We start from the raw sequence: 44086 nt of genomic DNA on the forward strand, positions 1-44086 counted from the left end.
AGATACCGGACAAAAAACAAATAGATTATAACACTAAAAATCAATACATTAACCCAAGAATTAAAGCAAAAAGAAGAGCATCAACCGGACAAAATATTCTCCTTATTCTCTACAATTTCCGTATAAAATCATCAAAAGTATCACCCCCAGGCAGCAAAAACTTGCTCTTCATACGTTGCTTCGACTTCGCAATAGCATCGACAGTCACATTAGTAACAGTAGCAATCATGGCATTAGTGAAGCCGGCACGGATAAGATAACAGATCCTCCGTTCCTGCATGCCAAGTTTATAATCATCCAGTTTTGCCGATATATCACCATAAAAGGTATCGATTATGGCAAATATCTCCACCCATTCCTCATCCGATTTCACCAACCCACACACCGGCTGGCAACGCAACTGACATAACCGACTCAGTGCAAGTGTACGCTCAACAGGCAATAACGAATGAATTTCCTGATATTCTTTCAGTTGTTTTGTATAGGATATATTCAGTTTCTGCAAACAAGAGTTCAGTTCATCCTTATCCTTTTGCCGGACGGCCAACCTTTCTATCTGTTGAGACAACTCTTTATTCTCCTGTAACAATTGCTCTCGTTCTTCTTCCGATTCCACCCTTCCTTCATCCAATTGTTTCTCATTCTCTTTCAGACGGGCAAGCAAACTTTCGATACGCCTCTGAACATCCCGTTTATATAAATGGAAAGACACAAAACCAATTACAACCAAAAACATTGCTCCGAAACCGATAGACAACAACCATACCTTACGGCTCAGCAACTCATTCCTAATCCTCTGGTTTTCATTCTTCAGAACTTCATTATTGTATTTCTCCTTTATATCACGATCCAATTCCTGCTGACCTTCATTCATCCGATACCAATCCATATAAAGTTCCTGATATTCTGAAGCGAACCGGCGATAATCTTTTATCTTAAACTCTTCACTTTGTAATGCACTCAGGCTCCGCTTCCTTCCATTCATAAAATCCTCCTTTATCAGGAACATCCCTATCATAGAAGACCGTCGCATCGGAAGTTCGTCTGTTGCCGATCTCCTACGATATTGAAGCATTTGCCGTTTAGCTTCTTCCCAATCTTCCACATTCCGGCAAATAATGGATAATTCGGTAGAAATATCCATAAATAAGATGGGATCGAAGTCAGCTACAGCCTCTTGCGCCTGCAAGTAACAATATAAAGCACTATCCGGACGGAAAGATAAAAGATAGGCACGCCCCATATTTCGCAAAGCATTGGCATAAGACCCTGTCAAAGACTTCTGTTTGAATAACCCGGCTGCTTGCGAGAAATAATGCAATGCATCCTCAGAGTGCCCCCTATTTAGGTCTTGACGACCATAATAGCAATAGATAAGACCCTTCAACGACGGGCTTTGTACTGTGTCGGCAGCTCTTAAAGTCGTAGTGCGACGAACAGAAACTTCCCTTTCAGAGTGCTGACAAGATGCCGCAAGTACAGTCATCCCGAAAAGAAATAACAAACAAAACAGCCGTTCCCGTAGCAATAGTAGTTTCAATATAATATGCATAGGTTATTATTCATGTATGATGCTACAAATATACTGATTTTCATAAACATCATCCATTTCAAACTTACATTTCTGCCAGTATGCCTTAGTATTTCTGTAGATGAATTTCCTCTAAGCTTTATGCAGTTTTGATTTGAGTATTTTCTTTCTCGGTAAACAGAACACCGGTAAAAAGAAGAAAATACCGATAATAGACATGATTAACCCACCAATAGTACCCGACGCCAATGGGAACCAGAAAGCCTCTTTCTCCGTCCCCACCATGAAAGGGATGAAACCCAGAATCGTGGAAACTACCGTGAGGAAAATAGGCACTATTTTAGCATTCCATGCCTTTGTATAAGCACGAAGCATGGAAAGGCGCGGAAAGCGGCGGCGAATACTGTTATACTCATTCAAAATATAAATACTGGCATTCACGGTAATGCCACAAAGCAATACAAAGGATGCAAAACCTCCCTGGTCGAAATTCAGGCGGAACCAGTAGAATGTGAGGAATACACCGATATAAGATACCGGAATGACGAAAATGATAGCCAAAGGTTGTTTTAACGAATTGAACAGCACACTCGTCGTAAAGAAAATAATAGCAATCACAACCAACAACAACAGATATTGCTTATTATCTTTCTTGTTCCATGCCCACGACTGGCTATCCGACTCGGCTGTATATCCCATTGGAAGCAGCTTATTAAACTCTTCCAAGTCCCGCTTCTGTATCTTATTACCTTGTTCGTACGAACCGATATATTCATATTGCAGACAAAGACGGTATTGCTGGTTCTCTTTGGCTATCTGCTGCGGCATCTGCCCCTTTTCCACCGTAGCCAATTCGGAAAGCTTATAGTGCTTTCCATCATCCGCACCATACGGAAAGAACTGCATAGCCCACACATCATAATCACGTGACTGACGTGAAGAAAGTTTCACACTCTCCGTGCCACTTTCCGTCATGACCGAACCCACCTGCATGTTCTTACCGAATATCGGCTGAATAGCTGCAAACAGGTGTTGTGCATCAATACCTTCCTGAGCCATGCGTTCCTTATTCAAGTTGAAATAGAATTCCTGATAATCATCTTTCCACCAAGAGAATTCCGACTTAATAAATACCTCTTTTATGCGGCGGTGCGAAAGCAATACTTCTTTCAGTTTCTCGGCCCATGCATAAAGTTCATCGTAATTATAACCGTACATCTTGATACGATAAGAACCTGCGCTTTCACGAACGTCATTACTGAATCCCTGATCTTGCAGGCCATATACATCCCAGCTACCGCCACCCAGTTCGGAAACTTTACCTATCAGATTTGCTTTCAGTGTATACGGGAAACCGCTATGCTGGTATTCTTTCTTAAAGTAAATCTGAATATTCCCTCTACGTGCATTATACACAGAAGTATGGAACTGCTTGATCTCCTTAAAACCAGTAAGATAAGTCTCTACGCGCTTCACCAATGTATTCATTTGCTCCAGCGTACTTCCATTTGGCAGATTGGCATTGGCATAAAGCACAACTTCCTCATTACGACTAAAATAGCTTCCTTCGTATACCTTCTGAACGAACAGCCGTAAGCTTCCGCCTAAAGCCTTATCCACTATAGGTTTCACTTTTTCCTTATAGGTAGAAGATCCCAATGTCTTATTATACCTTTCTTCCCATTTACCTTCTCCTTCCAACTTCTCAGGAAGAAGGAAGACCGGCAATCCGAACCCCAGCAACAGCACAATGCACACCGCCACCCGCCAACGGAGAAGAAAACGAATAAGCGCCTGATAGAAATGGGTAAAATAAACAGTCAACCTGCGAATACATATATGCCGGTGCATCCATTGCTTCGCATTCTGCAACCACTGATAAGGACGAAATACCATTCGCCTGTTTTTGTGCCGCAAGGTCTTCTTTGAAGATTTCTTCACCAAACTAATCTTTTCAATCATAGCCGGTACAAAGAAAAGAGCAACAAAAAGAGAAACTGCCAGGTTAATAATCACTACAGCAGCAAAATCCTGCAAATTCAGCCGGATCTTCTCGTCCAGAAAGAAAATGATGACTAAAGCCCCCATCGTGGTCAAAGTAGCCGCCAGCACAGACATAAATGCTTTCAAATTACGCCGGTGCAAGATATGGTCGGTCATAACGATAGTACTGTCTATCACAAGGTTCAAGGACACAGTAATCCCTGCCAATGAATACAATTGCATCTCCAGACCGAACATATAGTAGAAAATAACTGCAACGGCAATGTTTATTACCAAACTGGTAACTATGAGAAGCAGATATTTCAGATTCAATGTGATAATCCAGACAAACACCAGCAAAATAAGTACTGTCAATCCGGTACGGAAATAAATTTTATTAAGTTCTTCACGAATATATTCCGTAGCATCATAACTGGTATGCACCTCATAGCCGGGAGGCAATGTCAGGCGTATATCTTCCATTTCCGCCATTACTTCATTGCTCAATTGCAACTGATTGGCAGTTTCCACCGCTGTGATCGACATATAAATGGAATTCAAACCATTGATACGATAATAACTTTGAGGATCTTCTTCCACATGAGCCACCTTCACGAGTTCATCCAAGTGGATGATTTTTCCGTCGGAAGCCGTCACAGTGATATCCGAAGGATCGAACCGCCCACTGACTCCATCCGGCACCAACACCAAGCGTATCCATTGTTTGCCTTCGGGCGTATCCATGTTGTGCGTACCCAGAAACTCCTTATTATAGTGTAACTGGATGGCCTGACGGATATCTGAGATACTGACACCCAAGGTCCGTAGTTGTTCACTGTCATACTCCAACCGCCACTCCATCGGAGTAGCGCCACTTAAATCAATCTTATAAATGCCTTGAAGTTGAGCCAATCGGGGCTTGATATGCTCTTCTGCATATTGTTGTATCAGTATAGGCGTGGAGGGTGCATTCAGTGTAAACGAAAGAAACGGGCGGGATGCATTCTCATCGGGTACTTTCATATCGATATACGGATAGCTCACTCCGGAAGGTAATTGCGACCACGTCTGTCGAATGATTGTGGAAGCTTCAAAACGTACTGCATCCACATCCGCATGTTTATCCAAATCTACCGTTATCGAGCCATAACCGTTACCGGAAGTAGAATACATGGCCTTTACCCCTTTGATACGGGCCAACATGGATTCCAGTTTGCTCGTCGCCTCCATTTCCACCACCCGCGACGAAGTGCCCGGCATACTGAAGCGCACCGTGAAGCCCGGCAATGTACGCGACGGGTTCAGCTTGACCGGAAGCATCGGAACCAGAGCCAAACCTACCAGTGCCAGACAGACAAAGGTGACGATGAGGGTGAAAGGAGAGAGACGTTGCATAATTAAAAATTAACAATTAAAGATTAATAGCCACGACCAACGCAGGATTAATGGCTATAGTCGAACTTGTCGGAAAGGGAGAAGCCACTGGCAAAATCATGCAAGGTCAGTTTGCGGATTTTGTAGTAGTTCAGCCAATAGTTCTTCAGAGCCGATATATAGTTGCGCTGGGCCTCTTGCTGACGGTTCAATGACAGGGTAAGGCTGCTGATGTCGGCTTTGCCGATGATGAAGCGTTGACGGGTTTCATTATATGCCAGGATAGAGAGATCGAGGGCTTCCTCGGCACTTGTCACCAGATCTTGCTGGACATTGAAATCGCTCACGGTCATAATGACTTCTTCTTCAATGCTGATCTCGCTCTGGCGGGAAGAGGTCTTTATCACATTCAGGTTATTACGAGCCATATTGTATTTGCCTTTACGCACCCCCCAGTCCACTAAAGGGATAGAAACGCTGACAGAAACCATCTCCTGTTGCATGGGTCGATTGTAGGCTTCGCCAAACTTCTCTGCCACCTGATTGAAACCGACACTGGCATTGATACTGGCATTGAAGCGGGACTCTTTTCTAGTCTTGTCCACATTCTGTTCAGCCTCCAATACATCCTGACGCAAACCCAGGAAATTGGGATTGTTTGTACGCGCAGCATCCAAAGCAGCATCTACCGGAATAGTCAGTTCTCCGGGACGGCTGGGAAGGACAAGCCGTATTTCTGTATTCTTTTCCAAATTAAGGAAAGAAGCCAATGAGAACATGGCACGCTTCAATGAACTCTCTGCATTTTGCAAAGTATTGCGGGCGTTCACAACGTCCAGCTTCAGTGTCAGAAGGTCTGCACGACTGATAGAGGCTATCTTCAGGCGTTGCATACCGATGCGATAAAGCGTATCGGAAGAAGCAACATTTTCTTTTGCCAGATCATATTCAGCTTGCGCCATAGCCAGTTCAAAGAAGTAGGTAGTGGCTTGTTCGGACACCTGTTCGGCATTATAGATATACTCTTTCTTTACCTTTTCATATTTCAGCGGTTCTATTTTCCGTTCCCAGCGGAAAGGATTATAACCTACCAGACTTTGTGAATAGCCTACACGTATAGGAACACTGGTATACTGGGTGTAACTATTAGAACCAAAGCTGCGCATATACCCCAACTCCGTATCCAGATAGAACGTACCGCCGGTCAAGTCAAAATTTTGTTTGATGGCCAGATTACCGTATGCATAGAAAGATTGTTGACTACGGTAAATATCCAAGTCTTGCTCAGAGTCATAACGTTTTGTAATGTCACGGTTGTATTGTGCAGGGGTCATATTCAGAGTCAAGCTCGGCAAACGGTTTGCCTTATAAGTGCGGTACGCCCAATAGCCGGACAGATACATATTTTTGGTACGGAAAGCTTCCAGCGAACTGTCGTTTGCCATGGTAATGGTTCGTTGCAAATCCAGCGTTATCTGCTGCTGCGCAATGGCAGGAAGTATCAGAGAAAGTCCGAATAGAATTATCAAACTAAGTTTCTTCATTGTATCAAGCTTTTTTGTTCCGGTAAATAAACCAATATATCAAAGGAATAATGAACAGACTGACCAGTGTACCGATAAACATCGCCCCAATCATAGCAATAGAAAGCGGTTTCTGCAATTCCGATCCCATATCGAAAGAGAATAACAACGGCACCATAGCAAAGATGGTAGTCAGCGAAGTCATAATAATGGGGCGCAACCTGCGCCTTCCCGCCTCATGGATAGCTTCCAGAAGTGGTATCCCCGTCTTACGCAATTCATTGATCGCATCAAGTTTCAAGATAGAGTCATTGATAATGATACCGCACGTTACGATTAAGCCGATAGCAGACATCAGATTCAGCGTATGTCCGCATATCCACAGCAGTACCAGGGCAAATGCTACGTCTATCGGTATTTCAAGCAGTACGACAAGCGGTTGCACAAAACTCTCGAACTGTGCCGCCAGAATAAAATACATCAACAGAATAGAAATAAACAGAATGACTACCAGTTCATCCAACATCTTGCGATTGGAAAAGAAACTTCCTGAGAAAGCTGTATCCCAATCTCCGGTAGCATCCGCAACTTCTTTCACTTGCTGCATCAGTGGTTCTGCTTTTTGCACCTCGTAGAAGCGGAAAGGAACATACTCTCCGTTACGTCCTGCAGTTATGGCCTTCAAGTCTTCCGCCGTCACCACCGATACCAGTTCACGCAAAGGCAGATATTCAACACCGTCCTTGTCCGCCCGTGTCTGCACCAGTGTCTCTTGCAAAATAGTGTTCACTGTCTGCTCCTCTCCTACAATACTGATCGGCAGATATTGCTGATAAGAGTGAAGAGTCGCCACACTGTTCTCTTTGAAAGCAGTTTTCAGCACACGATACAGCTCATCATACGAAACATTATACAGTAATAGTTTTTCCTTATTAATGCGGATATTCAACTGATTTTCAAAAGCAATACCTGTAGGAGCATATCCCGTGCGAGTTATAAATTCATTCTCCAGACCACGCAATTCATCAGCAGTCGGCACTTTTTCCTTATTGCGGGAATAGAGTTCAGCCACAATATCTGCTTCTCCCGTCACAAACAGTTTCTCAAACACCGTTTCAGGAGGCGAAAAAGAGACAACAGCCAATGGATACTCTGACTTGAGCAATCGATAGACTTTTTCTTGTAAAAAAGCTATTTCCGAGGGGTCTTTTGTCTTAAAGTAAAGCTCGGCTTCCGAAGAGGAAAGAGCCTGTTCCCGATTTAAAAGATAATCTTGTTGTCCGATAGCGGCGGTTTGCTCCACTGTCCCTTCTCTCAATGTCTCAAATAAAACATTTACCCTGTGGCGGTTTTCGTCCACATGGATATTCTCATTCCATTCCACACGGGCAATCAGCTCATTCTGATCTATTTCCGGCATACGTTCCTTACCTATGAAATAGAACATAAATACGCACAAGGGAATAGAAATGATACAGAATAGCACACTTGCCGTTTTATGGGCAAATATAAAATCGACTCCTGCATCGTAAAAGCGGTCGAGCGTATGATCCTTTATAGGATTATTGATACGGATACGCGAGAACCATGACTTACGCAGCCCTGTGCGGTATACCAGCATATAGAGCACCGGCAACAGCATGATACCTGTAAAATAAGATACCATCAGCCCCACTGTTACAGAAAAAGCCTGATCATAGAAGATAGCACCGGCAATACCACTCATGAAAATCAACGGCACGAATACCGCTATCGTAGTCAATGAGGAACTAAGCATAGGTGTAACCACCTCACTGGTACCCGCAATACATGCACGCCTCAACGAATACCCCCGCTCCCGGTATTGCGAAATATTCTCAGTTACAATAATGGAACTATCAATCATCATACCCAACGCCAGAATCAGTCCGGAAAGGGATATGATATTCAGGGACATCTTGAACAGATAAAAGAAGAGGAAACAGATAACAATGGAAACCACCATACTCAATCCGATGATGAACGGTGATTTAACATCCCCCAGAAAAAGGACAGCTACAATGCAGATAAAGAGGAAGCCCAACGAAAGGTTCTGTTGCAAATTGGAGATGGTATAATCCAGCAATTCCGTCTGGTTGCGACTGACACTGAACTCGATATCCGGATATACACTCTGAAAATAGTCCATAGTGCCGCCGATAGCCTCCTTCATGTCATCCATATTCTCGTCCGCCTGCTTGATGATGGCCAGTGTCACTGCCCGCTTACCATTGCTCATGGAGATCCCTTTCTCCTTGACGGAAACAACGCCGATCTCACAAAATTCCTCCAGGCGGATAATACGGCCTTCTTTATTAATAAGGATATTTTTCACATCATCTTCCGTGCGCAGCAAAGTAGAGAATTTGATATTGTATTCGTAATATCCGTCGCGCACGATCATGCTGCCCGGTTCCACATTATTCTGCGCAAGCGCTGTTTCCACATCCTGAATGGAGAGTCCCAGAACTGCAAGTTTATTTTTATCCGGTACAATCTGTAGTTGCCGTTCCACCAAGCCGGTGACATCCACCATTGCCACTTCTGTCAGTTGCTCAATACGGCGTTTAATAACATTCTCAGCAAACTCACATAAATCAAGAAATGCCCGTTCGTCGGTTTGCCTGTAAGCACTGTCATTCTTTAAAGTGAGGTTAAGGTAAAATACCGGAATATCAGTAGCGCTTGCCTTCACTACTTTAGGGCGTTCAGTATCCTTAGGCAGGTAGTTCATGGCAGCATCGATCTTCTCGTTCACCTCTATAAAAGCCAGGTCGGTATTCGTGCCAAAATCAAAACTCAGGCGGATAAGCCCTGCCCCATCCCGCGCTTCGCTGTCCATGTCTTTCAGGCGTGCCACTTGAATCAACTGTTGCCGCAACGGTTTTACCACAGTATTCTCCAACTCACGGGCTGAAGTATTCTGTGCCGAGATTTGTACTGTAATCTCCGGAATGGCAATGTCCGGCAACAAAGATACCGGCAACGTGAAATACGTCACCAGACCGACAATAAAACACGCGGTAAACGCCATTAATACGGCAATGGGCCGATGTACCAGAAACTTAACCATCCCCCTTTAATTATTAATTTTTAATTATCACCGGTGCCTCATGAGCCAGGTTTACATTACCCGTCACAATCACCACGTCTCCTTCATGCACTTCATCCTCCACAATGGTATAATTCTCTGAATTCTCCAATACTGTCTGTACGTAATTCCATTTGGCTTTATTATCTTTCAACGTGAAGACCACTTGCTTACCGGAACGCAGCACCACGGAACTCTTAGGAATGACCAACTGTTCGCCAAGCGAGCGATGCACATTCACCCGAATATTCATGCCATTAAACAGTTTGCCCTGTCCGCTGACAATGGCTTTCACCTTTACCATACCCTTGTCGTCCACTAGGGGATTGATTTCTGAAATACGCCCCTCATATTTTGCAGCAGGATCGGCATAAGGAGTCACAACGACTTTATCTCCACTCTTAATAAGGGGAAGTTCACTCTCCAATACAGTAAAATCCGCTTCCATGCCCTGTGTCCCGATAATGGAACAGAAAGTATCGGAAGTGTTTGCTGCATTGTATGGCTTAGAAAAGAGATTGGCCACCACTCCATCGAAAGGAGCAACCAACGTAGCATGCTCTTCTTCATATTTAGCCAGTTCGTATTGGGAAAGGGTTTGATCATAACCGCTCTTCACTCTTGCCAACTGCATAATATCGTCGGGCACCTTGGCTGTATCATCTGCCGCATAACCCTGACCGATCAATACATCCTGCAATTCTAATTTCGCTTTCTCCAAAGCATCCTTGGTTTGGGCGGTCTTATTCTTCAAACGGAATTTATCCAGTTCCGCCAGTTTTTGTCCTTTATGTACCCGGTCACCGTTTTTCACATAAATCTGTGCCACGATCCCCGAACTTTCAAAACGCAAATCTGCCATTCCTCCAGCTACTACCTTACCGTTGCTTACCAGTTCATGGTTGAAGGTTTGCCGTTTTAAGGTCGTCACGGTCACTTCATTTTTCTCATCCGGCAATACGGTTGCCACTCCTTCGTCGGCAGCTTCTTCTTTTTTCGCACCGGAGCATGCTGCCAGTACAAATAGTGCCAGGCAGAGCAAAAGCCGATAGTTCTGTGTCTTTATCATTCGATATTAGTTTTTCCGTTTACACTTAATGTATGCAAAATTAGTCGTTTTTCGATTATAAGTCATTATAGATATGTGGACAAAAACAGATTGCTTTTAAAGCATTATTTTTCTAATTATCAAATAAATACATTTTTGTCCACCCCAAAAGGGGTGGACAAGGATACATGCCATTTTTTATTTGGGTACTGTAATAGCTACTATCGGATTAGAATCATCCGTCAATTCTTTCAATATTGAGAGCTTGTCATTTTCCGCTGCTTCGGGATTTTCTTCCAGCCATTCCAGTACAGTTCCGGAGTCTATAATCATTCCATATTCTCCCTTCATACTACATGCTTTAGGACGAAAAGCCATAAATCCGTTCAGGTCATCCGTTATGCCATCTGCTTCGGCATACATACGGGTAGTCTTTGCTTTCCGGTCATAAATGCCATTGAATGTCTTGGGATCTGAATATAGTCCCTGAATACACTGGAAGAAGACATTGTCTTTTGTTTCAAAGATACAGCCTACCAACAAGCGATTTTCGTTATCTTTAGAATCGGTACGCGCCTCTGCTCCCCAATGCCATTTACCGGTAGCGAATGCAATATAAGGAACCAGACCATTCCTCTCCACAGTATAGATCGTATCGTTAAAACTCTCTTTAAACCGTACTTTTCCATCACTCTTCCATAAGAAAGGAATACCTGTAATACTTGCCGAATTTTCCCCATCTTTAAAGTTACTCAAAACAATACCCGCATTGCCTTGCTTGATCACACTGATGCTGGCAATATCCTGCACGCCCTTTTCCGGCAATACCGGAAATAGACTGGGAACCGTATCTACCTGTTCGCCCGCTTCATTGAAAAACAATAATGAACGGGCATTGTATCCCATAGCCAGATTATTATAATGTCCGATCACCAATGAATCTGTAAAACAAAAATCTCCCGGTGAGGCCGGAGGGGTAGGAATAGTCAGTTTACCGCGATATTTTCCCTGCATATCATACTTTTGCAAAGTAGCAGGGCGACGCATAAAGTAAAGCAGTCCGTCCACATCATTATACGTAGGTGCCGGTCCTGAATATGCTTCCGGATCTTCTCCCACATGACCAACCTTAGTTAAGAACTTGCCTGTTTCCTTATCAAACAAGAAACAGTTTTTTCCTGAGACAACCGCAATCTGTTTATCCAGCAACAGAATATTCGGATTCCCACCTATCAGGCATGAATCAGTGGTTTCCAACAAAACATAACGCACATCGCTTCCCAATTCCGAAAGTTTCAACTCGGCAGGCTTTTCCATAGCACCTGCCACATCAATCGAGCATAATCCATCTGCAGAGGATTGCGGAGTACCGGTACAAGCAGCCATCAGACAAACCAGACCTGTGGCGTATAACCATCCTTTTCTCATAATTCTTAGTGTGTTTTCAGATTCAACATTTATAACATCTCTGCAAATAAACTAATATTTTTAGTTATATAACTAAGTTTTATCGTTAAAGAACTAAAAAGCCCAATTAAAATAGGGATTCACAAGGAATGGGCACTACTTCTTTATAAAAAACAGAGGCACACACCCCACTGCATAACAAACAATATCCCACCACGAAAATGACGTACCTAATACGACCTTTGCTAACGTACAATCTTGTAATCCCAACACAGTAATAATCTGAAAGTACTGGAACGCTTCAATGCAACAAGCAAACAGGAATATCCATAACGGTAGTCCGCGCAAAGGTTCAGTGATAAATATACGCGCAAAACAGTATATCAGTATCACTACCAATACATCACCCATATAGGGACGTATAAAGGCATCGCGGACAAAAAGAGCTATTAGCGTTTCAACAATAAACAGTCCGATAAAACAGATGGCATAAAACCAACGGCTTCCAATAAATGTAGTATTCTTAGTATTCATAAATTCTTTTGTCGTAATAATGCCTGTAAAAATATCATCTATTTTCTTACAACTTATATTTTCAGATGAGAAATGTGAATGAAATTCTATAGTATGAACAATATCCGAGACATACTTGCTCCATACATTTCCCACTCAGAGGTACCTCTACATGGAGAAAAAACGGTCTTAATATGGAGTTGGTATGTCTTAAGTATAGAGAGGGATAAATGATATACCGGAAAAATAAATCTTCCGGTAAATTCAGAATAACTAAGCAAAACGCTGCAATTAAATGCAAAAATAACCGGCATGATGACAAAAGTGCTTCTTTTCCATACTTTCACACCCTAAACAAAAACAATAATTTAAAGAGAAAACATTATGGGAAGTATCAAAAAAGACATCCTCGGAGGTGTCTCCGGGAAAGTAGGAACAATAGTAGGTGTTCACTGGAAATCAAACTATTATATACGTGCACATGCTGCCAAAGTCAGCAACCCTCGTACCCCAAAGCAGCAAGAACAACGAGGAAAATTTGCTATGGCATTCAGTTTTTTGAGAATAATCAAACCTTTCATACGTATCGGTTATAAAGAATTCACAGGAGAAAAATCAGCGTATAACGCCGCTATGTCCTATATGCTGAAGAAGGTGATTCTAAATAAAGGAAAAGAAAAAATGTTTTTAACTGGAAGGATAATAGCGGCACGGGCAATGCAGAAGACACAGACATAGCCATGGTTCTGGCGTACAACAAAGACAAAGGAATGGCTGTCTATGACACCGAAGCCGATTTTCGCCAGGACGGAACTGCCGAACTAATGATTCCTGATGAATGGCAAGATGATGAACTGATAGCTTATCTCAGTTTTCGTAGTGCTGATGGTAGCAGCGTAGCAAATAGTGTGCGTATGGTTACAGAGGAATACAAAGCGCTCCCCTCTCTTTCAAAGAAATACAAGGAATAGCCAAACGGGAGCAATCCTCTCTAAGAATGTCACTGTGATAATCAGAAAGGGAAGTATCCAGAATAACAGTCCGGATACGGAACAAGGTAGTTAGTTCTTCGATGCGTCCTTTATAACCTTTAGAAATATACAGATAATCAATAGTTAAAGGATGACTCGAAATTTTATTCCGCCAGCGGGCATCGTGAAGCAAACAAATTCGCTTGCCGGCATAAGAAACAATATGGTTATGGAAAGCCAAACCGGAGGTAGCATAATCACCAGTCAATACTTCGGGAGTGGAAAGACGATGATGATTCCAGTTCGGAGAAAGCGCACGATACAAACGGGATACATCCGGCAAGCTATCGGCACAGGCCAACCAGGACTTCCCATTAGCGGCAAGGCAATGGACAGCAGGACAGTTACGCACGTTATAAAAGGCAATACAGCACTGAGGTACAGACGAACTAACCAAAACTGTATGATAAGTAGTAAGAAGAAGCAAACAACACAAAGAAAAATAGATACTACGGGAGGTACGAACAGAAAAATTCCTGAACAGAGACAAAAGAAAAATATAAAACAACATTATTTCCCAACATTCCGTCCAGAGTCCATCAATGGAAGACATGGGAAATTGTTCTATACGGCGTAGAACATTATTCTGGCTACTTAGTAATATATTGACAACAGATGCAAATCCTTGCTGCAGAAAAGGGAAAGGAGTCAGAATAAGCATAAAAACAGCAGAATATAAAATCAACGTTACCATAGGAATTACCCACAAGTTCGTTAGCAGAAAATGAGTTGAGAAACGGGAGAAATAAAGAATAACCAAAGGAGCCGTACCAATTTGCGCAGCAATAGAAACTGTCAACAGGCCCCAAATGTAACGAGGAATACGATATCGTACGGAAAGTAAATTATAAAGTTTGGGTTGAATGAGTAAGATAGAAGCTACTGCAACAAAAGATAATTGAAAACCGACATCAAACAGCCAAAGCGGATTATAAAGCAGCATCAGAAAAGCAGTAGCAGCCAGAGTATTCAGTGTTAACGGTTTCTCCGGTTGCAGACTGGATATCGCTAATAAAGAAAACATGATAACAGAACGTACTACAGAAGAAGACAGTCCCGTTAGGAAGGCAAATCCCCATAAAAAAAGAATAATCAGAAAAAGCCCGAAAGGCTTAAAGTAACTCCACCGCTTCCAAATAAGAGACAAAAGAAAAAAGAGTAAAGCATACAAAAAACCGATATGAAGCCCCGAAAGAGCCAGCACATGACTGGCACCTGTTATTGAATAAGTCTCCCGGATGTCTTCACTCAGGTTTTCTTTGTCGCCAACCGTGAGAGCGGAAAGTACAGCCAGATTATCTCCCTGAAAGCCTAAATGACGATAGATTCCCAACACTTTTTCCTGATAATCCGAAACTATCTGACGGAGAGTACGAGAAGCATCATGCCCCACTATCCGCCAATGTCCGGCAGGGATATAAGCCGTACCAGTACCACCTTTACGGACAAGATAACGTATATAATCGAATTCATCAGGATTGCCATTATTAACCGGGGGAGTAAGTCGGGTGCGCACCCACAATCTATCTCCCCGGCTCAATGAAGCAGTAGTAGAATCTTTCGGGAAATAGAATAAGAAAGTATGCTCACGATCACTTCTCTGCACAGCCCCTTTTTCCACTCTCCCTTCTAACTGAACCCGACATAAAAGACTTTTTTCCTTCATTTCCGGTTGTTCACTGATAACTGCCTGGTAGACCGCTGCATCACCTGAAAAAGGAAAAACCACACGATGCAAAAGCTCCCCTGATATGCCGGCACCTAAACCGAAGCAACAAAGAAATACAGAAAGACCATACAACCAATGAATTCGATATTTACCGGAAAGAAAATAAGCGAAAAAGAGTAAAAGGAAACCTGCCAAACAAATCCATACAGGAGAAAACGTGGAAAACAAATAAGACGTCTCTTCGGGAATATTTAAGGAAAGCTCTGCACGCTGATGGAAGAAGTATGCATCTCCGCATATAATACCACCTGTCAACGGCATCAAAAGTCGTAAGAAAGGATGCCGTTGCAGGGTGTTGTTTATCAACTGAATGTAAAGTTAGAGTTCTTTTAACGAATGTATCATCCCTTCGGGATCAGGAGCGGCAAAGACCGCATTTCCTGCAACCAGTGCATCAGCACCGGCAGCCACCAGACGGGCACCTGTTTCCAGGTTCACACCGCCATCCACCTCGATCAGCGCTTTTGAACCGGTACTATCTATCAGAGCACGCAATTCACGTACTTTCTCAATGGTATGTTCTATGAATTGCTGTCCGCCAAAGCCGGGATTTACACTCATCAGCAGCACCATATATACATCCTGGATAATATCTTTCAGCATAGCTACAGGAGTAGCAGGATTCAGCGTCACAGCAGGTTGCATACCGGCTTCACGTATTTGTTGCACTACCCGGTGCAGGTGCGGACATGCTTCGAAATGCACGTTCATGGTGTGTGCCCCCAACGCTTTCACTTCATGAATGAATTTCTCGGGTTGTACTATCATCAGATGTACATCCAAAGGCTTCTTTGAAATCTTTGCCACGTACTTCAATACGGGAAAGCCGAAAGATATATTGGGAACGAACACACCGTCCATAACATCAATATGTACCCAGTCGGCTTCACTGCGGTTCAGCATTTCCAGGTCCTTTGCCAGATAAGCGAAATCTGCGGACAGGATTGAAGGAGCTATGATTGGTTTCATAATACACTACATTTTACAGATTATATATAGATATAACGTACAAATGTAGATAAAAGATTTCATTCATCCTAATATTATCCCCTGCAAGCCTTGCGGAAGCTGAGATACAATCCGGTAATTGCGGGCCAGACTACGAAGAAAATCCAAAGTTTTCTCGGAAGGCTGCGGACGTTCACCGGATATTGTACCACCGGATGTACGCGGTTTTACGGATGAAGAAGAAAAGGAAGGAGTAGTTTTTTTATCCATAGGCTCATTGAATTAAAAATTGATAATTAAAAATTAAAAGCTGAAGTCACAGGCTACCCGTCATGAGATAGGAGTTCCTTTATATGATAAGAACGTGAGAGAAAGAAAAATAGTATACGAGAAACTATAAAAAATATGAGTTTTGTAGACAAACCGCCCGAGCATAATGTAAAACCACTATGCCCGGGCAAATCCGTGAGTTAAATTGAATAAAATATTTTAGTTTACGGTCAAGGCTATTCCATATTTTTCCGCCATCCGTCTCAGGTTTAAAATGGCATAACGCATCCGCCCCAAAGAAGTATTGATACTGACTCCCGTCATCTCAGCTATCTCCTTGAAACTGAGATCTTGATAAAAACGCATATGTACGACCTCACGTTGTTCGTCCGGCAAGTGCTTTATTAAACGACGCACATCTGAAAGGATCTGATGGTTTACGATTTCAGATTCAACCGTCCCTTCGGACAAACGGATATTGTTCAGTAAATTCCGTTCTTCTTCATCGCAAGACACCAGATTCTCCTGTTTTTCCTGACGAAAACAGTCGATAATAAGATTATGAGCAATACGGGTCAACCAAGCAGGAAATTTACCATTTTCATTGTAACGCCCTTGCTGAATAGTGACAATAGCTTTTGTGAAAGTTTCCTGAAATATATCTTCCGCCAGTTCTTCATTACGTACCGTGTAATAGATATACGCATAAAGACGGTCCTTATAACGGTTCAACAGGATATCGAATGCCTCGTTATTACCTTGTGCATAAAGGGCTACCAACGTTTCGTCAGTAGCATTTGTTTGCTTTTTCATTACGTGTGTTTTTAGATTTCAGCGTAATGTATTCCGATAGGCATTCAATGTTTAGTAGTTAATAATGTGCAAAGAAAGGAAAATTTTGGGAAAGGAACAAAAATATAAGCAATAAGTTACGAGCTACGAGCTACAAGCTACAAGTTGCTACGCTATCACTCTGCATAGCACTTGTAGCTTGTAACTTGTAGCTCGTAACTATTTCATTCTGAACTCTTCGGTCAACCGGAAGCCACGCAAAAGTTCATCTGTCTTCAGACGCTTCTTGCCGGGAAGCTGCAAGGCATGTATATCAATAAAGCCGTCTGCCGCAGCCACATGGATATAAGTTTTGCCATCTGTCAGCAAAGTACCGGGAGCTAATTCATGGGACTTTAATATCTTTTTTGTCTCAAATATCTTCACAACTACCGCTTCTCCATCGGATTGAACCAGTTCTGACCAAGCAGTCGGATAAGGAGACAAACCACGGATAAAATCATAAATACATTTGACTGGTTGATTCCAATCGATGCGGCATGTATCTTTAAAAATCTTCGGTGCCGGTCGCAACTCGCCTACAATCGCCATTTCTTCCTGTGGAATAGGTTTCACAGCATCATTCAATATTGCATCCACCGTTTCAGTTACCAGTTTTCCACCAAGCATCATCAGCTTATCGTGTACAATGCCTACATTATCTGTATCTGCGATAGGAATACGCACTTGCTGAATCACTTCGCCTGTATCAATCTCATGACGCAGGAAAAAAGTCGTGATTCCCGTTTCTGTATCACCATTGATAACTGCCCAATTAATGGGAGCTGCTCCCCGGTATTGGGGCAAAAGAGAAGCATGAAGATTGAAAGTTCCCAAACGCGGCATATTCCACACCACCTCGGGCAGCATACGGAAAGCAACCACTATCTGCAAATCGGCTTTCCACTCACGCAGAGCTTCGACAAAAGCCTCATCTTTCAGTTTTTCCGGTTGCAATAAAGGAAGATTCTGTTCCAGTGCATATTGCTTCACAGGAGAGAATTGAAGTTTATGTCCCCTACCCGCCGGTTTATCAGGCATGGTGATGACTCCTACTACATTATATCCGCCTTCTACCAAACAACGCAAGGACTCCACTGCAAAATCCGGAGTACCCATGTAAACAATCCGTAAATCTTCTTTCTTCATCATATAAAAACTTTTTAATCTTCAGAGAAATGTACCAATACCTGACGGTATGAGTTGAATATCTTAGACTTGGAGACAAATCCCAAATAATGTCCATCTTCATCTACTACAGGAAGGTTCCATGCTTTCGTATCATCAAATGTACGCATCACCTGCTCCATGCTATCCGTATCATACAGACGTGCGGGGATAGCCGTCATCAGTTTCCCTACTGTGAAACGATGATATAGTTCTTGCCTGAACATGATATTCCGGATATCGTCCAAGGTGACAATTCCAATCAATATCCCACTCTTATCCGTTACAGGGAATATATTACGCCGTGAAGCCGAAATAGCCTTCACCAACTCACCCAAATCCATTTCAGGATGAACCACAACAAAATCTTTCTCCACGACATTCTCTACTTTCATCAGGGTAAGTACCGCTTTATCCTTATGATGGGTTAGCAATTCTCCCTTTTTGGCCAAACGCATGGAATAAATACTATGAGGTTCGAAAACTATAATCGTCAGATATGAACTGGCAGCTACAATCATCAGCGGCAGGAAAAGGTCATATCCTCCCGTCAGCTCGGCTATCAGGAAGACTCCGGTCAGCGGGGCATGCATGACACCACTCATCACCCCTGCCATACCCATCAAGGCAAAATTCTTTTCGGGTAAATAGTACGAGAAATCAAACTTATTACTGAAAAAGGCAAAGACGAAGCCTGCAATACAACCCAGATACAAAGAGGGTGCAAAAATACCACCGCAACCCCCACCACCGTTTGTGGCACTGGACGCAAACACCTTAAACAAAATAATCAGCATCAGATAAAGCAGTAGCAAATTACCGTGTCCATAAAAGAATGAGTTGTTCATGACTGTATCCCAATCAGCATTGGAAGTACCGTTCAGCAATAATTCAATGGTGTCGTAACCTTCACCATAGAGCGGCGGAAAAAGAAATATCAGGATACTCAGCATAATACCACCTAAAGCCAATTTCTGGTAAGGGCCTTTCAGTTTGCCGAAAACGCCTTCTACAGAATTCATGGCACGGGTAAAGTAGAGTGAAACCAGTCCGCAGAAAATACCCAGCATGATAACGTAAGGAATGCGCTCCATCTCGAATGCCTGATCTAGATGAAATTTAAACATTGCTTCCGTTCCGGTAGTGATATAAGAAACCGTTGCAGCTGTCACCGCAGAAATCAGCAACGGAAGCAGAGAGGTCATAGTCAGGTCTATCATAAGCACTTCCAGCGTAAACACTAATCCTGCAATAGGTGCCTTGAAAATACCTGCAATGGCACCGGCAGCCCCACAACCCACCAAAAGCATCAAAGTACGGTGCTCCATTTTGAAGACACTTCCCAGATTGGAACCAATAGCAGAGCCTGTCAGTACAATAGGTGCCTCGGCTCCTACCGAACCACCAAAACCAATGGTTATGGAACTGGCAATCACAGACGACCATGTATTGTGCCGCTTAATCCGCCCTTGCCGACGAGAAATGGCATAAAGGATTTTTGTAACTCCATGACTGATGTCATCCTTCACGACATAGCGCACAAACAAGCCTGCCAGAAAAATTCCCACTACCGGATAAACCAAATAAAGGTAATTGGCCTCCGTTGTATTAAAATTATTCGTCAGGAAATTTTGTATCCAGTGTATCAGCATCTTCAGTATCAAAGCTGTAACAGCCGTAAAGATACCTACCAGAAAACTGAGTATCAGGATAAACTGTTTTTCCTTTATATTCTTTTCACGCCATAAAAGGAAACGCTGAAACAAACTTCTCTTCTCTTTTTCCATATACCTATATTTACCATTCTAAACGAAATAAAGAATTTACTCTCATATCTATTTAATAAGAGAGAAAATTCTTCGACAAGCTCAGAGCATAAGTGAACTTATAGAGATAAGACCAACAATAGCTTATAGCCCGTTATCTTATTCCCGAATAATTTTTATAACGCCACCTTTATCCAGTTTTATAATGCTGGATGGTTTCGGATGTCCCATTTCTTCCTGTCGATAGCCTACCACATAGTCGACCATGGACTTAAGTTCTTCTGTGATCTCACTATAATTTGCCGGTGAAGGTTGCCCGCTGATATTAGCTGACGTAGAAACAATCGCCTTACGAAACTGTTGACAGAGACGTTTTGAGAATTCTTCATTCGTCACCCGGATACCTACACTGCCATCTTCGGCAATCAGATTGGATGCCAGGTTTCGTGCACCGGAATAAATGATTGTCAGCGGTTTGTCTGCCACCTCAATCAAATCCCAAGCTACTTCCGGCACATCCTGCACATAGAAGTCCACCTTTACAGGAGAATCGACTAACACAAGCATCGCTTTACTGTCCGAACGCTGTTTTATCTGATACACTCGCCGCACAGCTTCTTCGTTGGTAGCGTCACAACCTATGCCCCAAATGGTGTCGGTGGGGTACAGAATGACTCCGCCTTCGTTCATCACTTGACAGGCTTTTTTAATATCTTCTATCATTTCTTGGTGTATAAATACAGTGATTAACACGCAAAAGTAGTATTTTTGCACGGATTAATAGAAAAGTTTAAGAGAAAACAATGGAAGAAATTCAATTTAACCACACCCTGCCCATACAACTACGATTTAATGATGTCGATAAGTTCGGCCACGTGAATAATACGGTTTATTTCTCTTTCTATGATTTGGGAAAAACCGAGTACTTTGCTTCCGTATGCCCGGACGTCGATTGGGAGAAAGACGGCATTGTCGTCGTACATATAGAAGCGAACTTTCTTGCACAGATTTATGGTTCGGATCACATCGCTGTACAAACAGCCGTTACTGAAATCGGCACCAAAAGTTTTCACCTCGCACAGCGGGTGATTGATACGGAAACACAGGAGATCAAATGCATCTGTACCTCTGTAATGGTCACTTTTGATTTAGAGAAACACGAATCCAAACCTCTGGAAGAAGAATGGATTCAGGCAATCTGTAAATACGAAGGAAGGGATTTGAGAAAGAAGAGATAAGGATATACTTATCCACACCTCTGCTCCTAACACAGACCGAGTACGGAATGAACGTTTTATTTTCTTCAGTAGGAGAAAAACTTTTGCCCAATAGGAAAAAAATATTTGCCCAATTATGGAACAGCAACAATCATCTTTCAAAGAAAAGGAACGTACAGACCTGCGCGAGCCGCAGCACTTCAAGGTGATCATCTATAACGATGACTTCACCACGATGGAGTTTGTCGTCAAGATACTTACTACCATATTCTTTAAATCGGCAGCAAAAGCAGAAACGCTGATGCTACAGGTACACAAGAGTCAATCAGCAGTGGTAGGCATCTATACATACGACATTGCACAATCGAAAGTACAGAAAGCGACCCGTATGGCACGCGAAGAGAATTTTCCACTCCGGCTCACCGTTGCGCCGGAAGAAGAATAAGAATTAGGAGAAGATTATGGATATACAAAATACAGTGCATGTGAACAGCGCATTCACCTATGCACAAAAAAAGGCGATATCTTATCGCCATGAATTTATCACACCTGAGCATTTGCTGAGTGCATTTCTGGAACAGAGTCCCTTTGCCAATGCTTTAAATATGTGTTTCTGTGATACCCAGGAACTTGCTTTCTCTTTAGAGAATTATTTCACGGAAGAACTGGAAAGCGTTCCCGCAGACATGGATTATGAACTGGAAGTTTCAACCCAGCTCAACGAACTGATACAACATGCCTATCTGATGATAGACTATTCAAGTGCTGAAGCATTGAACGTCCCCCATTTAGTGCAAAGCATGCTCCAGCTCAAGGACTCCTGGGCATGCCATATCCTGAAAGAAGCTCTTGAAGAAGAGCTACCCGAATTTATCAGCCAACTCATCTCCCGATATGAAGAAGTGGAGGAAGAAGACAATCTGCAAACCTCTCCACAGGAAAAAAGTGAGCCCTGGCGAAACTTTGTAACTTGTCTGAATGACTGTCTGCAAGACCACAATCCACTCATCGGACGGGAAGCTGAACTGGAACGAACCATCCAGGTGCTCTGTCGCAAAGAGAAAAACAATCCGCTGCATGTAGGCGAACCGGGCGTTGGCAAAACCTCCCTCGCTTACGGACTCGCTGCCCGCATCGAAGCACGTGAGGTCCCCGAACGACTCCTCGACTGCCGTATCTATGAACTGGATTTAGGTACTCTACTGGCAGGTACGCAATACCGGGGTGACTTTGAAAAACGCCTGAAAACCATTATGGAAGGTGTCCGCAATGAAGGACGTGCCATCATCTATATCGACGAGATACACAATCTGATAGGTGCCGGACGTACAGGAGACGGCTCCATGGATGCATCCAATATGCTGAAACCTTATCTGGAAAGCGGAGACATCCGTTTCATCGGTTCTACTACTTACGAGGAATACAACCGTTACTTTGCCCGCAGCAAGGGGTTGGTGCGCCGCTTCCAACAAATAGATATACATGAACCGAGCATTGAGGAAACCATTCATATTGTAGAAGGACTGAAAGAAAAATATGAAGAATTTCATGGAGTAACCTATCAACCTGATGTAATCCCTTACGCCGTCAAAGCAAGTGTCCGCTATATCAGCGACCGCTTTCTGCCCGACAAGGCTATCGGCTTGGTGGATGAAGCAGGAGCTTACCGCGAAATTCACCCTATACCTTCCGGAGAGCAAATTGTGGACAAGACATTGATAACCGATGTACTCGCCCGTATCTGTAAAGTAGATGCACTCGCCATGAAAGAAGAAGATACCACCTCACTGGAAACTTTGCATGCACGTATCAGTGCCAAAATTTACGGTCAGGAAGAGGCAGTGCGTCAAGTAGTGGAAGCCGTACAAATGTCCAAAGCCGGACTGCTGGATGAAAACAAACCGCTGGCAAGCCTGCTCTTCGTCGGTCCTACCGGAGTAGGTAAAACCGAAGTAGCCAAAGTGCTGGCCTCCGAACTGGGTATTTCCTTGCAACGTTTCGATATGAGCGAATATACCGAGAAGCATACCGTAGCCAAATTAATCGGTTCACCCGCCGGATATGTAGGTTATGAAGACGGTGGTTTATTAACCGACGCCATCCGCAAAACTCCCAACTGCGTACTGCTGCTTGATGAAATAGAGAAAGCCCATCCCGATGTATTCAATATTCTGCTACAAGTAATGGACTATGCTGTTCTTACGGATAATAAAGGACGAAAAGCCGACTGCCGCCACGTTGTACTTATCATGACTTCAAATGCCGGTGCACAATTTGCCCGTCAGGCATCTATTGGATTCAGCAGTCAGATTACAGCCGGGGAAGCCATGTTGAAACAGGTCAAGAAGACCTTCAAGCCGGAGTTTATCAACCGTCTGTCCGCTACTGTCGTTTTCCACGATATGAGTCGGAAAATGGCCTCACTTATCCTCGACAAGAAGCTTGGGGAACTGAGCAGCAAGCTTGCCTCACGCCAGATAGAGATGGAACTGAGCCCGGAAGCCCGCAACTGGTTATTGCAACGTGGATTCCTGCCCGAATATGGCGCCCGCGAAATGGACCGTGTGATAGCTTCGCATCTGAAACCACTCCTGATGCGCGAAATCTTATTTGGTTCCTTAAAATCCGGTGGTAAAACTTGCATACAGGTAGACAAAGATCAGTTAGTCTTACAACTTTCAACAAAGTGATACTATGGTCTTTGCACTAACTGACGAAATTACATTTCCCGATCCGCACTACGGTGATCCGGACGGATTGTTGGCAGTAGGCGGTGACCTGTCGACCGACCGCCTCATCCTGGCTTACTCTAACGGGATATTCCCCTGGTACACTTTTCAGGAGGGAATGATACAATGGTGGTGCCCGCTGGAACGCTTCGTCATTTTCCCCGACGAAATCCATATCTCCCACTCCATGCGAACGCTCATAAACAAAGGGAAGTACGATGTCACTATCAATCAGGCTTTTGATGAAGTCATCCGTAAGTGCGGAGAACTGAGGATGGATATGGAAGGTGCCTGGCTCGGTCCGGAAATGATAGAAGCTTACACGTTGTTGCATGAACAGGGCTTTGCCGCCAGCGTGGAAATATGGGAAGGGGAACAGTTAGTAGGCGGACTCTATGGAGTAACCTTGGGACGCTGCTTTTTCGGTGAAAGTATGTTTTCACTGGTTCCCAGTGCATCCAAGTTAGCCCTCATCCACTTGGCACAATTCTTCGGAGAGCATGGCGGCGTACTGATAGACTGCCAGTTCGAAACTCCCCATCTGAAATCAATGGGAGGAAGATATATCAGCTACGAAGAATACATGGAGCTTTTGCAATCATAGCCACCTCCGCTGATCACACCAGCGTAAATTGCAAGTGCTCATCCGTACTGCGCCCTTCATCGTAAGCGAAGCCCTCCCACGTAAAAGCTCTCAAGTCTTCGGGATTTTCAATGCGATTTTTAATAATATAGCGTAGCATTTCCCCGCGGCACATCTTGGCATATATCACAATTGTCTTTAGCTGCCCGCCTTTCCATACCTGGAATTCGGGAGTAATGACACGGACTTCTTCTTCTACTCGCTTCCAGTCGAACAGATCTCTCATCTCACCACTGGCAAGATTAACGAGTATGCCACCCTGACGTTTGATATCCGCTATAAAATAATCCGTCAGCAAAGGTTTCCAGTAATCAAACATAGTCATCCCTCCCCTTTCGGGCAGGCGTACATCTCCTTCCATACGATAAGGCTTTATCCCGTCCAGCGGACGAAGCAGTCCGTACAGAAAGGAAGTGATACGCATGTGTTCCTGAGCGTAACGAAAATCATCTTCGGAAAAATCTTTCGGTACTATACGTTTGAACACCGCACCGGTATAGGCACAGATAGCGGGCATTGCAGAATTTGCCTCCGAAAAGAAATCCTGATAGCGCAGATAATTCTCAGCGGCAATCTTGGAATTTATACGTAGCAGACGTTCCAGGTCAGCAGCTGAAAATTGCCCCATATCCAAAGCATTCTGTACTGCTTCCGCCTGAAAGTACGGAACGGTTATTTCAGGGACTCCTACAGATGTGCGTGCCGTCATCGTTTTGGCACAAGAGATGAATGTCAACATATCACGTTCAAAGTTTTTAGAGAAACAAAGGTAATACAAATCGAATGTAGAACTTTCATGCGAGCATGAAAAAGTTTTGCGCAAAGTTTTTCCGCATAACCTTCCTCTGTTTCCATACTTTTTCGTACTTTTACGCCTTGTTGGAAAAATACAGGCTTTTCCCGAGAGAAACGAAACCTCTTCCAACCACGAGACTGAAAAAAGGAAAAAACAATATATAAAATGACTCACAAATGGAATTATCAACCCATTACACCCGAACAGGCAGAGACAAGCCAAAAGTTGGCCCAAGAATTAGGGATTAGCCCGATTCTTGGCGGATTATTGGTGCAGCGGGGAATAACGAAGGCACAGGATGCCAAGAAGTTTTTCCGCCCGCAATTGCCCGATTTGCACGACCCATTCCTGATGAAAGACATGGATGTGGCTGTGGAGCGCCTTAATAAGGCAATGGGAAAGAAAGAGCGTATTCTGATTTATGGTGATTATGATGTAGACGGCACTACCGCAGTGGCACTGGTCTACAAGTTTATTCAACAGTTCTATTCGAACATTGACTATTACATCCCCGACCGCTACAATGAAGGTTACGGGGTATCTACCAAAGGGGTAGACTATGCCGCAGAAACCGGTGTAGGATTGATTATCGTACTGGATTGCGGCATCAAAGCTGTAGAGGAGATAACCTATGCCAAAGAAAAAGGCATTGACTTTATCATCTGCGACCACCATGTGCCCGACGATGTACTTCCACCTGCCGCCGCTATCCTGAACGCCAAGCGTTTAGATAATACGTATCCTTACGAGCACCTTTCCGGTTGCGGCGTAGGCTTCAAATTCATGCAGGCATTTGCCATCAGTAATGGCATCGAGTTCCATCACCTCATTCCACTGCTCGACTTGGTTGCCGTAAGCATCGCTTCAGACATTGTTCCCATCATGGGAGAAAACCGGATACTTGCTTTCCACGGATTGAAACAGTTGAATAGTAATCCCAGCGTAGGTTTGAAAGCGATTATCGACGTATGCGGACTGACGGAAAAGGATATTACCGTCAGCGACATCGTGTTCAAGATAGGCCCACGCATCAATGCCTCCGGACGTATCCAAAACGGAAAAGAAGCTGTCGACCTGCTGACAGAGAAAGATTTCTCCATGGCTTTGGAAAAAGCCAATCAAATCAATCAATACAATGAAACCCGGAAAGACCTCGATAAGACCATGACCGAGGAAGCCAACCAGATTGTAGCTGACCTGGAAGGGCTGGCAGACCGCCGCTCCATCGTGTTATACAACGAGGATTGGCACAAAGGTGTTATCGGTATCGTTGCCTCCCGCCTGACGGAGATTTATTATCGCCCCGCGGTAGTACTGACCCGTACGGATGATATGGCAACAGGTTCCGCCCGTTCCGTATCTGGTTTTGACGTGTATAAGGCGATTGAATATTGCCGTGATCTGCTGGAAAATTTCGGTGGTCATACCTATGCAGCCGGTCTTTCGATGAAAGTGGAGAATGTTCCCGCCTTTACCAAACGCTTCGAGGAATTCGTTTCACAGAACATCCTACCGGAACAGACAAGTGCGGTCATAAATATCGATGCAGAGATAGATTTCAGGGATATTTCTCCGAAATTCTTTAATGACCTGAAGAAATTCAATCCTTATGGTCCGGATAATCCGAAACCGATATTCTGTACGCATAATGTCTATGATTACGGTACCAGTAAAGTAGTGGGGCGTGATCAGGAGCATATCAAGCTGGAACTGGTAGACAACAAATCGAATAATGTAATGAACGGCATCGCCTTCGGACAAAGTTCGCATGTACGTTTCATCAAAACCAAGCGTTCGTTTGATATCTGCTACACCATTGAAGAGAATACCCATAAACGGGGCGAGGTACAGTTGCAGATAGAGGATATTCAACCTAATTAGTTTGAGAAGTTGAGAGTTGAGAATGGAGAGTTGAGAGTTACCATACGGTTTGACTACTCACTTTCCACCTTCAACTCTCAACTTCCCATAATACCACACCCTATGACTGCGCAGCCTAACTCTCAACTCTCCATTCTCAACTCTCAACTTCTCAAAGAGTACTGGGGATATGATAACTTCCGGGGCATACAGGAAGACATCATCAATAGCATTGGCGAAGGCAAAGACACCCTGGGGCTGATGCCTACGGGCGGCGGAAAGTCCATCACATTCCAGGTGCCTGCACTTGCCAAAGAGGGGCTTTGCATAGTTATTACTCCTCTGATTTCTCTGATGAAAGACCAAGTACAGAACCTGAAAAAAAGAGGAATCAAAGCACTTGCCATCTACTCCGGAATGTCCAGGCAAGAGATTATCGTCACGTTGGAAAACTGTATTTTCGGCAATTATAAATTCCTGTATATATCGCCCGAACGGTTGGATACGGAAATCTTCCGCACCAAGCTACGGAAAATGAACGTTAGCATGATAACCGTTGACGAAAGCCATTGCATTTCACAATGGGGATATGATTTCCGTCCTGCCTATCTGAAGATAGCCGAAATACGTGATCTCCTACCCGGTGTCCCTGTGCTGGCACTGACTGCAACCGCTACTCCGGAAGTCGTGAAGGACATCCAGATGCGGCTGTGCTTCCGGCAGGAAAATGTTTTCCGCATGAGTTTTGAACGGAAGAATCTTGCCTACATAGTCCGCAAAACAGAAAATAAGACCGGAGAACTTCTTCACATCCTACGCCGTATGCCGGGTAGTGCCATTATTTACGTACGCAATCGTCGGCGAACCAAAGAAATCACCGAACTTTTAATTAACGAAGAGATTACCGCCGACTTCTACCATGCCGGTCTGGATGATGCCACCAAGGATATACGTCAGCATCGCTGGCAGACAGGAGAAAGCCGTGTAATGGTTGCCACCAATGCTTTTGGTATGGGTATCGACAAACCCGATGTACGTATCGTAATCCACCTCGATTTGCCGGACTCTCCCGAAGCTTATTTCCAGGAAGCAGGACGTGCAGGACGTGACGGCAACAAAGCGTACGCCGTAATACTCTATGCCAAATCGGACAAAGTCACCCTTCATAAACGTATCCCGGACACCTTTCCGGAGAAAGACTACATCAAACAGGTGTACGAACATCTGCAATATTATTACCAGATGGCAATGGGAGACGGTTTGGGATGTGTCAGAGAGTTCAATCTGGAAGACTTTTGCCGGAAGTTCAAATATTTCCCTGTACCTGCCGACAGTGCATTGAAGATTCTGACGCAAGCAGGATATCTGGAATATACCGACGAACAGGACAATGCCTCCCGTCTTTACTTCACCGTCCGCCGTGATGAACTGTATAAATTACGCGAACTGGGAGAGGATATGGACAAACTTATTCAAATCGTTCTGCGCTCTTACACCGGAGTATTCACGGATTACACCTTTATCAACGAGAATTCACTTGCGGTACGTAGCGGATTAACGCGACAACGGGTGTACGACTTGCTGATACGTCTATCCAAGATGCGTGTCATCGACTATATTCCACATAAAAAGACACCTTATATCATATACACACGCGAACGCGTAGACAGGCAACATCTGCAAATCTCCCGCAGCATATACGAGGAGCGTAAGGAGCGTTATGAAGCCCGCATTCAGGCAATGGTAGATTATGTAACGACCGAAACCGTTTGCCGCAGCCGTATGCTTCTACGCTATTTCGGAGAGAAGAATGAGCATAACTGCGGAATATGCGATGTCTGCCTCAGCCACCGTGCCGAGACTCCCGGGCTTTCCTCCCAACAAATAAAAGAAGAAATTAAAGAATTGCTTCGCAAGCAACCTCTGACACCTGCCGATATTGCCTCACAAATAGAAGCAGATAAAGAAATTATCTCTCAATGTATCCGCGAATTGCTGGAAGATGAAGATCTGAAGGCGGAGAACGGCATAATAAGCCTGAAGGCATAATAAAGGGCGTACAGTGAATGCACGCCCTTCTCCTTATGATATCAATAAGAATTATTCCGTTACTGCCGGCTTCTCAATACCCTCGCTGGTTGCACGTTCTTCCATACGCTGGATACGGGCATCCAAATCTGGATGAGTAGAGAACAATTGATTCAGCTTACTACTTTTCTGTGCACCGGCTTCTTCCTGCAATTTCTTCAGCTTTTGGAAAGATAAAGCCATTGCCCAAGGATTCTTACCATGACTTTTCAGGAATTCATATCCATAGTCATCAGCACTTCTCTCCTGCTTCTGTGAATATGTAGAGTTTACCAGAGCCTCACCCAGGTCACCCAACTGAGAATCAGATAACTTAGCTGCTGTACCACCTTGTGAAGAAATACCATCCTTCAAAGCTGAAGTCAGCAATGCAGTACGGAACCCATTCTTAGAGTCCTTGTGTGCCACGTGACCTACTTCATGACCGATTACACCCAGCAATTCATCATCCGTCATGATATCCATCAAAGACGAGAAAATGCGCACACTACCGTCAGCACAAGCAAATGCATTGACATCTATCACATAATAAACTTTGAAGTTCAAAGGAATTCCCTCCACATCCGTCAAACCTTCAGTCAGCTTTTTCAGACGAATTGTATACTCATTATCGTCGGCACATACCTGATTATGTGTATCCATCCAGTCGATATACTCTTTTACATATTCTGCCATCTGAGCATCAGTCAGAGTAACAGCTTTAACAGCTTTAGCCGCACCTTTCAGTGCTTTCACATTAAACTGAGCCATTGCAGGCATTGTCATGGCCATACATAACATAAAGAAGGCCCACTTCATGAAAGTCTTTTTCATTCTTGTGTCTTTAATTTAGAAATGATGATTAATTAATATAATTGATAAATGTATCGCAAAATAACAAATTTCAAATGATACCATCAATAATAACACGGATGTTTTTTCTTTTTAGGTCGAATTCTTGATATGGAAACGAGATTTTTCACTAAGTTTGCAAAAAGAATAAAAACAAAACACCTAAGAAATACAGATATTATGGGATTCTTTAAATCTTTCTTCTCCGGCAAACAAGAAAAACCGGAAACTGAAAAACAGAAAAACGATCAAAAGAACTTCGAGATATTTAAGTATGACGGCATGCGTGCACAGCGCATGGGGCGTCCCGATTATGCAATTAAATGCTTCACGGAAGCCCTTGCCCTTCAGGAAGACTTTGAAACCATGAGCTACCTGAGCCAGGTTTACATCCAAACCAATGCCCTCAGCGAAGCACATGAACTGCTGGAACGCATGGCAAAACAGGAACCGGACCATACCTCCACTTTCCTCACCCTTGCCAACGTATGTTACCTGCAAGAAGACTATCAGGCAATGGCAGACGCCGCACAAAAAGCTATCGAAATAGAAGAAGGAAATGCCATGGCACACTATCTTCTGGGCAGAGCCAAGCAAGGTATGGACGACGGTATCATGAGCATCGCCCATCTCACCAAAGCTATCGTACTGAAAGACGACTTCACCGAAGCCCGCCTGCTGCGTGCCGAAGCCTTAATCAAGATGCAGCAATACAAGGAAGCTACCGAAGATATCGACGCTATACTCTCCCAAGATCCCGATGAAGAAGCTGCATTACTGCTCCGCGGTAAAGTGAAAGAAACAACGGGACAGCAGGAAGAAGCCGAAACCGATTATCGCTATGTAACAGAATTGAATCCATTCAACGAACAGGCTTTTCTTTGCTTGGGACAACTTTATATCGTCCAGAAGAAGTATCCCGAAGCTATCGCACTCTTTGACGAAGCCATCGAACTGAATCCTAATTTCGCACAAGCCTATCATGAACGCGGTCGCGCCAAGTTGCTGAATGGTGACACGGTAGGCTCTGCAGAAGATATGAAGAAAGGATTGGAGTTGAACCCCAAAGAAATCCAAGGAATCAGCGGACAATATGACAATCAGCCAAGACAAACGGACGTTTTAGGATTGTAGCGCCATGAAAAGCGGCCTCTTTATACTCATTGTATGCCTTCTTTTTCCTGCCTATGTCTGTGCGGACACTTCTAAACATGCTTTAGAAGAAAACAGGAAATTGCTTCACTCTTTAGATAGCCTGCTGGAACAGCAGGATCTATTTGTCAGAGTAAAAGAGGAGCGCATCAAGCAATTGAAAATGCAGTATAGCCGGGTCAAAGATGTAAAGGAACTCTATGCCATGAATAGAATGGTCTATTTGGAGTATCGGGTTTATGATGCGGATTCCGCCCTACATTACATCAACAAGAACATACAACTGGCACAACAGACCAACAACCGTACCTGGGAAGTGGTCTCTTTGCTCGAACAATCATTTGTCCTCACCTCCTCCGGGCTACTGACCGAAGCCTTGAAAGCCGTCAGTGACATCCAACCGGAAGAATTACCCCAAAATCTCCGTTCCGAGTATTTTGGCAGGTTATGTACACTCTATTCCCGCCTCCGGGATTACTCCAGTGAGAACTCCCAACTGTCGGAACATTACAATAATCTCCAAAAGGCTTTCCGAGACTCGGTATACCTCACAGCCACTCCCGACGAATTGCGCTACTGGAACTGCCGGGCATGGCTCTACATGGGAACCCCGGAAATAGAACCCGTCAAACAAGCATTTGAGGAAAACAAGCAGACATTGTCTAACGACAGCCGCAAGTATTCCATAGCTACCTACAATCTCTCCGCCATCTACCGAAGTGAAAATAACGAGAGCAAATACCTGGAAAACCTCATTCTTTCGGCTATGGCAGACATACGGTCTGTCAACGGAGATATCGGCTCTTTGCAGGAAATAGCGGAATACCTATTTAAGCATGGAGAAATAGACCGCGCCTATAACTACATCCTCTATTGTTCCCAAAAAGCCATGCTTTTCCACAACCGGGTACGAATAGTCAAAATGTCTCATTTGCAAAACCAAATCTACAAAGCGTACCAGGAACAGAGCCGCACACAGCAAAAGCGTCTTCAAGCCTCCCTGATTGCCGTCAGTTTCTTATTTCTCGTACTGATCGGCGCCTTCCTGTTCATCCGCAAGCAAATGCGCCGGCTAAAAGAAGCCAACTTGAAGTTAGACAGTACAAACCAGAAGCTGTCTGTTAATATGGATGCCCTCTCTACGGCACATCAACGCCTGGAAGAAGTAAACATACAGCTAAAAGACTTGAATACGCAATTACAGGAAGTCAATGACCAGTTGCGGGAATCTAATTACGTAAAAGAAGAATATATCGGCTATGTATTCAACATCTGTTCCACCTACATCAGTAAGCTGGAAGAGTTTCGCAAGAACATCAACCGGAAACTGAAAGTAGGCCAGATAGAAGATGTAAAAGCAATGACAGACTCTTCCGCAACAGCCTCCAACGAACTGAAAGAGTTCTACCAGAATTTCGATACCATCTTCCTGCATCTCTATCCCGATTTTGTAGGTGACTTCAACGCCTTACTGCTACCCGAAGAGCGCATCGAACTGAAAGAAGGCGAACTGCTTAATACCGAACTGCGCATACATGCCTTGATAAGACTCGGCATCACAGACAGCGTGAAGATAGCGGACTTCCTCCATTGTTCCGCACAAACGGTTTATAACAACCGGCTTCGCACCCGGAATAAATCCATTATCCCGAAAGAAGATTTTATAAATGCTGTGAAAAAGCTCGGAAAATACAAAGCGTAAGCCCTGCTCTCTACTACCGATTCCATTCAAAGAGTTTACTTCCGAGCCTCTCATTTTCAGGAAGCAGCACTAATAATCAAGCACTTATCAGTTTTAACAGTTTACTTTGCCTGTTTACCTCGCAGAGTAAGTAACCCTTATTGCGCATACCTTTGCCACAGAGATCCAAACTAAAAACTTATGTTAACTATTAAACGAATCATGAAAAGAAAAGAAAAACGCTCATGCAGACTCATTCTTGCCTGCTGCGCTTTGTTACTGTTCATTTCGGTAAATGCATTTGCACAACAGCAAGTCACAGTCACCGGAAATGTGAAAGATGAAAAGGGCGAACCCATCATCGGAGCTAATGTCATTGTGAAAGGCACTGGTACAGGAAGTGTCACCAACGTAGAAGGAGACTTTTCATTGGCAAATGTACAGAATGGCAGCACTCTTGAAATCTCTTTTATCGGCTATCTGCACCAAGATGTGAAAGTCAACGGCACGAAACACGTCAGCATTATCCTGAAGGAAGACACTAAGATGCTGGATGAGGTAGTAGTGGTAGGTTATGGTGTGCAGCGCAAGTCGGATATGACAGGTGCAGTTGCTTCCGTAAATACCAAAACACTGGAGAATCGCCCGCAAACCAACATCATCCAATCTTTGCAAGGTGCCGTACCGGGCCTGAATATCTCAGTGACCGGAACCAATGCGGAAGGCTCTTCCACCAAGACCCGCATCCGCGGCGAGAACTCCATCACGGCAGACAACAAACCACTGGTTATTTTGGACGGTATCCCCTTTGATGGTCCTTGGTCCGAAATCAATCCGAACGACATCGAATCCATTGAAGTATTGAAAGATGCTTCTTCGGCTGCCATCTACGGTGCCCGCGGTTCGAACGGTGTCATCCTCATCAGCTCCAAGAGAGGTGAAAAAGGCAAACTGACCATATCTTACGACACCTACATCACCATTGACAATCCTATCAACTTCCCCAACCTCATGAATGGAGCTGAATTCTGGAAGTATAAGACGGAAGCATTGAAAGATGCCAATACCACCCCGCCCACAGAAAGCAATCCCGAACCGTGGATGGGATCTATGACCGTCACAGAATTGCGTATGCACGAAGCCGGCATGGATACCGACTGGCTGGAGCTGGCAACCCGCACCGGTTTCAAGCAGCAGCACAACATCTCCTTCCGTGGTGGCGTCAACAAAACCAACTATTTTGTCTCGCTGAACTATACCGATGTGAAAGGTACTGCCGTAGGCAACCAATTCAAACGCTACAACATCCGTTTCAACCTCGATCAGGAGTTCACTTCCTGGTTTAAGTTCTCTACCAGTACCCAGTTGGGACGCTACGACCGAAGCGGCAGCAGTGCTTCTTTCTCCAGAGCATTCCGTATGAATCCCCTGGCAGAAGCTTATGACGAAGAAGGCAACATCCGTTCCGCCGCCTGGGAAGATTCCAGCGAAGCTTTCTCTGTAAACCCCTTAAGCAGCCTCAACAACAAGAGCAACGACATACGCTCTAAAGTCATCACCAACAACGTGGTAGAAATAAAGTTGCCGTTCGTCCCCGGACTCAGCTATAAGCTCAATACCGGCTATACGTACCAAAACAGCAGCTGGAAACAGTACCAAGGAATGGACACTTACTACGGCGCACGCTCCAATGGTATTCTGAACACCGACGACTGGCACTCACAAGAGTGGATTCTGGAAAACATCATCACTTATACCCGTGAATTCGGCAAGCACCGCATCTTCTTCACCGGTCTGTATTCTGCACAAAGCTACGAGAAAGAAGGCAACGGAATGGAAGGCAAAGACTTTCCGAACGACGTGATGTACTATTACCAGATATCCAAAGCCGCCACCATGTCCGGCAGTTCCAGCTATACCAAGCAAAACCATATCTCTCAGATGGCACGTCTGAACTACTCATACGACAGCCGTTACCTATTGACACTGACTGCACGCCGTGACGGTTACTCCGCATTCGGTAGCCAATCCAAGTTCGGTATATTCCCTTCCATGGCTATCGGCTGGAATATTTCCAATGAACATTTCTTTCAGGCAAGCCCGTTGGCAAAAGTGGTAAGCAACCTGAAATATCGCCTGTCATGGGGTAAGAACGGTAACGAAGCAGTAGGCGCCTACACTACATTGCCTGACCTTTCCACCTTCAATTATCTGAAAGACGACCATACCCCAAACTACGGTTTCTATCCTTCCAAGCTGGCTTCTCCTTCGTTAGGATGGGAAACTACACAATCCATCAATACCGGTATCGACTTCCAACTGTGGAACGGACGTATCCAGGGAACATTCGACATGTACTGGTCGAAGACAAGCGACCTGTTGCTGAATCGCTCCATCCCCACCATCAACGGTACGGGAAACATTACCGAGAATATCGGTGAGACCAAGAACCGTGGTTTAGAGTTGCAAATTACTTCCAACAACATTGCCAAGAAGGATTTCGACTGGTCCACTACTTTCAACCTGTCGCACTACAAGACAAAGATCGTAAATGTAGGTCTCTACGATGCCAACGGCAACCCTATGGATGACATCGGTTCCAGGTGGTTCATCGGCCAGCCCATCAGCGTGAACTACGACTACCGCTTCATCGGTATCTGGCAGATCACCGACCCGTCTAATCCGAACGGACAGCAAGACCCGAACTATCGCTACTCCATCCCCGGATATATGAAGTACCATGACAAGGATGGTGTAAACGACATCACCCCAGCAGACAAGGAAATCATCGGCTCGGCAATTCCTAAAGTAACAATGGGTATGACGAATACTTTCCGATACAAGAATGTCAGTCTGAGCGTATTCCTCAATGCCCAACTGGGACAGACAGCCAATAACTGGCTTTACGACGTATCTCACAACTCCTATCGCCAGAACCGCCTCATGGTAGACTTCTGGACACCGGAGAATCCTACCAACAAGTACCCGAAAAACTCACTGGATACTTCTGTAAACCCGATGAGCGCAGGTTTCTACGAAAAGACCGACTTCCTCCGTGTGCAGGATGTCACGCTGGCCTACCGTGTTCCTCAGCGTTGGTTAAAGAAGATTTCCCTGAACCGCCTCGAAGTATATATGAACATCAAGAACCTGGCAACCTGGACAAGCTGGACCGGCCTCGACCCGGAATTTATCAGCGACCAACAGTCCACTCCGCAGGTACGTTCATTCACATTCGGTCTGAAACTTGATTTATAAACCGCTAAAACAAAGAGAAACAGTATGAAAAAGCTAAAATATACACTGATAGCACTACTCGTGCTCTGCATGACCGGATGCAATGAATCCAGCTTCCTGGAAGAAGATCCGCGTGCTTCACTCTACCCTGAAAATCTGTTAGTAGATTACAGCGGGTTCCAATCCATGGTAACCAGCCTCTACGGAATGATGCGTAACGAATACCGCCGTGCCGATGCACTCGGTGGTGGTCTGCCGCTCGTTCTGCACTCTGCATGGGGTTGCGGTGTGGACAATTCATGGAGTAATAACTCACACAGCGACTTTAAATACATGTACTATCCGTCGCAAATCAACCAGACGGACTTACGGATATTTCAGAACATCTTCCAATGGTGCTACCGCATCATCAATACGGCAAACATGGTGATTTCACGTGCCGAAGGCAGTGGTATCGACTGGAAAGGAACCGAAACCGAAGCTGCCGCCCACAAGAATAAGATCATCGCACAGGCCCGCTTCTTCCGCGCATGGGCTTACCGTCATCTGACGTATTCATTCGGTGCCGTACCTTTGTCCACCGAAGAAATTACAGGTATGAACTACCGTAACGACTGGGAGCGCAATTCCGTAGAATCCATCCGTGAAGTCATGGAGCAGGACTTTGTTTTCGCCATGAACAATTTACCGTTGCGTGAAGAAAGCAACAGCAAGATTTCAGGAGCCATGGCACGCCATTATCTGGGTGAACTATACCTGGCAATGGACCAGCCCTCCAAGGCAGTCGAAGTTTTGAAGCCGCTGACAGAAGGTTCCGAATACAGTTTGATAACCAACCGTTTCGGCAAGAACTCCGCCAATCCAGGCTGTCCGTTCATCGACGTATTCCGCACACCGATGTATGCGGACGGAAACACAGAGGTTTTATATGCTTTTGTCAACACGGAACCGGAAAACAGCGCGTTCGGTACAGCCGAAGTTTACATGAAGAGTACATATAAAAATTATTACTCCAACGACGGTGTCATCAACAAGAGCAACAAGTACGATCCCGACTATACAAGCGGTGCAGCCACTTGGCCTCAGGTGTTCTGGATAAACAACGGTGGTAAAGGTGCCGGACGTTGCGTGCCTTCAAGAGGTGCTTTCCGCCTCTACAACTATAAAGATCAGGGAACTCAGGACGACCGTGTATCCGATCATGCAGTGGTATGGACTATTAACGAAAAGGGTGCCGACGGCAAGATTACGGAATTCCTTAATAACGGTAAGATGGTGGTAGACACCACTGTAACCGCCGCTATGCTGGATGATAATAAGACAACCATCAAGAAGTATAACTGGCCCACTACCCGCAAATGGGATTACGTGGCACCGTTGCTGGCAAATGGTGACAAGGATGGATGTTATCAGGATATTGTTTATCTCCGCCTCGCCGACACGTACTTGCTTTATGCGGAAGCCTTACTGAAAAACAACCAGGCAGGTGAAGCCATCAAATGGATTAACAAGGTACGCAATCGTTCCAATGCAGTCAGCATCACAGAAGCTGAACTTACCGCAGGAGGTATGGATTTCATTCTGGACGAACGTAGCCGTGAACTTCTTTCCGAAGAAGAACGCCGTCACACCCTGATTCGCGTAAGTCAGGAGAAAGGTGGAGATGAACGTGATGTGAACAATTACTTCAAACGCCGTATGCGACAGTTGAATGAGATTGCAGGACGCGATGCACGAGGCATGAATTCGTATGATACGCCTGTGTTGTTCCCGATTCCGCAAGAGTTCATAGATTCCAATACAGGTCGCCAGTTGGAGAATAATCCGGGGTACTTATAAGACAGTAGAACAATGATTAAATAGTGCTATCCCAATTCTCCTCCTCTCAAAAGGAGGAGAATTGAGACACTTCATTTAATGCATTCCTGTCCCATCTCCGATCACTCCTCAAAAAACAATTTATAACACAGAACCAATCAGATTATGTCAGTCGTAGCCTTCCTCCTCTGTATATTGGTGATCACCGTCACCGCTATTTACCTCTACCGGAAACTGAATCCGCAAGGAGTTCTGATGCTGGCCGGACTTGTGATGTTGACATTCGCCCTCATTCTCAATGTCCAACCCATCATTCCGGATAAATCCACCGGTAGCGTTGTTTTCGATTTGGTGAAAGTGGTGGAAGAAACATTCATCGGCAACCTGTCCCGCGCAGGACTGATGATTATGACCATTGGCGGCTATGTAGCTTTTATGAATCACATAAAAGCCACCAATGCCCTGGTACACATCTCCATGAAACCGTTGGGTTTCTTTCGTCGTTACCCCTACCTGGCAGCTACCGTCACCATTCCCATCGGCCAGTTGCTCTTTATCACTACCCCCTCGGCAGCCGGATTAGGACTCTTGCTTGTCGCCTCCGTTTACCCCGTCCTCATCGGATTGGGAGTAAGCCGCCTCACCGCATTATCCGTCATTGCCGCCGCAACGCTGTTCGACCAGGGACCCGGCTCGGCAAACACAGCCCTTGCTGCCGAACTTATCGACCAGACCAACGTAGCTTATTTCATTACCCACCAACTCCCGTTGGTTATCCCTACCATCTTGGTAGTCATGACCCTGTTTTACTTCAACAATAGATATTTCGATAAAAAAGAAGCCGCCAGGCAGAGTACGGAAAACCATGAAACAGCAGAAGTCCCGCAGACCTCTACCCAACCGGATATTCCATTGATATTCGCCATGCTGCCCGTACTTCCGCTTGCGCTTCTCATTATATTTTCACCCTATGTGGGGCTGTTCCAACCTCCCATAACACTCAATACAACGACCGCCATGCTATTTTCCCTCTTTGTCTCACTTGTATTCGTAGGCTGTCATATACGCAATATACGGAAAACCTTTGACGCCTTCTCCAGCTTCTGGAAAGGGATGGGAAATGTCTTCGGAAGTGTCGTGACACTGATTGTTGCCTCCGAGATATTTTCCAAAGGACTGATTAGCCTCGGCTTTATCGACTCACTGGTAGATTACTCCACACATATAGGACTTTCCGGCATTGCCATCGCAGCAGTCTTCGCCCTGATAATCTTCTGTGCGGCCATGTTGATGGGAAGCGGAAACGCGGCCTTCTTCTCGTTCGGTCCGTTGCTGCCCGGAATTGCCGGACAGTTGGGTATGCCTGCCTATTCCCTCGTGCTTCCTTTGCAGTTATCCGCCAGTATGGGGCGTGCCGCATCTCCCATAGCGGGTATCATTGTCGCCATTGCCGGCGTGGCGGGTGTATCGCCCATTGAACTGGCAAAGAGAAATACCCTGCCCCTTATAGGCAGCATTCTATTCCTGATAGCTTATCATTTCATAACACTATAAAACAACTCCGAATCATGTTCACACTCATTAAAAATGCAAACTTATACTCTCCGGAACATCTTGGCATGAACGACGTTCTGCTGGCAGATGATAAAATAGCCCTCATAGACCGGAAGATAGAACTGACCGGTATTCCATTTGATACCATAGACGCCGGCGGGTGCGCCGTCACCCCCGGCTTTATCGACCAGCACGTCCACATCACCGGTGGCGGCGGACAAACCGGCTATGCTTCCTTAGTCCCCGACGTCTCCATGAGCGAACTGGTGGCTTGCGGAACCACCACCGTGGTAGGACTACTCGGCACAGACGGTTTCGTAAAAGAACTGACCACCCTTTATGCTAAAACCAAAGCCCTGGAAGATGACGGCCTCAGCGCCTACATGCTTACCAGTTTCTACGGATTGCCTCCCAGAACACTGATGTCCTGCGTAGCCGACGATCTCATCTTCATCGACAAAGTGATCGGTTGCAAACTTGCCATGAGTGACGACCGCAGCGCTTTCCCCACCGAACTGGAGATACTGCGCCTCATCAACCAAGTACGCCTCGGCGGTTTCACTTCCGGCAAAGGAGGTATCCTGCATATTCATCTGGGAGCCTTACCCGACGGTATCACCCCGTTGCTGGACATCGCCCGCAAATATCCCACGCTGATTCCCTATCTCTCGCCTACCCACCTGATACGCACGGAAGCCTTATTCTGGCAAGCCGTAGAATTTGCCTGCATGGGTGGTATGGTAGATTTCTCCACCGGAGGAACCAAATTCGACGCTCCCCATCGCTGCGTCATGAAAGCCCTCGAAGCCCATGTACCCCTCGACCGCATCACCTTCTCCAGTGACGGCCGTGGCGGAGTGCGCCGTACCAATCCCGAAACAAAAGAAACGACCTATCGCCCCGCTCCCCTGCACCTCAACTTGCAGGAGATGAGATTGCTCGTAAAAGAAGGTCTGTTGCCTCTGGAACAGGCACTGACCCTTATCACCAGCAATCCGGCACGCAACCTCAAACTGCGTACCAAAGGCAGAATAGACATCGGTTTCGATGCCGACCTCTGTTTCCTCGATTCCGAGCTTCAACTGACACACGTCATAGCACGCGGCAAACTCGTCCTAAAGGATAAAGAAGTCATTAAAAAAGGGAGGTATGAAGAATGAAAAGACTGATTCTATTTTTTGCCATTGTCTTTCTGGGCGCCGGACTCCGTGCCGCCTCCGTGCTTCCCGTGGGTGAAGGCAAGTTCACCTACAAAGACTATCCGCCTTTTGCCGACCGTCCGGTAGATGTGCACTATTACATTCCGGCTTCGGGCGATGTACGCCGGATGCCCATTGTCTTTGTCTTTGAAGGTGCCGACCGCGGTTTCACTTATCTACTCAAAGCCTGGAAGCAGGAGGCAGAGAAGCATAAATTCATGGTTTTCATTCCCCACTTCGATCTGGAAAGGTTTCCTTTGCCCGATTATCAGGAAGTCGGTGTCATGAATGACAAAGATCACACGATACGTCCGGCCGAAAAGCAAACGCCGGCACTGGTTGATAAAATCTTTGAGTACGTCCGCCAATCTTCAGGTAGTGAACGGAAAGGATATATGATTTACGGTCACTCAGCCGGAGGGCAGTTTGTGCAGCGTTTCATGCTTTTTTATGACAGTCCGTATGTGGAGAAAGCCGTTATCGGCAGTCCGGGATGGTACACCTTCCCCGATGCTTCGCAAAATTTTCCCTACGGAGTACGCAACATTCCGTATGTCACCCCCGAAACAATCAGGAAGTACCTTGCCAAACCGATTATCCTCCAATTGGCTACGGGAGACACCATCCGCGAATCGTATTTAAGAAAGACTCCCGAAGCCGAAGCACAGGGACGCAACCGCTACGAGCGTGGCAATCAGTTCTACCGATACCTCCACCGGATAGCAGCCGAACACAACTGGCCCTGCAACTGGCAGAAAATAGAAGAACAGGGCATCGGACACCACTCCGCCGGAATGGGCAGACGTGCCGTTCCTGCCATGTTGGGAGACTCCCTACGTGCACTGTTCATAGGCAACAGCTACACACAATACAACCGTTTAGTCCGACAAGTGCAAGCTCTTGCCGCCTCCACCGGCCACAAGCTTTCTGTAAAATTGGTGGAACACGGTGGCTGGACATTGAGGAAACATGCCGCCAATCCTGAAACCCTGGATGCCATTCGTGAAGGAAACTGGGATTTCGTCATCCTGCAAGACCAAAGTAAAGCGCCTGCCCGCGAAAAGGAATGGGTACAGGAAAATGTATACAAGCCTGCCCACTCCCTCGACAGCCTGCGCCGCCTTTACAATCCGAAGGGAAAAACCGTTTTCTACATGACCTGGGGACACGACATCGACACATATACCGAAATGCAGCAACGACTGGCTGAAAGTTATTTGGAGATGACTGTTCAACTGAATGCCTGGTGTGCCCCCGTCGGCATCGCTTGGAAGCGTGTCCGCACGGAGAATCCAAGTATCACGCTTTACAACAACGATCACAGCCACCCTTCCCGACAGGGTTCTTATCTTGTCGCCAATGTATTCTGTAGCGTATTTTTTCAGAAACCCTATACAAGTACTTATTATGTCGGACTGCCCGAAGAGGAAGCACTCTATCTGCAACGTATTGCGCAAGAAACCGTATTCAGCAACCCTTCTCTCTGGAATATCCAGCCCACGGTGCAGCCGGAAGAGGTAACCCGCCGTTTCTATCCCGAACCGGAACAGCAATATTCCACTCCCACCCTCGGCAAGCCGCTTGAAGAAGGTCTGGCTTCCTTGTTCGAGATAAACAGATATTTGAAGGATTTAGCCGACAAGCATCCCGGTAAGGTTACGCTGTCCGATATAGGAAAGACTCCACAGGGCAGGGATATCCCCGTGCTCTATTTCGGAACTCCCAACGAGAAAAAGAAAATAAGAGTCTGGATACAAGCAGGACTGCACGGCAACGAACCTGCCGGGCCGGAAGCAACCTGTATGCTTGTCGATTATTTACTGAATACGCCCGAAGGTACTGAACTATTGAGAAAGGTTTCTCTTGCGCTTGTACCCATAGCCAATACGGACGGTTATGCCATGCAAAGCCGTAAATCGGGCAGTGGGTATGATTTGAACCGGGATCAAAGTAAACTTGCCGATCCGGTGACTCTTCTTCTTAAAAAAGCGTACAAGGAATGGAATCCCGAAATAGCGCTGGATATTCACGAATTCAATCCGTTCCGCAAGGAGTTTGAATTGCTTCGGGGTACTAAAGTAGCTACGGCCCCCGATGTCCTTTTCCTACCCAGCGGGCATTTGAATATCCCTGCCGGAATTCGTACACTTTCCAACGGCTTATTCCGTGAAGAAGCAGAGAAGGCATTGGAAGCTAACAGTTATCATTCAGGCTTTTACTTTACACCCAGTGTCAGAAATGATAGCTTGTATGCAATGAAAGATGCCAAGAACCCGCAATCCAGTTCCACGTTTCAGGGACTCACCAATACGGTATCTCTATTCATAGAAATCCGTGGAATAGGATTGGGAAGAGCGTGTTTTGCCCGTCGTGCAGAATGTGGTTTTCTGGTATCCCGCAGTCTTTTGGAAACGGCGGCTCTTCATTCAAAAGAAGTAAGAAGTGAGATACGAAAGGCCGTAAAAGAGACTTGCAGTGGAAAGAGTGATATATCCGTCACTTTTCAATCCGCACGGACAGAGCTTCCCGTTACTTTTATTGACCTTGCCAAGAACGAACGTTTTACGGAACCTCTGCCTACCTTCGATGCACTTCAACTAAAAGCTGAGTTAGTACGCAAACGTCCCAAAGCATATATTCTGCCGAATACCTGCCGGATGCAAGCAGAGAAATTGCGGGCTTTAGGAATAGAAGTAGAAGAGATAGGAAAAACCTTCACAGCCACCGTAGAGAAGTATATAGTTACCGGATACAAGAAAGTTACCAAGGAATGGGAAAAGATTTATCCGGTCACAGTCTCTACACGGACGGTAAAGGAAAAGAAGAGCTTCCCGGCAGGTTGTTTCATCATTCGTCTTTCACAGAAGAATGCAAACCTTGCGACAACGCTGTTAGAACCGGAGTCCGTGAATGGCTTTGTCAATTTCGAAGTGGTTCATACGGAGTTTGGGAAAGAGTTGCCGATATACAGGAAAGGTTTCTAACTCCATTCCGATTAATTACACATCAAATCGATTAATTCTTTTTTGACGGGATATGAACATAATTTCC

Annotated in this window: 29 protein-coding genes and 1 pseudogene; 14 read left to right on the forward strand and 16 right to left on the reverse strand. The window is 45.1% G+C overall.

Annotated elements, in window-relative coordinates; genetic code table 11:
- Window positions 1-109: 109 nt before the first annotated feature.
- The 7 genes from BWI44_RS13820 to BWI44_RS13850 form a co-directional block, all read right to left on the reverse strand.
- Window positions 110-1486, reverse strand: coding sequence for a hypothetical protein (locus BWI44_RS13820; protein ID WP_286814595.1), 1377 nt, complete (start codon window positions 1484-1486; stop codon window positions 110-112).
- Window positions 1487-1663: 177 nt separating this feature from the next.
- Window positions 1664-4909, reverse strand: a complete 3246-nt coding sequence (locus tag BWI44_RS13825; RefSeq protein ID WP_286814596.1) for an efflux RND transporter permease subunit — start codon at window positions 4907-4909, stop codon at window positions 1664-1666.
- A 47-nt stretch (window positions 4910-4956) separates the two neighbouring features.
- On the reverse strand, window positions 4957-6432 hold the full coding sequence (locus tag BWI44_RS13830; RefSeq protein ID WP_118216528.1) for a TolC family protein: 1476 nt from the start codon (window positions 6430-6432) through the stop codon (window positions 4957-4959).
- Window positions 6433-6436: 4 nt separating this feature from the next.
- The gene (locus tag BWI44_RS13835; RefSeq protein ID WP_195547561.1) at window positions 6437-9502 is read right to left on the reverse strand and encodes an efflux RND transporter permease subunit; all 3066 of its coding nucleotides are present in this window, start codon (window positions 9500-9502) and stop codon (window positions 6437-6439) included.
- A 13-nt stretch (window positions 9503-9515) separates the two neighbouring features.
- Window positions 9516-10589: an efflux RND transporter periplasmic adaptor subunit gene (locus tag BWI44_RS13840; protein WP_138293060.1), complete on the reverse strand. Its 1074-nt coding sequence runs from the start codon at window positions 10587-10589 to the stop codon at window positions 9516-9518.
- Window positions 10590-10766: 177 nt separating this feature from the next.
- A complete protein-coding gene (locus tag BWI44_RS13845; protein ID WP_286814600.1) occupies window positions 10767-11996 on the reverse strand; it encodes a DUF4934 domain-containing protein in 1230 nt (409 codons plus the stop codon).
- 135 nt (window positions 11997-12131) lie between these two features.
- Window positions 12132-12509: a ribosomal maturation YjgA family protein gene (locus BWI44_RS13850; RefSeq protein ID WP_021968326.1), complete on the reverse strand. Its 378-nt coding sequence runs from the start codon at window positions 12507-12509 to the stop codon at window positions 12132-12134.
- A 363-nt stretch (window positions 12510-12872) separates the two neighbouring features.
- On the opposite strand from BWI44_RS13850, the pseudogene BWI44_RS13855 reads away from it, so the two are divergent.
- Window positions 12873-13399: pseudogene (locus tag BWI44_RS13855) on the forward strand (DUF6266 family protein); the annotation flags it as partial.
- 7 nt (window positions 13400-13406) lie between these two features.
- Here BWI44_RS13855 and BWI44_RS13865 read toward each other — a convergent pair.
- From BWI44_RS13865 to BWI44_RS13895, 7 genes are all read right to left on the reverse strand, one after another.
- Entirely contained in the window at window positions 13407-15509 is a 2103-nt protein-coding gene (locus BWI44_RS13865) for a ComEC/Rec2 family competence protein (RefSeq protein WP_286814616.1), read from the reverse strand.
- A gap of 57 nt (window positions 15510-15566) precedes the next feature.
- Window positions 15567-16217, reverse strand: coding sequence for a ribulose-phosphate 3-epimerase (gene rpe, locus BWI44_RS13870; RefSeq protein ID WP_007659779.1), 651 nt, complete (start codon window positions 16215-16217; stop codon window positions 15567-15569).
- 63 nt (window positions 16218-16280) lie between these two features.
- A complete protein-coding gene (locus tag BWI44_RS13875) occupies window positions 16281-16466 on the reverse strand; it encodes a hypothetical protein (RefSeq protein WP_007659777.1) in 186 nt (61 codons plus the stop codon).
- Between the two features lie 219 nt (window positions 16467-16685).
- Window positions 16686-17279: an RNA polymerase sigma factor gene (locus tag BWI44_RS13880; protein WP_007659775.1), complete on the reverse strand. Its 594-nt coding sequence runs from the start codon at window positions 17277-17279 to the stop codon at window positions 16686-16688.
- A 198-nt stretch (window positions 17280-17477) separates the two neighbouring features.
- Window positions 17478-18446, reverse strand: coding sequence for a methionyl-tRNA formyltransferase (fmt, locus tag BWI44_RS13885; RefSeq protein ID WP_171032196.1), 969 nt, complete (start codon window positions 18444-18446; stop codon window positions 17478-17480).
- 14 nt (window positions 18447-18460) lie between these two features.
- Window positions 18461-20251 carry a chloride channel protein gene (locus BWI44_RS13890; RefSeq protein ID WP_195208460.1) on the reverse strand — a complete coding sequence of 597 codons (1791 nt, stop codon included), beginning with the start codon at window positions 20249-20251 and terminating at the stop codon, window positions 18461-18463.
- 138 nt (window positions 20252-20389) lie between these two features.
- Window positions 20390-20953 (reverse strand): L-threonylcarbamoyladenylate synthase, encoded by a 564-nt coding sequence (locus tag BWI44_RS13895; protein ID WP_044534865.1) that lies wholly within the window; start codon window positions 20951-20953, stop codon window positions 20390-20392.
- Between the two features lie 80 nt (window positions 20954-21033).
- Between BWI44_RS13895 and BWI44_RS13900 the strand changes: the two genes are divergently transcribed.
- The 4 genes from BWI44_RS13900 to aat all read left to right on the forward strand — a co-directional run bounded on the left by BWI44_RS13900 (window position 21034) and on the right by aat (window position 24780).
- A complete protein-coding gene (locus BWI44_RS13900; RefSeq protein ID WP_044534862.1) occupies window positions 21034-21468 on the forward strand; it encodes an acyl-CoA thioesterase in 435 nt (144 codons plus the stop codon).
- Between the two features lie 115 nt (window positions 21469-21583).
- On the forward strand, window positions 21584-21892 hold the full coding sequence (locus BWI44_RS13905) for an ATP-dependent Clp protease adaptor ClpS (protein WP_195208461.1): 309 nt from the start codon (window positions 21584-21586) through the stop codon (window positions 21890-21892).
- A 16-nt stretch (window positions 21893-21908) separates the two neighbouring features.
- Window positions 21909-24137 carry an AAA family ATPase gene (locus tag BWI44_RS13910; RefSeq protein WP_195208462.1) on the forward strand — a complete coding sequence of 743 codons (2229 nt, stop codon included), beginning with the start codon at window positions 21909-21911 and terminating at the stop codon, window positions 24135-24137.
- A 4-nt stretch (window positions 24138-24141) separates the two neighbouring features.
- Window positions 24142-24780, forward strand: coding sequence for a leucyl/phenylalanyl-tRNA--protein transferase (gene aat / locus BWI44_RS13915; protein WP_007218822.1), 639 nt, complete (start codon window positions 24142-24144; stop codon window positions 24778-24780).
- Between the two features lie 13 nt (window positions 24781-24793).
- Here aat and yaaA read toward each other — a convergent pair whose 3' ends face one another.
- Window positions 24794-25558: a peroxide stress protein YaaA gene (yaaA, locus tag BWI44_RS13920; protein WP_138293066.1), complete on the reverse strand. Its 765-nt coding sequence runs from the start codon at window positions 25556-25558 to the stop codon at window positions 24794-24796.
- 222 nt (window positions 25559-25780) lie between these two features.
- Here yaaA and recJ point away from each other — a divergent pair, with 222 nt between their 5' ends.
- Window positions 25781-27496 (forward strand): single-stranded-DNA-specific exonuclease RecJ, encoded by a 1716-nt coding sequence (gene recJ / locus BWI44_RS13925; RefSeq protein ID WP_138293067.1) that lies wholly within the window; start codon window positions 25781-25783, stop codon window positions 27494-27496.
- 102 nt (window positions 27497-27598) lie between these two features.
- The gene (locus BWI44_RS13930) at window positions 27599-29524 is read left to right on the forward strand and encodes a RecQ family ATP-dependent DNA helicase (RefSeq protein ID WP_171032194.1); all 1926 of its coding nucleotides are present in this window, start codon (window positions 27599-27601) and stop codon (window positions 29522-29524) included.
- 51 nt (window positions 29525-29575) lie between these two features.
- On the opposite strand, the gene BWI44_RS13935 is transcribed toward BWI44_RS13930, so the two are convergent.
- The gene (locus BWI44_RS13935; protein WP_007659761.1) at window positions 29576-30376 is read right to left on the reverse strand and encodes a M48 family metallopeptidase; all 801 of its coding nucleotides are present in this window, start codon (window positions 30374-30376) and stop codon (window positions 29576-29578) included.
- 195 nt (window positions 30377-30571) lie between these two features.
- Between BWI44_RS13935 and BWI44_RS13940 the strand changes: the two genes are divergently transcribed.
- From BWI44_RS13940 to BWI44_RS13970, 7 genes are all read left to right on the forward strand, one after another.
- Window positions 30572-31528 carry a tetratricopeptide repeat protein gene (locus BWI44_RS13940; protein WP_181990179.1) on the forward strand — a complete coding sequence of 319 codons (957 nt, stop codon included), beginning with the start codon at window positions 30572-30574 and terminating at the stop codon, window positions 31526-31528.
- Window positions 31529-31532: 4 nt separating this feature from the next.
- On the forward strand, window positions 31533-33248 hold the full coding sequence (gene susR, locus BWI44_RS13945; RefSeq protein ID WP_007659759.1) for a SusR family glycan utilization regulator: 1716 nt from the start codon (window positions 31533-31535) through the stop codon (window positions 33246-33248).
- Between the two features lie 201 nt (window positions 33249-33449).
- Window positions 33450-36485: a SusC/RagA family TonB-linked outer membrane protein gene (locus tag BWI44_RS13950; RefSeq protein ID WP_227073185.1), complete on the forward strand. Its 3036-nt coding sequence runs from the start codon at window positions 33450-33452 to the stop codon at window positions 36483-36485.
- Between the two features lie 24 nt (window positions 36486-36509).
- Window positions 36510-38303: a RagB/SusD family nutrient uptake outer membrane protein gene (locus tag BWI44_RS13955; protein WP_115503489.1), complete on the forward strand. Its 1794-nt coding sequence runs from the start codon at window positions 36510-36512 to the stop codon at window positions 38301-38303.
- Window positions 38304-38447: 144 nt separating this feature from the next.
- Window positions 38448-39836, forward strand: a complete 1389-nt coding sequence (gene dcuC / locus BWI44_RS13960) for a C4-dicarboxylate transporter DcuC (protein WP_195208464.1) — start codon at window positions 38448-38450, stop codon at window positions 39834-39836.
- A gap of 14 nt (window positions 39837-39850) precedes the next feature.
- Window positions 39851-40996 (forward strand): beta-aspartyl-peptidase, encoded by a 1146-nt coding sequence (gene iadA / locus BWI44_RS13965; protein WP_195208465.1) that lies wholly within the window; start codon window positions 39851-39853, stop codon window positions 40994-40996.
- Entirely contained in the window at window positions 40993-44019 is a 3027-nt protein-coding gene (locus BWI44_RS13970) for a M14 family metallopeptidase (RefSeq protein ID WP_044532780.1), read from the forward strand. The genes iadA and BWI44_RS13970 overlap by 4 nt, the downstream gene beginning before the upstream one ends.
- The last annotated feature ends 67 nt before the right edge of the window (window positions 44020-44086 follow it).

The organism is Bacteroides sp. Phil13, from assembly GCF_001940965.1.
Taxonomy (GTDB): domain Bacteria; phylum Bacteroidota; class Bacteroidia; order Bacteroidales; family Bacteroidaceae; genus Bacteroides; species Bacteroides intestinalis.

Bases quoted from the DNA above. Each gene is read 5' to 3' on its own strand.
- BWI44_RS13820 (WP_286814595.1), bottom strand. From the start codon at position 1,486: ATGACTGTACTTGCGGCATCTTGTCAGCACTCTGAAAGGGAAGTTTCT.
- BWI44_RS13825 (WP_286814596.1), bottom strand. From the start codon at position 4,909: ATGCAACGTCTCTCTCCTTTCACCCTCATCGTCACCTTTGTCTGTCTG.
- BWI44_RS13830 (WP_118216528.1), bottom strand. From the start codon at position 6,432: ATGAAGAAACTTAGTTTGATAATTCTATTCGGACTTTCTCTGATACTT.
- BWI44_RS13835 (WP_195547561.1), bottom strand. From the start codon at position 9,502: ATGGTTAAGTTTCTGGTACATCGGCCCATTGCCGTATTAATGGCGTTT.
- BWI44_RS13840 (WP_138293060.1), bottom strand. From the start codon at position 10,589: ATGATAAAGACACAGAACTATCGGCTTTTGCTCTGCCTGGCACTATTT.
- BWI44_RS13845 (WP_286814600.1), bottom strand. From the start codon at position 11,996: ATGAGAAAAGGATGGTTATACGCCACAGGTCTGGTTTGTCTGATGGCT.
- BWI44_RS13850 (WP_021968326.1), bottom strand. From the start codon at position 12,509: ATGAATACTAAGAATACTACATTTATTGGAAGCCGTTGGTTTTATGCC.
- BWI44_RS13865 (WP_286814616.1), bottom strand. From the start codon at position 15,509: ATGCCGTTGACAGGTGGTATTATATGCGGAGATGCATACTTCTTCCAT.
- rpe (WP_007659779.1), bottom strand. From the start codon at position 16,217: ATGAAACCAATCATAGCTCCTTCAATCCTGTCCGCAGATTTCGCTTAT.
- BWI44_RS13875 (WP_007659777.1), bottom strand. From the start codon at position 16,466: ATGGATAAAAAAACTACTCCTTCCTTTTCTTCTTCATCCGTAAAACCG.
- BWI44_RS13880 (WP_007659775.1), bottom strand. From the start codon at position 17,279: ATGAAAAAGCAAACAAATGCTACTGACGAAACGTTGGTAGCCCTTTAT.
- fmt (WP_171032196.1), bottom strand. From the start codon at position 18,446: ATGAAGAAAGAAGATTTACGGATTGTTTACATGGGTACTCCGGATTTT.
- BWI44_RS13890 (WP_195208460.1), bottom strand. From the start codon at position 20,251: ATGGAAAAAGAGAAGAGAAGTTTGTTTCAGCGTTTCCTTTTATGGCGT.
- BWI44_RS13895 (WP_044534865.1), bottom strand. From the start codon at position 20,953: ATGATAGAAGATATTAAAAAAGCCTGTCAAGTGATGAACGAAGGCGGA.
- BWI44_RS13900 (WP_044534862.1), top strand. From the start codon at position 21,034: ATGGAAGAAATTCAATTTAACCACACCCTGCCCATACAACTACGATTT.
- BWI44_RS13905 (WP_195208461.1), top strand. From the start codon at position 21,584: ATGGAACAGCAACAATCATCTTTCAAAGAAAAGGAACGTACAGACCTG.
- BWI44_RS13910 (WP_195208462.1), top strand. From the start codon at position 21,909: ATGGATATACAAAATACAGTGCATGTGAACAGCGCATTCACCTATGCA.
- aat (WP_007218822.1), top strand. From the start codon at position 24,142: ATGGTCTTTGCACTAACTGACGAAATTACATTTCCCGATCCGCACTAC.
- yaaA (WP_138293066.1), bottom strand. From the start codon at position 25,558: ATGTTGACATTCATCTCTTGTGCCAAAACGATGACGGCACGCACATCT.
- recJ (WP_138293067.1), top strand. From the start codon at position 25,781: ATGACTCACAAATGGAATTATCAACCCATTACACCCGAACAGGCAGAG.
- BWI44_RS13930 (WP_171032194.1), top strand. From the start codon at position 27,599: ATGACTGCGCAGCCTAACTCTCAACTCTCCATTCTCAACTCTCAACTT.
- BWI44_RS13935 (WP_007659761.1), bottom strand. From the start codon at position 30,376: ATGAAAAAGACTTTCATGAAGTGGGCCTTCTTTATGTTATGTATGGCC.
- susR (WP_007659759.1), top strand. From the start codon at position 31,533: ATGAAAAGCGGCCTCTTTATACTCATTGTATGCCTTCTTTTTCCTGCC.
- BWI44_RS13950 (WP_227073185.1), top strand. From the start codon at position 33,450: ATGAAAAGAAAAGAAAAACGCTCATGCAGACTCATTCTTGCCTGCTGC.
- BWI44_RS13955 (WP_115503489.1), top strand. From the start codon at position 36,510: ATGAAAAAGCTAAAATATACACTGATAGCACTACTCGTGCTCTGCATG.
- dcuC (WP_195208464.1), top strand. From the start codon at position 38,448: ATGTCAGTCGTAGCCTTCCTCCTCTGTATATTGGTGATCACCGTCACC.
- iadA (WP_195208465.1), top strand. From the start codon at position 39,851: ATGTTCACACTCATTAAAAATGCAAACTTATACTCTCCGGAACATCTT.
- BWI44_RS13970 (WP_044532780.1), top strand. From the start codon at position 40,993: ATGAAAAGACTGATTCTATTTTTTGCCATTGTCTTTCTGGGCGCCGGA.